Source organism: Cryobacterium sp. TMT2-17-1, assembly GCF_004402765.1.
Taxonomy (GTDB): Bacteria; Actinomycetota; Actinomycetes; order Actinomycetales; family Microbacteriaceae; genus Cryobacterium; species Cryobacterium sandaracinum.
In genome coordinates this window covers 56,841-112,390 of sequence record NZ_SOGC01000002.1, presented here as the reverse complement: position 1 = coordinate 112,390, position 55,550 = coordinate 56,841, and the positions used below count along the sequence as shown (strand labels likewise).

Annotated in this window: 57 protein-coding genes, 2 tRNA genes and 1 pseudogene (1 of these 60 only partly in view); 31 read left to right on the top strand and 29 right to left on the bottom strand. The window is 66.6% G+C overall.

Annotated elements, in window-relative coordinates:
* On the bottom strand, positions 1–384 hold the beginning of the coding sequence (locus E3O47_RS00565; protein WP_134419294.1) for an FAD-dependent oxidoreductase. 861 nt of this gene lie to the left of the window's left edge; the window shows 384 of its 1,245 coding nt (coding positions 1–384); its start codon is at positions 382–384; its stop codon lies off the left edge, out of view.
* Positions 385–492: 108 nt separating this feature from the next.
* Between E3O47_RS00565 and E3O47_RS00560 the strand changes: the two genes are divergently transcribed.
* From E3O47_RS00560 to E3O47_RS00550, 3 genes are all read left to right on the top strand, one after another.
* The gene (locus E3O47_RS00560; RefSeq protein ID WP_104100128.1) at positions 493–1,185 is read left to right on the top strand and encodes a response regulator transcription factor; all 693 of its coding nucleotides are present in this window, start codon (positions 493–495) and stop codon (positions 1,183–1,185) included.
* Between the two features lie 30 nt (positions 1,186–1,215).
* Positions 1,216–2,931 (top strand): HAMP domain-containing sensor histidine kinase, encoded by a 1,716-nt coding sequence (locus E3O47_RS00555; RefSeq protein ID WP_134342238.1) that lies wholly within the window; start codon positions 1,216–1,218, stop codon positions 2,929–2,931.
* Positions 2,932–3,074: 143 nt separating this feature from the next.
* Entirely contained in the window at positions 3,075–3,365 is a 291-nt protein-coding gene (locus tag E3O47_RS00550; protein WP_134373899.1) for a WXG100 family type VII secretion target, read from the top strand.
* A gap of 217 nt (positions 3,366–3,582) precedes the next feature.
* Here E3O47_RS00550 and groL read toward each other — a convergent pair whose 3' ends face one another.
* From groL to E3O47_RS00520, 5 genes are all read right to left on the bottom strand, one after another.
* Positions 3,583–5,202, bottom strand: a complete 1,620-nt coding sequence (groL, locus tag E3O47_RS00540; RefSeq protein WP_104100131.1) for a chaperonin GroEL — start codon at positions 5,200–5,202, stop codon at positions 3,583–3,585.
* 131 nt (positions 5,203–5,333) lie between these two features.
* Entirely contained in the window at positions 5,334–6,413 is a 1,080-nt protein-coding gene (locus E3O47_RS00535) for a DUF3048 domain-containing protein (RefSeq protein WP_166785291.1), read from the bottom strand.
* Positions 6,414–6,504: 91 nt separating this feature from the next.
* On the bottom strand, positions 6,505–6,708 hold the full coding sequence (locus E3O47_RS00530; protein ID WP_104100133.1) for a cold-shock protein: 204 nt from the start codon (positions 6,706–6,708) through the stop codon (positions 6,505–6,507).
* A gap of 212 nt (positions 6,709–6,920) precedes the next feature.
* Entirely contained in the window at positions 6,921–7,499 is a 579-nt protein-coding gene (locus E3O47_RS00525) for a LytR C-terminal domain-containing protein (protein ID WP_134415086.1), read from the bottom strand.
* Between the two features lie 62 nt (positions 7,500–7,561).
* Entirely contained in the window at positions 7,562–7,873 is a 312-nt protein-coding gene (locus E3O47_RS00520) for a DUF3263 domain-containing protein (protein WP_134342235.1), read from the bottom strand.
* Positions 7,874–8,063: 190 nt separating this feature from the next.
* Between E3O47_RS00520 and msrB the strand changes: the two genes are divergently transcribed.
* Positions 8,064–8,465 (top strand): peptide-methionine (R)-S-oxide reductase MsrB, encoded by a 402-nt coding sequence (gene msrB / locus E3O47_RS00515; protein WP_104100136.1) that lies wholly within the window; start codon positions 8,064–8,066, stop codon positions 8,463–8,465.
* 3 nt (positions 8,466–8,468) lie between these two features.
* Complete coding sequence (locus tag E3O47_RS00510) at positions 8,469–9,047, top strand: nitroreductase family protein (RefSeq protein WP_134419291.1); 579 nt, start codon at positions 8,469–8,471, stop codon at positions 9,045–9,047.
* Between the two features lie 16 nt (positions 9,048–9,063).
* Here E3O47_RS00510 and E3O47_RS00505 read toward each other — a convergent pair.
* Both E3O47_RS00505 and E3O47_RS00500 read right to left on the bottom strand, forming a co-directional pair.
* A tRNA-Thr gene (locus tag E3O47_RS00505) sits at positions 9,064–9,136 on the bottom strand.
* Positions 9,137–9,209: 73 nt separating this feature from the next.
* Positions 9,210–10,124, bottom strand: coding sequence for a thioredoxin domain-containing protein (locus E3O47_RS00500; RefSeq protein ID WP_134419290.1), 915 nt, complete (start codon positions 10,122–10,124; stop codon positions 9,210–9,212).
* Positions 10,125–10,376: 252 nt separating this feature from the next.
* Between E3O47_RS00500 and ugpC the strand changes: the two genes are divergently transcribed.
* Both ugpC and E3O47_RS00490 read left to right on the top strand, forming a co-directional pair.
* Positions 10,377–11,474, top strand: a complete 1,098-nt coding sequence (gene ugpC, locus E3O47_RS00495) for a sn-glycerol-3-phosphate ABC transporter ATP-binding protein UgpC (RefSeq protein ID WP_104100139.1) — start codon at positions 10,377–10,379, stop codon at positions 11,472–11,474.
* A 93-nt stretch (positions 11,475–11,567) separates the two neighbouring features.
* Complete coding sequence (locus E3O47_RS00490; RefSeq protein ID WP_134419289.1) at positions 11,568–12,896, top strand: DUF4032 domain-containing protein; 1,329 nt, start codon at positions 11,568–11,570, stop codon at positions 12,894–12,896.
* A gap of 125 nt (positions 12,897–13,021) precedes the next feature.
* Here the strand turns inward: E3O47_RS00490 and rlmB are convergent, their stop codons facing one another.
* From rlmB to E3O47_RS00470, 4 genes are all read right to left on the bottom strand, one after another.
* Positions 13,022–14,134, bottom strand: a complete 1,113-nt coding sequence (gene rlmB, locus E3O47_RS00485) for a 23S rRNA (guanosine(2251)-2'-O)-methyltransferase RlmB (RefSeq protein ID WP_104100141.1) — start codon at positions 14,132–14,134, stop codon at positions 13,022–13,024.
* Positions 14,134–15,549, bottom strand: a complete 1,416-nt coding sequence (cysS, locus tag E3O47_RS00480) for a cysteine--tRNA ligase (RefSeq protein ID WP_104100142.1) — start codon at positions 15,547–15,549, stop codon at positions 14,134–14,136. Before cysS ends, rlmB begins: the two co-directional genes overlap by 1 nt.
* Complete coding sequence (gene ispD, locus E3O47_RS00475) at positions 15,546–16,775, bottom strand: 2-C-methyl-D-erythritol 4-phosphate cytidylyltransferase (protein ID WP_134419288.1); 1,230 nt, start codon at positions 16,773–16,775, stop codon at positions 15,546–15,548. Before ispD ends, cysS begins: the two co-directional genes overlap by 4 nt.
* A gap of 205 nt (positions 16,776–16,980) precedes the next feature.
* Positions 16,981–17,463 carry a CarD family transcriptional regulator gene (locus tag E3O47_RS00470; protein ID WP_104100144.1) on the bottom strand — a complete coding sequence of 161 codons (483 nt, stop codon included), beginning with the start codon at positions 17,461–17,463 and terminating at the stop codon, positions 16,981–16,983.
* 165 nt (positions 17,464–17,628) lie between these two features.
* Here E3O47_RS00470 and E3O47_RS00465 point away from each other — a divergent pair, with 165 nt between their 5' ends.
* Positions 17,629–18,105, top strand: coding sequence for a hypothetical protein (locus tag E3O47_RS00465; protein ID WP_134342232.1), 477 nt, complete (start codon positions 17,629–17,631; stop codon positions 18,103–18,105).
* A gap of 70 nt (positions 18,106–18,175) precedes the next feature.
* Here E3O47_RS00465 and E3O47_RS00460 read toward each other — a convergent pair whose 3' ends face one another.
* Both E3O47_RS00460 and E3O47_RS00455 read right to left on the bottom strand, forming a co-directional pair.
* Positions 18,176–18,856, bottom strand: a complete 681-nt coding sequence (locus E3O47_RS00460; RefSeq protein WP_134342231.1) for a response regulator transcription factor — start codon at positions 18,854–18,856, stop codon at positions 18,176–18,178.
* Entirely contained in the window at positions 18,853–20,007 is a 1,155-nt protein-coding gene (locus E3O47_RS00455; protein WP_104100147.1) for an ATP-binding protein, read from the bottom strand. The genes E3O47_RS00460 and E3O47_RS00455 overlap by 4 nt, the downstream gene beginning before the upstream one ends.
* A gap of 179 nt (positions 20,008–20,186) precedes the next feature.
* Between E3O47_RS00455 and phoU the strand changes: the two genes are divergently transcribed.
* A complete protein-coding gene (gene phoU, locus E3O47_RS00450; RefSeq protein ID WP_104100148.1) occupies positions 20,187–20,843 on the top strand; it encodes a phosphate signaling complex protein PhoU in 657 nt (218 codons plus the stop codon).
* An 86-nt stretch (positions 20,844–20,929) separates the two neighbouring features.
* On the opposite strand, the gene E3O47_RS00445 is transcribed toward phoU, so the two are convergent.
* The 4 genes from E3O47_RS00445 to E3O47_RS00430 form a co-directional block, all read right to left on the bottom strand.
* The gene (locus E3O47_RS00445) at positions 20,930–21,682 is read right to left on the bottom strand and encodes a phosphoglyceromutase (RefSeq protein ID WP_134419287.1); all 753 of its coding nucleotides are present in this window, start codon (positions 21,680–21,682) and stop codon (positions 20,930–20,932) included.
* 80 nt (positions 21,683–21,762) lie between these two features.
* Entirely contained in the window at positions 21,763–22,950 is a 1,188-nt protein-coding gene (locus E3O47_RS00440) for a folate-binding protein YgfZ (RefSeq protein ID WP_104100150.1), read from the bottom strand.
* A 66-nt stretch (positions 22,951–23,016) separates the two neighbouring features.
* Entirely contained in the window at positions 23,017–23,631 is a 615-nt protein-coding gene (locus tag E3O47_RS00435) for an FABP family protein (RefSeq protein ID WP_104100151.1), read from the bottom strand.
* Between the two features lie 206 nt (positions 23,632–23,837).
* Complete coding sequence (locus tag E3O47_RS00430; RefSeq protein WP_104100152.1) at positions 23,838–24,101, bottom strand: hypothetical protein; 264 nt, start codon at positions 24,099–24,101, stop codon at positions 23,838–23,840.
* Between the two features lie 74 nt (positions 24,102–24,175).
* On the opposite strand from E3O47_RS00430, the gene E3O47_RS00425 reads away from it, so the two are divergent.
* The 8 genes from E3O47_RS00425 to pstB all read left to right on the top strand — a co-directional run bounded on the left by E3O47_RS00425 (position 24,176) and on the right by pstB (position 33,204).
* Positions 24,176–24,868 carry a response regulator transcription factor gene (locus E3O47_RS00425; RefSeq protein WP_104100153.1) on the top strand — a complete coding sequence of 231 codons (693 nt, stop codon included), beginning with the start codon at positions 24,176–24,178 and terminating at the stop codon, positions 24,866–24,868.
* On the top strand, positions 24,843–25,763 hold the full coding sequence (mshD, locus tag E3O47_RS00420; protein WP_198418007.1) for a mycothiol synthase: 921 nt from the start codon (positions 24,843–24,845) through the stop codon (positions 25,761–25,763). Before E3O47_RS00425 ends, mshD begins: the two co-directional genes overlap by 26 nt.
* A 56-nt stretch (positions 25,764–25,819) precedes the next feature.
* Entirely contained in the window at positions 25,820–27,994 is a 2,175-nt protein-coding gene (locus E3O47_RS00415; RefSeq protein WP_134401423.1) for an RNA degradosome polyphosphate kinase, read from the top strand.
* Complete coding sequence (locus E3O47_RS00410) at positions 27,991–28,929, top strand: NUDIX hydrolase (RefSeq protein ID WP_104100156.1); 939 nt, start codon at positions 27,991–27,993, stop codon at positions 28,927–28,929. The genes E3O47_RS00415 and E3O47_RS00410 overlap by 4 nt, the downstream gene beginning before the upstream one ends.
* Positions 28,930–29,114: 185 nt before the next feature.
* Positions 29,115–30,194 (top strand): phosphate ABC transporter substrate-binding protein PstS, encoded by a 1,080-nt coding sequence (pstS, locus tag E3O47_RS00405; protein WP_134373877.1) that lies wholly within the window; start codon positions 29,115–29,117, stop codon positions 30,192–30,194.
* Positions 30,195–30,338: 144 nt separating this feature from the next.
* Positions 30,339–31,283: a phosphate ABC transporter permease subunit PstC gene (gene pstC / locus E3O47_RS00400; RefSeq protein WP_104100157.1), complete on the top strand. Its 945-nt coding sequence runs from the start codon at positions 30,339–30,341 to the stop codon at positions 31,281–31,283.
* Entirely contained in the window at positions 31,283–32,383 is a 1,101-nt protein-coding gene (pstA, locus tag E3O47_RS00395) for a phosphate ABC transporter permease PstA (protein ID WP_134419284.1), read from the top strand. The genes pstC and pstA overlap by 1 nt, the downstream gene beginning before the upstream one ends.
* A 41-nt stretch (positions 32,384–32,424) precedes the next feature.
* A complete protein-coding gene (gene pstB, locus E3O47_RS00390; RefSeq protein WP_104100159.1) occupies positions 32,425–33,204 on the top strand; it encodes a phosphate ABC transporter ATP-binding protein PstB in 780 nt (259 codons plus the stop codon).
* A gap of 177 nt (positions 33,205–33,381) precedes the next feature.
* Here the strand turns inward: pstB and E3O47_RS00385 are convergent, their stop codons facing one another.
* The 4 genes from E3O47_RS00385 to E3O47_RS00370 form a co-directional block, all read right to left on the bottom strand.
* Complete coding sequence (locus E3O47_RS00385; RefSeq protein WP_241986025.1) at positions 33,382–34,284, bottom strand: aminodeoxychorismate lyase; 903 nt, start codon at positions 34,282–34,284, stop codon at positions 33,382–33,384.
* Between the two features lie 69 nt (positions 34,285–34,353).
* Positions 34,354–35,202 (bottom strand): anti-sigma factor, encoded by an 849-nt coding sequence (locus tag E3O47_RS00380; RefSeq protein WP_134419283.1) that lies wholly within the window; start codon positions 35,200–35,202, stop codon positions 34,354–34,356.
* A complete protein-coding gene (gene sigK, locus E3O47_RS00375; protein ID WP_134419282.1) occupies positions 35,199–35,783 on the bottom strand; it encodes an ECF RNA polymerase sigma factor SigK in 585 nt (194 codons plus the stop codon). The genes E3O47_RS00380 and sigK overlap by 4 nt, the downstream gene beginning before the upstream one ends.
* A gap of 246 nt (positions 35,784–36,029) precedes the next feature.
* Positions 36,030–36,659, bottom strand: coding sequence for a DNA-directed RNA polymerase subunit beta (locus E3O47_RS00370; RefSeq protein ID WP_134419281.1), 630 nt, complete (start codon positions 36,657–36,659; stop codon positions 36,030–36,032).
* Positions 36,660–36,778: 119 nt separating this feature from the next.
* On the opposite strand from E3O47_RS00370, the gene E3O47_RS00365 reads away from it, so the two are divergent.
* A tRNA-Lys gene (locus E3O47_RS00365) sits at positions 36,779–36,851 on the top strand.
* A gap of 42 nt (positions 36,852–36,893) precedes the next feature.
* On the opposite strand, the gene E3O47_RS00360 is transcribed toward E3O47_RS00365, so the two are convergent.
* Positions 36,894–38,102, bottom strand: coding sequence for a site-specific integrase (locus E3O47_RS00360; protein ID WP_134419280.1), 1,209 nt, complete (start codon positions 38,100–38,102; stop codon positions 36,894–36,896).
* Complete coding sequence (locus E3O47_RS00355) at positions 38,041–38,865, bottom strand: hypothetical protein (protein ID WP_134419278.1); 825 nt, start codon at positions 38,863–38,865, stop codon at positions 38,041–38,043. Before E3O47_RS00355 ends, E3O47_RS00360 begins: the two co-directional genes overlap by 62 nt.
* Before the next feature lie 141 nt (positions 38,866–39,006).
* Here E3O47_RS00355 and E3O47_RS00350 point away from each other — a divergent pair, with 141 nt between their 5' ends.
* The 8 genes from E3O47_RS00350 to E3O47_RS00315 all read left to right on the top strand — a co-directional run bounded on the left by E3O47_RS00350 (position 39,007) and on the right by E3O47_RS00315 (position 45,610).
* Entirely contained in the window at positions 39,007–39,222 is a 216-nt protein-coding gene (locus E3O47_RS00350) for a helix-turn-helix domain-containing protein (protein ID WP_134419277.1), read from the top strand.
* 80 nt (positions 39,223–39,302) lie between these two features.
* Complete coding sequence (locus E3O47_RS00345) at positions 39,303–39,731, top strand: hypothetical protein (protein ID WP_134419276.1); 429 nt, start codon at positions 39,303–39,305, stop codon at positions 39,729–39,731.
* Entirely contained in the window at positions 39,728–39,931 is a 204-nt protein-coding gene (locus E3O47_RS00340; protein ID WP_134419275.1) for a hypothetical protein, read from the top strand. The genes E3O47_RS00345 and E3O47_RS00340 overlap by 4 nt, the downstream gene beginning before the upstream one ends.
* Positions 39,932–41,210: 1,279 nt before the next feature.
* A complete protein-coding gene (locus tag E3O47_RS00335) occupies positions 41,211–41,477 on the top strand; it encodes a hypothetical protein (RefSeq protein WP_134419274.1) in 267 nt (88 codons plus the stop codon).
* A 9-nt stretch (positions 41,478–41,486) separates the two neighbouring features.
* Complete coding sequence (locus E3O47_RS00330) at positions 41,487–42,050, top strand: hypothetical protein (protein WP_134419273.1); 564 nt, start codon at positions 41,487–41,489, stop codon at positions 42,048–42,050.
* Positions 42,051–42,235: 185 nt separating this feature from the next.
* The gene (locus tag E3O47_RS00325; protein WP_134419271.1) at positions 42,236–43,078 is read left to right on the top strand and encodes a phage major capsid protein; all 843 of its coding nucleotides are present in this window, start codon (positions 42,236–42,238) and stop codon (positions 43,076–43,078) included.
* 425 nt (positions 43,079–43,503) lie between these two features.
* Entirely contained in the window at positions 43,504–44,430 is a 927-nt protein-coding gene (locus E3O47_RS00320) for an FRG domain-containing protein (RefSeq protein ID WP_166785289.1), read from the top strand.
* 742 nt (positions 44,431–45,172) lie between these two features.
* On the top strand, positions 45,173–45,610 hold the full coding sequence (locus tag E3O47_RS00315; RefSeq protein ID WP_104100163.1) for a hypothetical protein: 438 nt from the start codon (positions 45,173–45,175) through the stop codon (positions 45,608–45,610).
* A gap of 83 nt (positions 45,611–45,693) precedes the next feature.
* On the opposite strand, the gene E3O47_RS00305 is transcribed toward E3O47_RS00315, so the two are convergent.
* The 3 genes and pseudogenes from E3O47_RS00305 to E3O47_RS00295 all read right to left on the bottom strand — a co-directional run.
* Positions 45,694–46,926 (bottom strand): GAF domain-containing protein, encoded by a 1,233-nt coding sequence (locus E3O47_RS00305; protein WP_134419269.1) that lies wholly within the window; start codon positions 46,924–46,926, stop codon positions 45,694–45,696.
* Between the two features lie 87 nt (positions 46,927–47,013).
* A complete protein-coding gene (locus E3O47_RS00300) occupies positions 47,014–48,348 on the bottom strand; it encodes a DUF445 domain-containing protein (RefSeq protein WP_241986023.1) in 1,335 nt (444 codons plus the stop codon).
* Between the two features lie 69 nt (positions 48,349–48,417).
* Positions 48,418–48,648: pseudogene (locus E3O47_RS00295) on the bottom strand (histamine oxidase); the annotation flags it as partial.
* Between E3O47_RS00295 and E3O47_RS00290 the strand changes: the two are divergent.
* The 3 genes from E3O47_RS00290 to E3O47_RS00285 all read left to right on the top strand — a co-directional run bounded on the left by E3O47_RS00290 (position 48,559) and on the right by E3O47_RS00285 (position 50,980).
* Positions 48,559–49,377 carry an aldehyde dehydrogenase family protein gene (locus E3O47_RS00290; protein WP_241986030.1) on the top strand — a complete coding sequence of 273 codons (819 nt, stop codon included), beginning with the start codon at positions 48,559–48,561 and terminating at the stop codon, positions 49,375–49,377. The pseudogene E3O47_RS00295 and the gene E3O47_RS00290 overlap by 90 nt on opposite strands.
* Positions 49,378–49,523: 146 nt before the next feature.
* On the top strand, positions 49,524–49,931 hold the full coding sequence (locus E3O47_RS16320; protein WP_241986022.1) for a hypothetical protein: 408 nt from the start codon (positions 49,524–49,526) through the stop codon (positions 49,929–49,931).
* The gene (locus E3O47_RS00285; RefSeq protein WP_241980767.1) at positions 49,928–50,980 is read left to right on the top strand and encodes an APC family permease; all 1,053 of its coding nucleotides are present in this window, start codon (positions 49,928–49,930) and stop codon (positions 50,978–50,980) included. Before E3O47_RS16320 ends, E3O47_RS00285 begins: the two co-directional genes overlap by 4 nt.
* 88 nt (positions 50,981–51,068) lie before the next feature.
* On the opposite strand, the gene E3O47_RS00280 is transcribed toward E3O47_RS00285, so the two are convergent.
* Positions 51,069–52,052: an aldose 1-epimerase family protein gene (locus E3O47_RS00280; RefSeq protein ID WP_134419268.1), complete on the bottom strand. Its 984-nt coding sequence runs from the start codon at positions 52,050–52,052 to the stop codon at positions 51,069–51,071.
* Between the two features lie 9 nt (positions 52,053–52,061).
* Positions 52,062–52,949, bottom strand: coding sequence for a DeoR/GlpR family DNA-binding transcription regulator (locus E3O47_RS00275; RefSeq protein ID WP_134419267.1), 888 nt, complete (start codon positions 52,947–52,949; stop codon positions 52,062–52,064).
* 84 nt (positions 52,950–53,033) lie between these two features.
* Here E3O47_RS00275 and galT point away from each other — a divergent pair, with 84 nt between their 5' ends.
* Together galT and galK are read left to right on the top strand one after the other, a co-directional pair.
* Positions 53,034–54,248, top strand: coding sequence for a galactose-1-phosphate uridylyltransferase (galT, locus tag E3O47_RS00270; protein ID WP_134419266.1), 1,215 nt, complete (start codon positions 53,034–53,036; stop codon positions 54,246–54,248).
* Complete coding sequence (gene galK, locus E3O47_RS00265) at positions 54,245–55,405, top strand: galactokinase (RefSeq protein ID WP_104100167.1); 1,161 nt, start codon at positions 54,245–54,247, stop codon at positions 55,403–55,405. Before galT ends, galK begins: the two co-directional genes overlap by 4 nt.
* The last annotated feature ends 145 nt before the right edge of the window (positions 55,406–55,550 follow it).

Sequence of the window (55,550 nt, the reverse complement as noted above, 5' to 3'; positions counted from 1 at the left end):
ATGGTACACCCCGGCCAGGTCTGCGCCCGGGCCGGGAAAGCGCCGTGACGACGCCCCCGTCGCGAGGAGCAATCTGTCGTAGCGCACCGATTTGCCCTCCCGCAGGGTCAGCTCGTGGGTGTCGAGCGCCAGCCCGGTCACCCGGGCACCCAGCCGTACGTCGATGCCCCGCTCGTCGTACCACGGTGCCGGGTGCACGTCGATCGTGTCCCGGGCGGCCCGCCCGGCCAGGTAGTCCTTGGAGAGGGGCGGCCGCACGTAGGGGTACTCAGTCTCCCCGGCCAGCAACACGATGCTCCCGTCGAACCCCTCGGAACGGATGGCCTCGGCCGCTCTGGCCCCGGCCAAGCCGGCCCCCACAATCGCAAAAGTCGGAACAGTCATTCTGGTCTCCCCACGCCGCGGCAGTCTGGTTTGATCACCAATCTACTCGCCAGCGCGCATACCGGGCATTTTCAGTAAACCTTCAGCTAACGCGCAGATAATATGTACATGACTGACGGCCCACGCATCCTTATTGTCGACGACGAACCCAATATCCGGGATCTCCTCACCACCAGCCTGCGTTTCGCCGGATTTGCCGTGCGAGCAGTCGGAAACGGCGCGCAGGCGATCTCCGCCGTCCTCGAGGAAGAACCCGACCTCATCATCCTTGACGTCATGCTGCCGGACATGAACGGTTTCGGAGTAACCAAGCGCCTGCGGTCCGCCGGCTACACGGCCCCGATCCTCTTCCTCACGGCGAAGGACGACACCGAAGACAAGATCACCGGCCTGACGGTCGGCGGCGACGACTACGTCACCAAGCCGTTCAGCCTCGACGAGATTGTGGCCCGGATCAAGGCCATCCTGCGCCGGACCATGCAGGCCGACGAAGACGCGATCATCCGCGCCGGCGAACTCACCATGGACCAGGACACCCACGAGGTCCTGGTCGGCGACGCCCCCATCGAACTCAGTCCGACCGAGTTCAAGCTTCTGCGCTACCTCATGCTGAACCCGAACCGGGTCCTGTCGAAGGCTCAGATCCTGGACCATGTCTGGGAGTACGACTTCAACGGTGACGCCGGCATCGTCGAGTCCTACATTTCTTACCTCCGCCGCAAGGTGGACGCGCACTCGACCGAACCCCTCATCCAGACCAAGCGCGGCTTCGGCTACATGCTCAAGGCCGCCAAGGCGTAGACACAGGCTGCGCTCATACACTGGTTTCCTATGCATCAGTCACTTATGGAGCGGTGGAGCCGCATTTCCCTGCGTTCCAAAATCACGGGCGTCACGGTCCTGATGCTGACGCTCGGCCTGCTCGTCTCCGGCATCGGCACGATGGCCATGCTTCGCCAATACGTGGTCCAGCAGGTCGATTCGCAGCTGCAGATCGACGCCCAGTCCGCCTCGAACAGCTATTCGGCGGCGGCTCTCGGCCAGGGCACTACAGCCGTGGTCTCTTCGGACTACTACGTCGCCCTGTATGACGAGCACGGCAGCCTCGAGGACCACACCTGGCGGGATGTCCCGCGCAGTGAGCTGCCGATCCTGACCGCACCGCTCGACCTGCAGACCGTGATGGAGCTCGACGGCAAGACGATGACTCTGGTGGACTCGGCACACGACACCGAGTTCTTGGCGGTCGCCGTGCCGCTCGTGATCTCGCCTCAGGGAACCTTGGGCACGCTGGTCATGGCGGTCTCGTTGAGGCCGACCGAGAACACCATGGCCACCTACCTCACCATTTTCTTGGGGTTCGGGCTCGGGGTCGTGCTGGTGGGCGCCCTGCTCACCCGGCTGCTGGTGACCACCACCTTTGCACCGCTGCGAGAGGTGGAGCGCACGGCCGCGGCCATCGCCGATGGCGACTTCAGCCAGCGGCTCGGCGGCGCCACGCCCAACACCGAGGTCGGGCGCCTCAACCGATCGCTCAACACCATGCTGAGCCGCATCGACCGCCTGTTCAAGGACCGCGCCCGCACCATCGACCAGATGCGCCGCTTCGTCGGCGACGCCAGCCACGAGTTGCGCACTCCCCTCGTCTCGGTGCGCGGCTACGCCGAGCTCTACCGAATGGGTGCCTTGCAGGCCCCGGAAGAAATCGCACTGGCCATGGAGCGCATTGAGAAAGAAGCGATCCGCATGGGCGGCCTCGTCGAAGACCTGCTCGAGCTGGCCCGGCTCGACGAGACAAAGCCGCTTGCCCTCGCGCCGGTCGACCTGATGCCGCTCGCCCGTGACGCGGCCCTCGACGCCATGGCCTCCTCCCCCGGTCGCACCATCACCGTCGTCACGCCGATCCCCGCCGAGATCGAGGACAGCACCGAACGCCCCGCCATCGACCTCGCTCACTCAACGGGAGAAGTCCCCTCCGCTGCCGCACCAGGTTCGAAGCCCGACGAGCCGAACCAACCGGCGGGCGGATCCGTCTCTTTCGCCGGGGCAACCCTGGCGCGGCTGCGCACCCGCAAACCACGCAAAGCGGATGTTGCGCCGCCGGCTCCGGAACAGACTCCGGTGACCGAGCCCGGCACCGTGCAGGCCGTGGTGATGGCCGAGGAGAACAAGATCCGCCAGATCATCACGAACCTGATGGGCAACGCGCTACGCTTCAGCCCGACGGACAGCCCGGTCGAGCTCGAGGTCGCAGTCGACCGCCGAAACCAGCGCGCCTCCATCGCCGTCATCGACCATGGTGAGGGTATCCCGCCGCAGATCAGGGAGAAGATCTTCCAGCGCTTCTGGCGTGCGGACACCTCCCGTGCACGGGAGACCGGCGGCAGCGGGCTCGGCCTGGCGATCGTCGCCTCGATCGTCGCCAGCCACAACGGCACCGTCCAGGTCGTGGACACCCCCGGCGGCGGCGCAACGTTCCGGGTCTGGTTCCCACTGGCCTGTTCTCCGAGCGCGCCCCAGCGCGTCGCCCCCGTCATCACGTCGTAGCGCGTGCCGCGGCGTCAAACCCCCCGCGGTTCCTCCCCCGCGGTCCGGGAGGATGATTTGCCATGGCAGAACGGCAGCCAACGGGAACGGCTGCAGACGGCTCCGTAGTCTGATCGGTATCTTCCCCTGCCGAAAGGACCCCCATGACCCGCTATCAGGTCGACAGCGAAGCAGTGCTCCACACCACCTCGGTGGCGCGCGCCACGATCGGGCACATCCAGGGCGAGGTCGCCGGGCTCATCGCCCAGCTGACCGCGCTGGAGGGCTCGTGGACGGGCCAGGCCGCCACCGCGTTCCAGGCGGCGGTCTCGGACTGGCGTGCCACCCAACAGCAGGTGGCCCAGAGCGCGGAGGGATTGAATCTGGCCCTGAACCAAGCCGGCCAGCAGTACGCCGAGATCGAGCAGGCCAACGCGCGCCTCTTCCTGCGTTAGCCGCGACGGCCTGCGCATTGGCGACGCCTGTTTTGACGACATCTGTTTTGCCGACGCCTGTTTTAGCGAGGCCTGTTTTAGCGACGCCTGTTTTAGCGACGCCTGTTTTAGCGAGGCCTGTTTTAGCGAGGCCTGCGTTAGCGAGGCCTGCGTTAACGACACAGGGCGCCTCCCGGCGGAGGCGCCCTGTGTTGTGAAGCGGTGAAGCGGTGTGGACTTAGAAGTCCATTCCGCCGCCCTGGTCGCCGGCCGGAGCAGCGTTCTTCTCCGGCTTGTCGGCGACTACGGCCTCGGTGGTGAGGAACAGTCCGGCGATCGACGCTGCGTTCAGCAGCGCGGAACGGGTGACCTTCACCGGGTCATTGATTCCGGCGGCGAGCATGTCGACGTACTCACCGGTCGCGGCGTTGAGGCCCCAACCGATCGGCAGGTTGCGCACCTTGTCGGCGACAACGCCCGGCTCCATGCCGGCGTTGAGGGCGATCTGCTTGAGTGGAGCGTCGATGGCAACCTTGACGATGTTCGCTCCCGTTGCCTCGTCGCCGACCAGCTCGAGCTTCTCGAACGCGGTCTTGCCGGCCTGGATCAGCGCAACGCCACCACCGGCGACGATGCCCTCTTCGACGGCAGCCTTCGCGTTGCGGACGGCATCTTCGATGCGGTGCTTGCGCTCCTTGAGCTCAACCTCCGTCGCGGCGCCGGCCTTGATGACTGCGACTCCGCCGGCGAGCTTGGCGAGGCGCTCCTGGAGCTTCTCGCGGTCGTAGTCACTGTCGGTGTTTTCGATCTCGCTGCGGATCTGCTGGACACGTCCGGCGATGGCTTCGGGGTCTCCGGCGCCTTCGACGATGGTGGTCTCGTCCTTGGTGATGACGATCTTGCGCGCGTTGCCGAGGAGGTCAAGCGTGACGTTCTCGAGCTTGAGACCGACCTCTTCGCTGATGACCTGTCCACCGGTGAGGATGGCGATGTCCTGCAGCTGGGCCTTGCGACGGTCGCCGAAGCCGGGAGCCTTGACGGCGACCGACTTGAAGATTCCGCGGATCTTGTTCACCACGAGCGTGGCCAAGGCCTCGCCGTCGACGTCCTCGGCGATGATGAGGAGCTGCTTGCCGGTCTGGATGACCTTGTCCACGATGGGGAGAAGGTCCTTGATGTTGGAGACCTTGGAGTTGACGATCAGGATGTAGGGGTCTTCGAAGACCGCTTCCTGACGGTCGGGGTCGGTCACGAAGTAGGCAGACAGGAAGCCCTTGTCGAAGCGCATGCCCTCGGTGAGCTCGAGCTCGGTGCCGAGAGTGTTCGACTCCTCGACGGTGACAACACCCTCCTTGCCGACCTTGTCGATGGCCTCGGCGATGATGGCGCCGATTTCGGCGTCACCGGCGGAGATGGAAGCGGTGGCCGCGATCTCTTCCTTGGTCTCGACCTCTTTGGCGTTGGCGATGAGCTCAGCGATCACGGCGGCCGTGGCCTTCTCGATGCCACGCTTGAGGCTGATCGGGTCTGCTCCGGCCGCGACGTTGCGCAGGCCTTCACGAACGAGCGCCTGAGCCAGGACGGTGGCGGTGGTGGTTCCGTCGCCCGCGACGTCATCGGTCTTCTTGGCGACCTCCTTGACGAGCTCGGCACCGATCTTCTCGTACGGGTCGTCGAGTTCGATCTCCTTGGCGATGGACACGCCATCGTTGGTGATCGTGGGAGCGCCCCACTTCTTTTCCAGCACCACGTTACGTCCGCGCGGGCCGAGGGTGACCTTGACAGTGTCAGCGAGGATGTTCAGGCCACGCTCAAGGCCGCGACGGGCCTCTTCGTTGAAAGCAATGATCTTTGCCATATGTGTTTCTCGTCCCTCCCGGACGTTACCAAAACGGTGATGGGTTGGCACTCAAACAGAGAGAGTGCCAAGTAGATTCTGGCACTCTGGGGTCGAGAGTGCAAGTGAACGGCAAGGTGCCGCGGCCGCGGCTACGGCACCAGCACAACCGTGCCTCGGTCCGACGGCACCAGCTCGATCCAGGTGTTACCGGCGGCGAGACGAATCGTCACGCCGAAGTCATCGACGAGACGGATGGGGGCGGTCTGGTCGGCCTTGGACCAGACCGCATGCACGGACTTGCCGCCGGCCGACACCCAGGCTTCCCCCGAACCGATCATTGTCGTCGTGGGAACATCTCCGTAGGAGCCGTCGATCGCGACCCGCAGGACCAGGACGTTGGTCGCCCGCAGCTGCGCACCGGTGGCGTCGAGGTCAGGTGCGCCCTCCTGCGAGCGCAGGTAGGCAGCACCGGCCGCATCCCACGTCCAGCCGGGCCAACGGGCGGTGGAGAAGGTGGAGTTGATCGCCGCGACGGGCGCGCCGTCGACGGCCGCGGACGATCCCTGCACGGTCGCGGAGTAGGCAAATTGCTGGTTCGGCGGCGGCACGGTGGCGTTCCGCGCGACGAGCGCTGAGGCCTGGAGGATGACGTTGTGCGGGGCTTCCCGGTCATCCGAACGCGCGAAGAGGCCGGTGTCGTCGGTATCGAAAGCGGCGCTGACGACATCCGTCGCGTCCATCAGGTCGATGAATTTCTGTTGGCCGCCGGAATAAGCCGCGATTCCGCCGAAGGGCGCGATGATGTCCGGGTCCATGGGTCGGATCGATCGCACCGGCCCGACGAGTTCAGGCACGTCGGAATGCCAGACCGCGACATAACGGGTCAGCCCGCCCTCGACCAGTTCTTCGAAGACGATGTCGGCGCGCTCGAGAGAGAGCTGCGGCCTGGCCGCTTCGTGGTTGTCGATCTTCACCGAGAGGGCAGGGTTCTGGAGGCTCCCGGCCGGCACACTCGTACCACGCAATGGGGCGACCGCCGGGTCTGCGGCCGACTCGAAGGTGGAGTTCCAGGGCGTGCTGGTCGAGCTTGCCGGCGGCTTCGGCGCGTCACTGGCGCATGCGGAGACCAGCAGAAGGTACGGCAGAAGGACGACCCCGAGCATCCGGATGGACCGGATTCTCGGTGCCGCACTTCGTCGCTGCGCTTGAACCACTATTTTCGTTGTCACGCCCCAAACCCTAACGCGGCTGCACTGCCGCGCACACATGCCTGGGAGCGACCCGACCCTGCGGTCGACCGCTGGAACATCCCCCGCTGGATCAGATCGGACGAACCGCTTCTGCCTGGGGCCCCTTTGCCCCTGTACCCAGTTCGAAGATGACGTGCTGTCCCTCTTCCAGAACCTTGTAGCCGTGCATGTCGATGGCCGAATAGTGGACGAAGACGTCCTGGCCACCTCCATCGACGGTGATGAAGCCGAAACCCTTTTCAGCGTTGAACCATTTGACGGTTCCGTTCGCCATGTATAACTCCTTGTTGCTGTGAATTCGTCGACACGCGCCCGCTGGCCGTACCGGGCCTGGCGCAAGGATTGCGTCCATTGCATTCGACCGATGGAATACGTCTCCTGCGAGAACGCCCGGACAAACAAAATGAGGGACCAACGCCCAATTTACGGAAGCTCCGGAAGAACGAAAGGGGGTTGACGCGCGAGCGCCGGACGTATAGGCGACGGCTATTCGGCCGGCTCGTAGTCGGCGCCGACAACAACGGTCAGGTCCGCTGCGGAATCGGCGAAATCGCTTGAAAGCAGCACCTCCGAGCCGGGCAGTGACTCCGCGACTCCGCGGGCCGCTCCCTCCAGGGCCGCGTCGGCGTAGTAAACCGTCGTCGTCTGCACATCCTCCGTGCTCGCGTTGTCCAGCTCTTCGATCGTCCAGCCCTCCGCCTCGAGGAGATCGCCAACGGACCGGGCGATCCCCTCGCCGGCGGTCCCGTTCAAAACGGTCACGGTCGAGTCAGGGTCCACGGTCGCGGCCGGCGTCGGCACCGGCGCCGGAGTGTCACTCGGAGTGGCGCTCGGCTCGGCCGTGCTGTCAGCAGTCGTCGCCGTGCCCGGCAACTCGAAGTTCAGGTTGTTGTTCAGGACGGCCAGGCCGACGACTCCGATTCCGACCAGCAGCACGGTTGCGCCAAGAGACCACCACACTGCGACCCAGCCGCGCCCTTTCTTGCCGGGCGCGCGGTGGGCCCCCACCCGCTCCAGGAAGTGCGGGAAGTGGTCGAAGCGGTCTTTAGCGTAGGAATTCGGCATCGTGAGGCTGGTCAGATCCTTTGTAGTGGTGATGAGACACGGGAAGGGTGCAGGTCAGGGAGTCAATCGGTGGACTGTAGCGACCGGCGGCCCCTTGCCTGCGACCGGGCGTCGCGCAGCCGCTGCAGGCGTTTCACCAGCATCGGGTCGTGGGCCAGGGCCAGCGGCGAGTCGATCACAACCCCCAGTAGTTGATAGTACCGGGCGGCCGAGAGGCCGAACTCGGCCCGGATCGCCTGTTCCTTGGCGCCGGCATGCTTCCACCACTGCCGCTCGAAGGCGAGGATCAACCGGTCGCGCGCGGACAAGCCTGCCGGCGAGGAGGACTCCGAGGCAGGCTCCGCGGGAGTCGACGAGCCGGGAGCTCCGTCCACGTGCCACCTCCCTCGATCTCTGCAATCCTAATTGTCGATGCCTGCGTACTCGCTGGGCCGTTGGCCGTGCTGTCCAAGGTGGAAAATCCTGCCGGGCTCCTGATCGAGGAATACCACCGCGGTCTGGCGAGTTTAGTGTTGATACGGACAGATTTCGGCCTCTCCGGGGTCGAGCAGGAAGGAACGGAACATGGACTACGAGGTCGAGAAGTCGGATGCGCAGTGGCGCGCGGAGCTGAGCCCCGAGCAGTACGCCGTACTGCGCGGCGCCGCCACCGAGCGGGCGTGGGCCGGCGAGCTCCTCGATGAGGGCCGCTCCGGGATTTACACCTGCGGGGCTTGCAATGCCGAGCTGTTCAAAAGCGGCACGAAGTTCGACTCCGGTTGCGGCTGGCCGAGCTTCTACGAATCGGTGCGTCCCGAGGCCGTTGAACTCCTCGAAGACCGCACCCTCGGGGTTGTGCGCACCGAGGTGCGCTGTGCTAAGTGCGGCTCTCACCTGGGCCACGTTTTCGACGACGGATTCGGAACGCCCACCGGCGACCGGTACTGCATGAACTCCATCTCGCTCAATTTCAAGCCGGTCGAGTAAGCGTTGCCCGACCTCCTTGATACGGTCAATCATCGACGCTCCCACTCCAAGGTCACCGGGCAGGCACCGAGCCATGCGGAACTGCTGCCTTTGGTGGCTGTCGCGGCCCGTGTCGCCGACCATGGCGCTCTGCGTCCGTGGCGGCTGATCGAGTTGCGCGGTGACGCCCGGCGCCGCCTGGGCGAGGCCATGGTCGAGGCCGCCGGGCTGAACGGCGCCGAAGCCGCCAGGCTGGCCGCTAAGCCGCTGCGCGCCGAACTTCTGATCGCCGTGGTCGCGAGCCGTCGCGAAAGCGACACGGTGGCGGTCTGGGAACAGGACGCCGTCGCGGCCGGTGTCGCCCACATGCTGAGCCTTCTCCTCGCCGCCCAGGGCTGGGGCGTCATGTGGCGTTCCGGCGCCCTGGCCCGCACGCAGCCGGTGAACGAAACCCACGGCCTCGCGGCCTCGGAAGAATTGCTCGGCTGGCTGTACGTCGGGGGCATTCCGGCCGATGCAAAACCGGGCGTGCGCTCGCCGATCGATCCGACGGATTTTCTCAGCGCCCTCGAGGAAATCGTCACCGAGAGAATCACGATCTGAAGCGATGAGAGAACAGGGCCGGCCACGGGACTTGAACCCGTAACCCCCACTTTACAAGAGTGGTGCGCTACCAATTGCGCCAGGCCGGCATGAGGCGATTGACGCCTTGACTAATCATCCTAAATGACGAACCCGTGCTGTGCCGCCATCGAAGCGGGGCGACTACCCTGCCGGTGCCGGCTCGGGGGTCGGCGTCGAGGTGGAGTAGGTCGCGCCGGCCGCCTGTAGCACGAAGGCCGCGAACTCCCTCGGGTCGTCGAGTGCGCCGACGTACTGCTTTCCGTTGACGAGCACGGTGGGTGTGCCGGTGATGGCCTCGACCTCGGTGTTCGGCAACGGACCGGACAGAGCCCGGTCGGTGGATGCGATGACCCACGATTTGAAGGTCGTATCGTCAATGCACGCGTTGATCTGCGACACCCGGTCGCTCACGCCGGCGTCCTTCACGAGGCCCTTGATGGCCGCGTCGTCGTGACCGGCAGTGCCCTCCTGGGGCTGTTCCTGGAACAGGATGGCGTTGAAGTCGTAGAAGTTTGCGGGGGCGTAATTGGCCACACATGCGGCGGCGTTCGCAGCCCGAAGCGAGTATTTCGTGCCGGAGGACTTGTGGGTCAGGATCGAAACCGGGTGGATCTCCACGGTCGCGGCACCCGACGTGACCCATTGGCTGATCTGGTCACTGTTGGCGGCATCGAACTCGCTGCAGAACGGACAGAGGTAGTCGGCGTAGACGCGAATGTCGGCGACCGTGCCGGTCGCATCCGGCTTGGACGGTATCGGCTTGGCCTCGGGCTGGAGCGCGGAGGTCGTGACCGGGGTCATCCCCTCGGAGATCAGCACGCCGTCACTGGCCATGTTCGCCGGACCGGGGCCGACCGGGGGAATCGAGTTGATGATGACCACGACGATGACCGCGGCAATGGCGACGCCGGCGACGGCGATTCCGCTGCGCAGGGCGACCCGGTAACGGCGGTCCTTCTTCTTCTGCTCCTCGCGGATCCGCTTGGCCTTGGTGCGCACCGCGTCACGTCGCTGATTCTTAGAGGGACGGCTGTCGCCCGATCCGCCAATAGTCATGAATGCTCGCTCCGAGTAGTTAGTGCAGAGGCAAGCCATTTGCGAATGCCTCCCAAATAGTAGGTCCCCTTTCTGGGAAACGTCCAGACGGGGCCTGTGGGCGGGCTCCGCCGCAGAATTCCCGCCGTCGCCGCGATCCCCCGACATGACATACTTAGAAAGTTGACCTGTGGCACATGACGTGTGGCAGGCGTAGTAACCCATCACAACGGATCGTCCGGCACGTACCTGCCGGTGAAGGAGTAATCAACCATGGCTTCAGTCACGTTCGACAAGGCGACCCGCCTGTATCCGGGTTCCTCTATTCCCGCCGTTGACAAGCTCGACCTGTCGGTTGCCGACGGCGAGTTTCTCGTGCTGGTCGGCCCGTCCGGCTGCGGCAAGTCCACGTCCCTGCGCATGCTCGCCGGCCTTGAAGAAGTCAACGACGGCAACATCTTCATCGGTGAGCGCAACGTGACGGATGTCCCGCCAAAAGACCGCGACATCGCCATGGTCTTCCAGAACTACGCTCTGTACCCCCACATGACGGTCGCCGAGAACATGGGCTTCGCGCTCAAGATCGCCGGCGTCAACAAGGATGAGCGCGCCGCCCGCGTTCTCGAGGCCGCCAAGCTGCTCGACCTCGAGCCGTACCTGAGCCGCAAGCCGAAAGCACTCTCCGGTGGCCAGCGTCAGCGCGTCGCCATGGGCCGTGCGATCGTGCGTCAGCCCCAGGTGTTCCTGATGGACGAGCCTCTGTCGAACCTCGACGCCAAGCTGCGCGTGCAGACCCGCACCCAGATCGCTTCGCTCCAGCGCCGCCTCGGCGTCACGACGGTCTACGTGACCCACGACCAGACCGAAGCCCTCACCATGGGCGATCGCATCGCGGTCCTCAAGGATGGCGTGCTCCAGCAGGTCGGCACGCCTCGCGACCTGTATTCGAAGCCGAACAACGTCTTCGTTGCCGGCTTCATCGGCAGCCCGGCCATGAACCTGTTCCTGGCCGACACCGTCGACGGTGGCGTCAAATTCGGCACCGCAACGATCCCCGTGCCCCGCGAGACCCTGGCCGGCTCCACCGGCAAGAAGGTCACGATCGGCGTTCGCCCCGAGGACATCCACCTGTCCACCACGCATGGCGAGGGCCTCGAAGTTGCCGTCGACCTGGTCGAGGAGCTCGGCGCCGACGGTTACCTCTACGGTCACTCCACGGTCGAGGGCAAGCGCACCGATATCGTCGCTCGCGTCGATGGCCGTTCGCACTCGTCCGCCGGCGACACCGTTTACCTCACCCCGACGCCGCACCACATGCACGTTTTCGACGCCGAGACCGGCCTGCGCCTCGGTGGAGCAGTCGCCGACTAGGCACCCGCTCCTCAACGAACGGCCGGATAGAGCATGCTCCGTTCGGCCGTTTTGTCGTTCCCCGACTGCGGAGCACACCGGTAAACTCGACGGATGAGCGGTTCACTCAACATCACATCGGCCACTGCCGATCCAGCCCTACTTGACCTTCCCTGGCACCTCCCGCTGGATGCCTGGCCGAACGAGAACATCGCAGCCCTGCCCAAAGGCATCTCCCGCCACCTTGTGCGCTTCGCTCATTTGAGCGGTCGTGTCGTCGCCATCAAGGAGACCACCAGCGAGATGGCCAGGCGCGAGTACGAGATGCTCCGTACCCTGCAGGGCCTGGAAATTCCCTGCGTCGAGCCGCTCGCCGTGATCACGAACCGCACCGATGACGACGCCGAGCCGCTGAATTCGGTGCTCGTCACCCGGCACCTCAAGTTCTCGCTCCCCTACCGCGCGCTCTACTCGCAGACCCTGCGGCCCGACACCGCCACCCGGCTGGTCGACGCCCTGGCCCTGCTGCTGGTACGCGTGCACATGGCCGGCCTCTTCTGGGGTGATGTGTCGTTGTCCAACACCCTCTTCCGCCGTGACGCCGGCGCGTTCGCCGCCTACCTGGTCGACGCCGAGACCGGGCAGCTATATCCAGGCGGGCTCTCCAACGGCCAGCGCGAGAACGACCTGGAGATCGCGCGCGTCAACATCGCCGGTGAGCTCATGGACCTCGAGGCCGGCGGTCGAGCGGCCGACGAGCTGGATCCCATTCGGGTCAGCAATGGGATCGTGGCCGCCTACCGGCTGCTCTGGAAAGAGCTCACCGGGTCGGAATCCTTCTCCAGCTCCGAACGCTGGCGCATCACGGAACGCGTCGAACGCCTCAACGACCTCGGGTTCGACATCGAGGAACTGGCCATCAAGACGGACAACACGGGTACGACCGTGCGCATCCAGCCGAAGGTCGTCGACGCCGGCCACCACCAGCGGCGCCTGCTGCGGCTGACCGGGCTCGACGCCGAGGAGAACCAGGCCCGGCGCTTGCTCAACGACCTCGACTCCTACCGGGTCTCCTACGGCGACCCGGAGGCCGACGAGGAGATGCTGGCGCACGAGTGGCTGGTGCGCGTCTTCGAACCCGTCATCCGGGCCATTCCCCGCGATCTCAAGGGCAAGCTGGAACCGGCCGAGGTCTTCCACCAGCTGCTCGACCACCGCTGGTTCATGGCCCAGAACCAGTCCAGGGACATCCCGCTGGCCGAAGCCGTCACCTCCTACGTCAAGAACGTGCTCCGGCACCGCCGCGACGAGGCCACCGTGATCGAGCCGGCCACCGGCGAGATCACGATCCCGATCGACGTGACCGACGATGAGACCGCCGCACTGGCGGACGCGGCCGAGTCGGCCGCCGACGACGCGGCCGACTGGCGCCTCAAGGTCTGATCCGGCCGGCGCTCCGCCTGGTCCGTGTACCCAGCCGAACCGTGAGAAAAGGCCGCCGATTGTGGGATTAAGGGGCTTTTCTCGCGGTTCGGCCTGCCTGGCGGGCGCCCGGCCGGCGGGTCGGGTTAAGAGGCTGCGGAGGCGGCTGCCGCCGTCGCGGCGGCTGCCTGCTTCGCGACCTTGGCGGCCTTGGCAGCCGCGCGCAGTCGGGAGACCTCGTACAGTGTCACGCCGGCCGCAATCCCCGCGTTGAGGGATTCGGTCGAGGCGCTGATCGGGATCGACACAATCGCGTCGCAGGTCTCGGTGACGAGGCGGGACAGCCCCTTGCCCTCGCTGCCGACCACGATCACGATGGGGCGCTCGGCGAAACCGATGCCGAGCTCGGGCAGCTGGGTGTCGCCATCACCGGCGAGGCCGATGACGAGCACGCCGCGCTCCTTGAGCGCCTTGAGCGACTGGGTCAGGTTGGTGGCCATGGCGACGGGAAGTCGGGCAGCGGCGCCGGCCGACGTCTTCCACGCCGACGCGGTCACGCCGACGGACCGACGCTGCGGCACGATCACGCCATGTCCGCCGAACGCGGCCGTCGAGCGGATGATGGCGCCGAGGTTGCGGGGGTCGGTGATGCCGTCGAGGGCGACGAAGAGCGGCTTGTGGCCGCGGCTGATCGTCAGTTCCAGCAGCTCGAGGGGCTGGGCGTACTCGTAGGACGGCACCTTGAGCGCGAGACCCTGGTGCACCGAGTCCCGGCCGGCCAGGCGGTCGAGCTCCGGGCGCATGACCTCGAGGACGGGGATGCCGCGGGTCGTCGCGAGGGTGAGGACCTCCTTCACCCGTTCATCCATTTCGATGCGCGTGGCGATGTACAGGGCCGTGGCGGGGATCTTCGCCCGCAGCGCTTCCAGTACGGAGTTGCGCCCGGTCACAACCTCATGCTCGTCGATCTGCTTGGCCCGGCGGGTGGACGCTCCGCCGCCGCCGGTGTTGCCGGTGGTGGCGCTGCGCGGCGCGCTCTTGGGACCCGCGGAACCGCGGCTGCGGCCGCCGCCGGCCGCGACGAAGCGGTCCTGGGCGAGCTTGCGTTTGCCGGCGGGGTGGTAGGGGCGGTCTTCCGCTTTGGGCGTGGGCTTCTTGCCCTCGAGCGCCTGGCGTCCCTGGCCGCCGGAACCGACCTGTGGTCCCCGGCTGCCCTTGCGCACGGCCCCGGTGCGGGACTTACGGTCTGTGTTCTTCATCAGTCAAAACTCCAATGGGCACCCGAGGGGGTGTCTTCGATGGTAATTCCGGCGGCGACGAGCTCGTCCCGGATACGGTCTGCGGCCGCATAGTCGCGGCCCTGCCTTGCGATTTCGCGATCGTCGAGCAGGCGCTCGACGAGGGCGGTGAGTGCGATCATGGCCGGTTCGTCCGTGGCCACGGACCAGCCCGGTGAGAGCGGGTTGATTCCGAGAACCTCACTCATGGCGAGCACGTGACCACGCGCGGCGGCGGCCGCGTGCAGATCTTCGGCGTCCAGCGCCGCGTTGCCGGTACGCACGGTGTCGTGCAACACGGCCAGAGCCTGAGGCACCGCCAGGTCGTCGTCCATGGCGGACGCAAATTCGTCCGGGACGATCTCGACGCCGGATCCGGCGAAGCGGGTGTCCGCCAGGCGGCGGTCGGCGCGGTCGAGGAAGCTCTCGATTCTTTCGAGGGCCGCTTCGGCCTCCACGAGGGAACCCTCGTGGTAGTCGATGGTGGAACGGTAGTGGGCCGCCCCCAGGTAGTAGCGCACGACGATGGCGCGCGCCTGGTCGAGCAGCTCCGCCGCGAAGACCGAGTTGCCCAGCGACTTGGACATCTTCTGTCCGTTCACGTTGACGAGACCGTTGTGCACCCAGTAGCTCGCGAAGCCGTCGCCGGCGGCGGCGGACTGGGCCAGCTCGTTCTCATGGTGCGGGAAGCGCAGGTCGAGCCCGCCGCCGTGGATGTCGAAGTGGGAGCCGAGGTAGCGGGACGCCATGGCCGAGCACTCGATGTGCCAGCCGGGACGGCCGGCTCCCCACGGGGACGGCCAGGAGGCGGACTCCGGTTCGTCGACTTTGCGACCCTTCCACAAGGCGAAGTCGCGTGGGTCATTCTTGCCACGCGGGTCGGCATCCGCTGCCGGTTCCATGTCGCCGCGCCGCTGGCGGGTGAGGTCACCATAGTCGGGCCAGCTCGCCGTGTCGAAGTAGACGTCGCTGGAGGCGTCATCGGCCGGGTAGGCGTGCCCGAGTTGGATCAGTCGGGTGATCAGGTCTTGCATCTGCTGGATGCTGGCGGTCGCCCTGGGTTCGTAGCTGGGGGCGAGGATGCCCAGCCGCTGGTATCCGGCGGTGAACTCCAGCTCGTAGCGGTAGGCGAGCGCCCACCACTGCTCGGTGCCCCCGACCGCGTGGGCCAGAATTTTGTCGTCGATGTCGGTGACGTTGCGCACGAAGGTGACATCGAAGCCGCGGTAGGTGAGCCAGCGGCGCAGCTGGTCGTAGACGAGGGCGCTGCGCAGGTGGCCGATGTGGGGCGAGGACTGCACGGTGGGTCCACAAACGTAAATACCCACCGCGCCGGGCGTGAGGGGTATGAAGTCGCGGAGGGCCTGGGCCCTGGAATCGTAGAGTCGCATGGTCACGCTTCCCAGCTTAGGTCAGGGTCTGCCGGGGGTTCGGGGAGAATGAGCGCCGTCGCGATGGCGGCGAGGCCCTCGCCGCGGCCAGTGAAGCCCAGGGCATCCGTCGTGGTCGCCGACACGGCGACCGGCGCCTTCAGCAGCGATCCGAGCAGCGCCTCCGCCTCGGCCCGGCGCGTGTTGAGTTTGGGCCGGTTGCCGATGATCTGCACCGTGACGTTGCCGACCCGGAACCCGGCGGCCGCCAGCAGGCGCAGGGTCTCGCCGAGGAACACGTCGCCATGGGCGCCGACGAGGCGCGGATCGGATGTGCCGAAGACACCACCGATATCGCCCAACCCGGCGGCGGAGAGCAGGGCGTCGCAGATGGCGTGCACGGCGGCATCGCCATCGCTGTGCCCGGACAGTCCGCGCTCCCCCGGCCAGTGCAGGCCGGCGAGCCACAGTTCGGAGTCGTCGTCGAAGGCGTGCACATCGAGCCCGGTGCCCACGCGGGGCGCGGTGTCGGTGCGGGGCGCGGACTGGGCCGGCACGCGCGCGCCGAGCAGGGCCTCGGCCCGGCGCAGGTCCCACAGGGTTGTGATCTTGAAGGCGAGCGGGTCCCCGGCGATCACGCTGACCGGGTAGCCGGCGGCGGCCACCACGCCCGCGTCATCGGTCGCCGCGAGCGACGAGCCGGCGGATGCCGCGGCGGTGAGCATCTCCCTCGGGAAGCCCTGCGGGGTCTGCACGGCCGAGAGTGCGGCGCGGTCCACCGTGCCCAGGATCTCGCCGGCAGCGGAGATTTTCTTGATGGTGTCGACCACGGCCAGGCCGGGAACGATGCCGTGACCGGTTGACTGCACCGCGTCGACGACGGCGTCGCAGAGCGCGGCGGGCGTGAGGGCACGCGCGGCGTCGTGCACCAGGACGGTGCGCACGCCGGGGTGCAGCGCGGCCAGGCCGCGGTTCACCGATTCCTGTCGGGTGGCGCCGCCGGCCACCACGTCGACGGATGCTGCCCCGCCCGCCCTCGAGGCGACCCGGCGGGCGTGAGCCAAGTGGGTGTCGGGCGCTACGACGATGACCTGCACCGGGTCCCGCATCCCGAACACAGAGGCAAGCGCGCGTTCGAGCAGCGTGCGTCCGGCCAGCGAGACGAACGCCTTCGGCTCGGCGTGCCCGAGTCGGCTGCCACTCCCGGCGGCGACGACGATGACTGCGACCTGGGGCGCAGGGGTTTCAGTCATATCTGGACGCTATCTGGTGAGGTCGGCGACGAATGGACGCGAGACGGTGAGTACGAAGTGGTGCGGGAGGTACTGCGGCAAAAGACCGCGTCGGTGCGGGCGTCGGAAGCACGAAATGCGAAAGGCGGCACCTCGCGGCGCCGCCCTCCATCGAAAGCAAGTCTGGTTACGTGGGTTCTGATTCTGCCGGTTCCGGCTATGCCGGTTAGGACGCCAAGACCTCGTCGAGGACCGTGGAGGCCTTCTCTTCGTCGGTCTTCTCCGCCAGGGCCAGCTCTGAAATAAGTATCTGACGGGCCTTGGCCAGCATCCGCTTCTCGCCGGCGGACAGGCCCCGGTCCTGGTCGCGGCGCCACAGGTCACGAACGACCTCCGACACCTTGATGACGTCGCCGGATGCGAGCTTTTCCAGGTTGGCCTTGTACCGGCGGGACCAGTTGGTGGGCTCTTCGGTGAAGGGAGCGCGCAGTACCTCGAACACCTTGTCGAGACCCTCTTGGCCGATCACGTCGCGAACGCCGACCAGGTCGACGTTCTCGGCGGGAACCTCAATGGTCAGATCGCCCTGGGTGACATTCAGCTTCAGGTACAGTTTCTCTTCACCCTTGACCATGCGCGTCTTCACCTCGGTGATCGTCGCAGCACCATGGTGGGGATAAACGACAGTTTCGCCAACCTCAAACAGCATATGTGTATCCCTTCAGCAACGTCGAGGATACCACAGCCGCCAGTGGTAAGGTGCGCCGCGCCCGGGCGCGCGCGGCTCAGCCCGACGGGAGCCGGTAGGCTGAAGGGGAAAGCTAAATTTGCAGCGTTTGGCCGTCAGGCGGAACGGTGATCTGTTGGAGGCGTTGTGAAAGCTCGTATCATCGTGTCCGTCGTTGTGGCGACCGGCATCCTTCTGGGGACCAGCGGTTGCAATCTCCTGGCACCGCAGTCGACGACCGCGAAATACGACGCGAGCGACGGAGTCAGCGGCAATGTCGGCGACCTCGCCATCCGCAACGCCATGCTTCTGTCGGACGACGGCAACATCGCCAACCTCGTGGTCACCGTCGTCAACTCGGGCGATTCGGCACACAGCCTGAACGTGCAGTACGACGACGGCACCGAGAAGTTCACCCAGGAGGTGAACGTGGACGCGAACTCCAGCGTCACGTTCGGCACACCGGATGCCCCGACCGTCACCGTCGCGGCCGACGTCGCGCCGGGATCGCTGTTCCCCGTCTTCTTCCAGTACGGCAACGAGACCGGCGTCGAAGTTCTCGTCCCGGTGCTCGACGGCTCGCTCGAGGAGTACTCGACGCTGCTGCCGACCTCCGCCCCGTAGGGCGAGGGCGACCGGCCGCTCCGGATCGCGGCACGCATTCCCGCGCGGGCGCCCTCCGTCGCCCCCGGCCTCAGGCGTCGAAGCGGTAGCCCAGGCCGCGCACGGTGACCAGCATGGTCGGATCCGAGGGGGCGGCTTCGATCCGCGACCGGATCCGCTTGATGTGCACGTCCAGGGTCTTGGTATCCCCGAAGTAGTCGCTGCCCCAGACCCGGTCGATCAGCTGACCTCGAGTGAGCACCCGGCCGGCATTGCGGAGCAGGAACTCCAGCAGCTCGAATTCTTTCAGCGGCAGGTTCACGATCTCGCCGGACACTGTCACGGTGTGCCGCTCGGTGTCCATCCGCACTGTGCCCGCCGACAGCAGGCTCAGGTCCTCCCCGACCTCGTCGGTGTGGCGCCGGGAAACGGCACGGATGCGGGCGAGCAGTTCCCGGGTCGAATACGGCTTGGTGACGTAGTCGTCGGCGCCGAGCTCGAGCCCGACCACGATGTCCACCTCGGAGTCCTTGGCGGTCAGCATGATGATCGGCACTGACGACCGCGTGCGGATCTCCCGACACACCTCCGTGCCTGGGATGCCGGGGAGCATGAGGTCGAGCAGAATCAGGTCTGCACCGGTGCGGTCGAACTCGCTGATGGCGCTCGGACCGTCTTCGGCGACGGTGACCTCGTACCCCTCCCGCTCGAGCAGGAAGCTCAGCGGCTCACTGAGCGCGCTCTCGTCTTCGACTAGAAGGATGTGGGTCATGGGGTGTCTCCTATCGCCGCCGAAGCGGGGTGCGGCGCCTCCGGGAGGCGGATGGTGAAGGTCGAACCGCTGCCCGGCTGCGACCAGACGCGGATGTCGCCGCCGTGGATCTGAACGATGTGCTTGACGATCGCGAGGCCGAGCCCCGTACCGCCGGTGTGCCGCGAGCGGGCCTGGTCGACCCGGAAGAAGCGTTCGAAGATCCGATCAAGATCGGCTTCCTCGATGCCCACGCCCTGGTCGGTGACGCTGATCTCGACGACTCCGGCGTTCTTGCGCACCCCGACCCCGACGCGGGAACCCTCTGCTGAGTAGTTCACGGCATTGGCCACGAGATTGTGCACGGCCATCACGAGGAGCCGCTCGTCGCCGCTCACCTCAGCCCCCGATTTCTTGCCGAGGGCGATCGTGATCCGGTCCGCCTCCGCGGTCACCCGGCTCTGGTCCACCGCCGTGGCCACGATGACGTCGACGTTGACGATCTCGGGCTCGGTCAGGGAATCCTGCGCCTGTAGGCGCGACAATTCGATGATCTCCTGGGTCAGGCGGCTGAGGCGACCGGACTCAGTGGTGAGGCGGTTCGCGAAGCGGCGCACCTGCACCGGCTCGTCCGCCGCCTGGGTGAGCGCCTCCGCCAGCAGCCCCACGGCGGCGATGGGCGTCTTCAACTCATGGCTGATATTGGCGACGAAGTCCCGGCGCACCTCGTCGAGCCGGAAGGCCTCGGTGCGGTCCTCCGCCAGCACCAGAACGTACCGTGTTCCCAGCCGGGCCAACCGCACCCGCACCCGCATGCTGGCATCACCGAAGGGCCCGCGGGAGAGGACCAGATGGTCCGAGATCGGCTCGCCGGAACGGCGCACCTGGCTGATCAGGTTCAGGAGCTCGGAGTGCACCAACTGCCGGTTCCAGACCAGTCCCATCGACACCGCGGCCTGGGATGCCTTGATCACGTTGTTGGACGGGTCGACGACGGCACCGGCCGTCTCCAGCGCGTCGAGCACCTGGTCGATTCCGTCGGGGACGGCCGGGTTGACGACCTCGGCGGCGCGCCGACCGTGACGCTCGGCCACGTGCAGCAGCGTCATGAAACCGGCCCCGACAGTCAGGCCGAGGGCCAGCGCCAGAAGCACAAGCCCTGTCGATTCCATTCATCCAGAATACTGACGTTTATTCCGGGTGGTGACAGGGCCGTCCCGGCGCGCAGGCTACTTTAGGTAGAGTTCAAGACCACGGCACCTGCCGTTAACCTCCCTCCCCCATGATTCGGTGGGGCCAGGTGGGTCTCACGCGTCTGCGTGTTACGCGCGCCCAGGAAGGACCACACACCATGCGTGAAGTATTCCAGCAGGAACTCGCCGAAGTGCAGGATCGCCTTGTCGAGATCTCCCGACTCGTGGCGATCTCCATCGACAAGGCGACGCGCGCCTTCAACGAGTCCGATGTCGGTCTGGCGGAAGAAGCGATTTCCGAAGACGAGAAGATCGACGAGCTGACCATCGAACTCGATGAGCTGGCCATTACGATCCTGGCCCGCCAGCAGCCGGTCGCACGCGACCTGCGCATCGTCGTCAGCGCCCTGCGCATCAGCGCGTCGCTCGAACGGATGGGCGATCTGTCCACGCACATCGCCCAGCTGGCCCGTTACCGGTTCCCCGACAAGGTCGTGCCGAAAAGCCTGCGCGCCACCTTCGCCGAGATGGGCACGCTCGTCACGGCAATCGCGCACATGCTCACCGCGCTTCTGACCAATGAGGACATGAAGCTGGCCGAAACCATCCGCAACGAAGACGACAAGGTCGACGCGCTGCACCTCAGCGTGTTCGACGCCGTGCTCGGGGCGACCTGGAAGGGCCAGGCGGCCGACACGGTCGACTCCACCCTCGCCAGCCGCTACCATGAGCGCTTCGCCGACCACGCGGTCTCGATTGCGAAGAAGGTGCAGTACCTCGGCACCGGCGCCTGGCAGCAGAACACGAACGCCTAGAGTCCAGGCGCTCCGGCGTCACCAGGAACGAGAAAGCCCCGGAAGCAGTTGCTTCCGGGGCTTTCTCGTTCCTGGTGGGTTGGACGCTACTTCTTGTTTCCCTGGGCCGCGACGGCGGCAGCACCGGCGGCGGCAGCCTCGGGGTCAAGGTAACGGCCGGGGCCGAGCGGCATCATGTCCGCGCCGAGGCGGTAGACCAGCGGGATGCCGGTGGGGATGTTCAGCTCGGCGATGTCCGCGTCGCTGATGCCATCGAGGTGCTTGACCAGCGCGCGCAGCGAGTTGCCATGGGCGGTGACGAGAACCGTCTTGCCCGCACGCAGGTCGGGGGTGATGTCGGATTCCCAGTAGGGCAGCATCCGGTCGACGACGTCGCTGAGGCACTCGGTGCGGGGCAGGTCGTCGCCGAGCGCCGCGTAACGCGGGTCGTGCGCCTGAGACCAGCGGGAATCGTCGGCCAGCACGGGCGGCGGAACGTCGAAGGAGCGGCGCCACAGCTGGAACTGCTCGGGCCCGAACTTGTCGAGGGTCTCCGCCTTGTCGAGGCCCTGCAGGGCGCCGTAGTGGCGCTCGTTGAGCCGCCAGGAGCGCTTGACGTCGATCCACAGCCGGTCGGCTTCTTCCAGAGCGATATTCGCGGTCTGGATGGCGCGGGTAAGTAATGAGGTGTGCAGGATGTCGGGCAGCAGGCCCGACTCGGCGAGAAGCTCGCCGGCGCGCTTGGCTTCGCCCGCGCCCTGCTCGCTCAGCCTGACATCCACCCAGCCGGTGAAAAGGTTTTCCTGGTTCCATAGGCTTTGGCCGTGACGGAGAAGGATGAGATTGTATACATCTGACATGAGTCCAACTCTACCGACGTGGCGAGCGCGCCGGGGCTGGGTCGGCGGCCCGGGTCAGTGGCCGGGGTCAGTGACCGGCGTCAGTGGCCGGGCGTGCGGATGCCGAGCCGGGGCAGGCGCGGGATATCGGCCACCGAGCCCGCCGACTGAGGCACGATGACCTCCTGCGCGGCCGCGACGAGGATGTCCTGGGAGGCCACGTACAGGGTGACCGTGGCGGGAACGGTGCGCTTCACCGTGGCGAGCGCGATCGGGCCCAGCTCGTAATGGATGGCGCTGGAGGTGATCCGGCCGATCCCGCGGTGCTCGGTGGTTCCGTCGGCCAGCTGCTTCACGGCCTGCACTTCGTCCCCGTGCACGGGGAGCACCGCGTCGGAGCCGTCCAGGTGCAGCAGCACCAGGCGGCGGGGCGGATGCCCGAGGTTGTGTACCTTGGCCACGGTCTCCTGGCCGCGGTAGCAGCCCTTGTTCAGGTGAACGGCGCTGCGCAGCCAGTCGAGTTCGTGCGGCAGGCTCTTCTCGTCGACCTCTGTGGCCCGGCGCGGGCGCCACGCCGCGATCCTGAGGGCCTCGACGGCGAGAAGGCCGGCCGCGGCGACCCCTCCGTTCCGCACGGCGTCGCGCAGAGCCGGCAGGGACGCGCGGGGGACGAGGGTCTCGGTCCAGTGCCACGCGGCGGCCGGGTGCGCCGGTCCAGGCGCGTACTGGTATCCGCCCGCGGAGACCTGGGTCCAGGGGTCGTGCCACACCAGAGGCACTCCGCTCGGCGCGGCCGGTGTGAGCGGCAACACCGACGGGTCACCCATCGACCCGATCACGGCGTAGGCGAGAGTGTGGTCGACGACCTGCACCCGCAGTGTGAAGCGCATCGTGTCGAGCCACGCGTGCAACCCAGGAAGTTGGGCTGCCTCGACCAGCAGCCAGGTCTCCACCCCGTCGTCGATGACCGCCATGGCGTATTCGACGTGGCCGTTCGGGTCGAGCAGGAGCGTCTCGGTGGATTCCCCCGGCGCCAGGCGGCGCAGCTCCTGGCTGGAGATGGAGTTGAGCCAGGTCAACCGGTCCGGTCCGGCGACGCTCAGCACGCCGTGGTGGGACAGGTCGACGACGGCTCCGCCGGCGAGGAGCCGGCGCTGCTCCGTGAGAGGTCCGCCGTAGTGCGCGGCCACGCCGGCGTCGATGCCCTCGGCCTGCACCGCGCCGTCGAGTTCGAGCAGCGGGGATCTGAGCGGCGAGGACGGGAGAGGGGACACGGGTGCATCGGTCATGGGAACTCTTTCCAACGGACGGTTCGGCGCCGGGGCGCCTGGATGTGACGCGCAGGGATGCCCGGTTTATTCGACGCGCTTGAGGCGGCCGGACGCGTGGGTGCGCAGGCTCTGACCTAAGGCGGCCATGTCCCAGGCCCAGAGCAGATGGCCGTCGACCAGACCATAGAGCCTCGTCGCCGCCGAGTAGGGTTTGGCACCCTGGGTGCGCATCACGGCATCCGTCGCCAGGTCGATGCGCGGACCCTTGACCTGGCCGAGGTAGATTTCCGCGACTCCGCCGGGGTGCACGATGGTCACGTCGATATCGAAGCCGTTGTCGGCGTTGCGGAGGGTTTCGACCGCCGCAGCGGTGACGAACGGATGCTCACCCACGGCCGGCAGCAGACCCGGACCGGGATCGCCGAGCCCTTGGGCACGGCTCAGCCGCCAGTACCCGGTTTCCGTCATCAGCGGCGTCGACTCACCGCCGTCGGAGTCGGGCGTCGGCTCGAGCCAGGTGTAGGAGCTGTAATTCAGGTGCGGCAGGCCGTCGTGGCTGAAGCTCAACCGGTGACCGAACTCCCGGCTGACGGACTCTTCGCCGATCTGATAGTCGATGATTCCCGAACCTTCCCACACCCCGAGGAGCCACGACAGCGGCACCAGTTCGGAGGGGAGCTGAGGGGGCAGCTCAAACATCGAGGGCTACCGCTGCCCCCGGTACAGCTTGAACAGAACCAAGCCGGACACCCAGGCGATCGACAGGCTCGCCAGCGCGAGCAGCCCCAGGAAGAAGATTTCGATAGCGAGGATAGACATACGTCTTACTCTAGCCCGCTCGCGCGCGATAACCCCTCGGCACGCCTCAGCAGAACCACACGAGCACGGGCTGACTCAGATCAGAGTCAGAGGAGCCCGGCGAGAGCGAAGATTCCGGTGGCGGCGGCGAGCACGGCCACGGCACCGACGAGGCTGGTCGTCACCCGGTCCACGTAACCTTCCTTGCGTCCGGTCGCGAGCTGTACGCTCAGGGTTCCGATCGTGCAGCCGGCGAAGGAGAGGCTCATCCAGATCAGATGCTGGCCGGGCAGGGACAGCCATCCGGCCAGCACGGCGCACGCGAACGCGAACAACCACACCACGACGACGCTCTTCCACTGCCAGCTCACCCTCTCATTCTGCCCTGCCCGGGACCCTTTCCGCGGCACGCTAGGATGGGGCGCACAATCCTTGGAGGGTGAGTGTGGCCCAGTTGTTGATCCTGACCTCGGCGGTCAACAGTGACGTTCTTCCCGCCCTCGCCCTGCTGTCACACGGCACGCGCACCATCCCCGCCCAGCCGGACCAGCTCGTGACGGCGCCCGACGCCGACCTCATGCTCGTCGATGCCCGCTCCAATCTGATGGCGGCCAAGTCGCTCTGCCAGATTCTGCGCACCACGGGAAACACCGTTCCGCTGCTGCTCGTGATCACGGAGGGCGGCCTGGCCGCGGTGAGCCCGGACTGGGGCGTCGACGACGTCATCCTCGAGACGGCCGGGCCGGCCGAGGTGGATGCGCGCATCCGCCTCGCCGTCGGGCGCGTGCCCCGCACGGAGGAATCCGCCACCATCCGCGCCGCCGGGGTCATCATCGACGAGGCCAGCTATTCCGCCAAGGTGCACGGCCGGCCGCTGGACCTCACCTACAAGGAATTCGAGCTCCTGCGCTTTCTCACCGCGCATCCGTCGCGGGTCTTCACCCGGGAACAGCTACTCAGCGAGGTCTGGGGCTACGACTACTTCGGCGGCACCCGCACGGTGGACGTGCACGTGCGGCGACTGCGGGCCAAGCTCGGCGACCAGGAATCCCTGATCGGCACCGTGCGCAACGTGGGCTACCGCTTCAATGTGCAGGAACAGGACGGCACCCGTGGTATTCATCCGGTTTGCGCCTGATCTGACGGATGCCGCCTTCGCGGCCGAGTTCCACCGGGTCAGCGCCACCGCTACCCAGGGCGACGGCTACGCGCCGTTCAACGAACAGTCCCTTTTCGACGTGGCCGCGGGGCACCGCGCCCCGTTCCTGGTCGTGGAGAAGGACGGGAACGTCGTCGTGGGTGCGGGCATCCTCGGCGCCGGCGAACTCGACCTCGTCGTCGACCCGGCCCGACGCCGGCACGGGTACGGCGCGGCCGCCCTGGCCGAAATCCTGGCCGACGCGCCCGGGGAGCTGACGATCTGGTCGCACGGCGACCACCCCGCTGCCCGGGCGCTCGCCGAGCGGTTCGCTTTCACGGCCGAGCGCACCCTGCTGCAGCTGCGGCTGGACCTGTCGAAGGAGACAGCCGGCAGCGCGCCGGCCGAGCCCGGAGCCCCTGCCCGCACCGGCATCCGTGCCGCCGTCCAGATCGACGCGTTCCGGCCCGGGCCGGACGACGCGGAATGGGTGGCGCTGAACGCGCTGGTGTTCGCCGCGCACCCGGAGCAGGGGGCTCTGACCGCGAGCGATCTGGCCGCCCGCTGTGCCGAACCGTGGTTCTCGGCCGGTGATTTCCTGGTGGCCCGCGACGCCGGCACTGGCACCGGTCGGATGGTCGGCTACAACTGGTTGAAGATCGAGTCGGGCTCCCCGGTGGGCGAGATCTACGTCGTCGGCGTGCACCCGGATGCCGCCGGTCGCGGCGTCGGCCGCCGCCTCATGCTGGCCGGGCTCGACCGCCTCCGCGAACGCGGGTGCCGTACCGCGGACCTGTATGTGGAGGCCGACAGCGCCGCCGCGGTGGCCCTGTATCGTTCGCTCGGGTTCACCGAGCGAACGATCGATGTGCAGTACCGCCGCAGCCCGCGTTGACCAGTGTTCATCCAAGATCGTCGCATTCGCGCGGTCCGCAGTGTCAAGATGGTTGAATGGACGGCGATAACATTCAGACCGACTCGGGCCTGGGCAGCGACTTTGACGATGATTTCGATCCCCTGATCGGCGTGAACGATCCGGCGCTCCTCACCGAGCGCTACCTCGACCGGGAACTGAGCTGGCTGGCCTTCAACCAGCGGGTGCTCGAGCTCGCGGAGGACCCCGATCTCCCGGCTCTGGAACGGGCGAACTTCCTGGCCATCTTCGCCAGCAACCTCGACGAATTCTTCATGGTGCGGGTCGCCGGCCTGAAGCGCCGCATCCTCACCGGGCTGGCCGTGCCGACCAACATCGGGCGCGCCCCGCAGGACGCCCTCTCCGACATCTCCACCACGGCCCACGTTCTGCAGGCCCGGCACGCCCACGCCTTCCAGGACCTCGTCAGCCCGGCCCTCGCCGAAGCCGGGATCGACATCGTCAACTGGGACACCCTGGACGATGCCGACCGCCGTTCCCTGCGCGACTACTTCTCGAACCAGATCTTCCCGGTGCTGATGCCCCTCGCGGTCGACCCGGTGCATCCATTCCCCTACATCTCCGGGCTCTCGCTGAACCTCGCGGTCCGGGTTCGCAACTCCAAAACCGGCAAGCAGGAGTTCGCCCGGCTCAAGGTGCCCACCATGCTCCCCCGCTTCGTGCGCGTGGACCGACGCGAGAAGGCAGACAGCGTACGCTTCATCACGCTCGAGGACCTGATCGCGAACCATCTCGGAGATCTGTTCCCGGGCATGGACATCCTCGAGCACCACGTCTTCCGGGTCACCCGCAACGAAGACGTCGAGATCGAAGAGGACGAGACCGAGAATCTGATCAAGGCCCTCGAGAAGGAGCTGCTGCGCCGCCGGTTCGGCCCGCCCATCCGTCTCGAGATCACCGAAGACATGGACGAGGTCACCCTCGGCCTGCTCGTGCGCGAGCTGGACGTCACCGATCAGGAGGTGTACCGCCTGCCGGCCCCGCTCGACCTGGGCGGCCTGTTCGACCTGCGGATCGACCGCCCGGACCTGCGCTACATAAAGCACGTGCCGACGACGGCCGTTCAGCTGCTCGCCCCGGAACCGAACGCGGAACCGGACATCTTCAGCGCCATCTCGCGCCGGGACATCCTGCTGCACCACCCGTACGAGTCGTTCGCGACCAGCGTGCAAGCGTTCCTCGAGCAGGCCGCGGCCGACCCGGACGTGCTCGCCATCAAGCAGACCCTGTACCGTACCTCGGGCGACAGCCCCATCGTCGAGGCGCTGATCGCAGCCGCCGAGTCGGGCAAGCAGGTGCTCGCCCTGGTGGAGATCAAGGCCCGCTTCGACGAACAGGCCAACATCACCTGGGCCCGCAAGCTCGAGAAGGCCGGCGTGCACGTGGTCTACGGCCTCGTGGGCCTGAAGACGCACTGCAAACTCGCGCTCGTGGTGCGGAACGAAGACGGCGTTTTGCGCCACTACAGCCACATCGGCACCGGCAACTACAACCCCAAGACCAGCCGTCTCTACGAAGACCTCGGGCTCTTGACCGCGGACCCGCAGGTGGGCAAGGACCTCACCCGTCTGTTCAACGAACTCTCCGGCTACGCGATCGAGAAGAAGTTCAAGCGCCTGCTGGTGGCGCCGCTGCACCTGCGCCGCGCCCTGCTCAAGAGCATCGCGACGGAAACCGCGGCCGCCCAGGCCGGCAAGCCGTCGGGCATCCGGATCAAGGTGAACTCCATGGTCGACGAGGCCATCATCGACGCACTGTATCGGGCCAGCCAGGCGCGCGTGCCGATCGAGATCTGGGTGCGCGGCATCTGCAGCCTGAAGCCCGGGGTCCCCGGGATGAGCGAGACCATCAAGGTGCGCTCGATTCTCGGGCGATACCTGGAGCACTCCCGGATCTTCTCGTTCCACACCAACGGTGACCCGCAGGTCTACATCGGCAGCGCCGACATGATGCACCGCAACCTCGACCGCCGGGTCGAGGCGCTGGTGCGCCTCGTCGACCCTGACCACCTGACCGAAATCGACGCCCTCTTCACCCGGGCCATGGACGACCGAACCTCATCGTGGTGGCTGGACAGCTCGGGCGAATGGACGCGCCACCACCTGGACGGTTCCGGCCATCCGCTCGACGACATGCAGAACAGGCTCATGCAACAAATCTCCCTCCGCAAGCGCCCGGCGGGGCGCCGATGAGCGACCCTGCCATCTACGCTGCGGGCGCCGTCTGCTGGCGCCTGATCGACGGCAAGATCCACGTTCTCCTGATCCATCGCACCGTGTACGGCGACGTGACCATTCCCAAAGGGAAGGTCGACCCAGGCGAGACCCTGCCGCAGACGGCCGTGCGCGAGATCGGGGAGGAGACCGGCCTGGCCGTGGCCCTCGGCGTGCCACTGGGCATCTCCGCCTACTCGCTGCTCAACGGCCGCGAGAAGATCGTTCACTACTGGGCCGCAGAGATCACGCCCGCGGCCATCCAGCACTCGACCTTCGTGCCCAACGGCGAGGTCGCGGCGATCGAGTGGGTCACCATCAAGAAGGCCCGCACCTACCTCAGTTACACGCCCGACGTGGAGATCATCGACGCATTCGCCAAACTCGTCGACACCGGTGTCACCCGCACCTTCGCCCTGATCGCGCTCCGCCACGGCAAGACCGTGCAGCCCGGCAACTGGGACGGCCCCGACTGCAGCCGGCCGCTGACCGAGCGCGGCGTCAAGCAGGCCGCCGCCATCGTGCCCACGATCACCGCCTGGCAGCCCCTGCGGATCGTGTCGAGCACGGCGACCCGCTGCGTGACCACCGTGGCCCCGCTCGCGGCGGCCACCGGCATCCAGATCAAGCGCACCGAACGCTACAGCCAGGACGCGTTCGAGCAGGGCCTAGCGGATGTCCGTTCCGGCATCGGCAAGCGGGTGCGGTCGCGAAAGACTGCTGTGATCTGTAGCCACGGGCCGGTTCTCCCCGAGATCCTGCACGAGATCGCCCTGGCCACCGGCACCACCCACGGTGCGTACATCTCCGACGCGGCGGCCCTCGAAACCGGGTCGTTCTCGGTGGTGCACCTCTCCGCCGACAATCCGAGCGCGGGAATCGTCGCGATCGAAACACACTCGCCTGCCCTCTGACCACGGTATTCGGTGAATGCCCCGCTGCTTCTTTCGGCCTGCCCCGCCGCGTTCACCTTCCGTTAACCTTTTCGCAGGGGTGTCGTTAACCAGGCGGAATATGGTCACGGTGAGGCCAGCACCGGCCTCGAACCTGCAGTCACTTGTTATGAAGTCAACCCTCGAAAGGGATATCTGTGAATTTCATGCGTTTTGGCCGACCCGCGGTCATCGCCGTCGTCGCCGCACTGGCACTGTCTTCCTGCGCCGCGAACGAGGGCGCTGCACCGGAGTCCGACTCCGCCAGCGCCCTCACCGGCACGATCAACGCCGGTGGCGCGTCCTCCCAGGGCTCAGCCCAGGAAGCCTGGATCTCAGCGTTCCAGACCGCGAACCCGGACGTCACCATCAACTACGACCCGTCCGGTTCCGGCGCAGGTCGGGAGGCGTTCATCGCCGGTGGCTCCGACTTCGCAGGCTCCGACTCCTACCTGAGCGACGACGAGCTCGCCGGCACCTTCGGTTCTTGCGCAGCGGACACCACCGCGGTCGACCTGCCCGTCTACATCTCCCCCATCGCCGTGATCTTCAACGTCGATGGGGTCGACGACCTCAACGTCGACGCCGACACGCTGGCCAAGATCTTCTCCGGCGCCATCACCACCTGGAACGATCCGGCCCTGGTCGCACTGAACGAGGGCGTCTCGCTCCCGTCGACCGCGATCACCGCCGTGCACCGCTCGGATGACTCGGGCACCACGAAGAACTTTGCGGACTACCTCGGCCAGAACGCCCCGGACGTGTGGACCGAGAAGGCTTCCGACACCTTCCCGTTCCAGACCGGTGAGGGTGCGCAGGGCACCTCGGGCGTCGTCGACGCCGTCACCAACGGCGTGGGCACGATCGGCTACGCCGACGCGTCGCGCGCCGGAGACCTCGGGGTCGCCAAGCTCAAGGTCGGCGACGAGTTCGTCGCGTACAGCGCCGAAGCCGCCGCCGCCGTCGTCGACGGTTCTCCTCTCGTCGAGGGCCGCGAAGCCAACGACCTCGCGTTCGACCTCAACCGCATGACCGACAACCCGGCCGAGTACCCGCTGGTCCTGGTCAGCTACGCGATCGTTTGCACCGAGTACGCCGACCCCGCCCAGGCTGAGCTCGTCAAAGCCTACGTCGGCTACATGGCCAGCGCCGAGGGCCAGGCCGAAGCGGTAGCATCCGCCGGCGCGGCATCGATGACGACCGAACTCCAGGACAAGGTCGCAGCGGTTCTCGAGACCATCAAATAACTCCTGTTTCGCCGTTCCTCAGCTGCCCGATCCGGGACTCGCATGGCTTGCGAGCACCGGGTCGGGCAGACTGGGGTTCGTGGCCTGTGACCTGAACCTCTCTTTCTTAGCTTTTGCCCCAACCCTCCCAGGGAGATACCCGGCATGACGACCGCAGTAGAGCGACCCTCGCTCAAGGCCAAGGAACGCCCCGGCGACCGCATCTTCGCCACGAGCACGATTGTGGCCGGCAGCCTCATCCTGGCAATTCTCGCCGCCGTCGCGGCCTTTCTGCTCGTGCAGAGCCTGCCGGCCTTCCTCGCCGACCCGGAGGAGTTCAAGGGCGACACCACCAACTTCTGGTCGTATGTCTGGCCGCTCGCGTTCGGCACACTCTGGGCGGCGTTCCTCGCGCTGATCATGGCCGTGCCCGTCGCCATCGGCATCGCGCTCTTCATCTCGCACTATGCCCCCCGCAAGCTCGCGCAGGGCCTGGGCTACCTGATCGACCTTCTCGCCGCCGTGCCCTCCGTCGTCTTCGGGCTGTGGGGCATCGGCGTGCTCGCGCCGCTCGTGCAGCCGTTCTACACGAACCTGGTCGAGTGGTTCGGCTGGATCCCCCTCTTTGCCGGCCCGGTTTCCGGCACCGGGCGCACGACGCTCACGGTCGCCATCGTGCTGGCTGTCATGGTCTTGCCGATCATCACGGCGCTGTCCCGGGAGATCTTCCTGCAGACCCCTGTGCTATACGAGGAGGCATCACTGGCCCTCGGCGCAACCCGCTGGGAAATGATCGCCATGGCCGTGCTGCCCTTCGGCCGTGCCGGGATCATCTCCGCCTCGATGCTCGGCCTCGGCCGGGCCCTGGGTGAAACCATGGCCGTCGCCATGGTGCTCTCACCGAGCCGGGACGTCATCTTCCAGCTCCTGACCTCGCAGAACCCCACCACAATCGCCGCGAACATCGCCCTCAACTTTCCGGAGGCGCACGGCGTCGGCGTCAATATTCTGCTCGCGACGGGCCTCATTCTCTTCGTCATCACGCTCGTGGTGAACATGATCGCCCGCGTCATCATCAACCGCCGCAAGGCATTCTCCGGAGCGAACTGATGAGCCTGACGACCACGACCACGAACACGGCCGCGCCCCTGACGAACTCCCTCACCGCGGGCAAGCTTCCTCGGCACACCTCTCTGGCCGTGCTCCTGGCCAGCTGGCTGGTCACAGGCGCGTTCTTCTTCGTGGTGATGCTCTCCGGCGCTGCCGAGGGATTCAACATCGTCGGAACGCTCTTCTTCGGCACCGTCGTCTACTGCGTCGCCATCTACCTGCTCTCGTACTTCGTCGAGGGCGTGCGCAAGGCCAAGGACCGCCTGGTCACCGCCCTCGTGACCGTGGCCTTCGCGGTCGCCCTTCTGCCGCTCTTCTCGCTCGTCATAACCACCCTGGTCAACGGACTGCCGGCGTTCCTCACCCCGAGCTTTTTCACCCAATCCCAGCGCAACGTCGTGGGCGAGGGCGGCGGCGCCTTGCACGCCGTCATCGGCACGCTGCTGATCACCGGTGTGGCCACGCTCATTTCGGTGCCGATCGGCCTCCTGGCAGCGATCTACCTCACCGAGTACGGCCGAGGCCGGCTGGCTCGGGCGATCACGTTCTTCGTCGACGTCATGACCGGCATCCCGTCGATCGTCGCGGGACTCTTCGCGTTCGCCCTGTTCTCTCTTCTGTTCGACGACCCCGGCATCCGCTTCGGATTCGGCGGCGCCATCGCCCTCACAGTGTTGATGATCCCCGTCGTCGTTCGTTCGAGCGAGGAAATGCTCAAGCTTGTTCCCAACGAGCTTCGCGAGGCGGCGTACGCGCTCGGTGTGCCGAAATGGCTGACCATCGTCAAGGTCGTGCTGCCGACATCCCTCGCCGGGATCGTGACCGGGATCATGATCTCGATCTCCCGCGTGATCGGTGAGACGGCGCCGCTGCTGATCATCTCCGGGTTCACGGCCAGCATGAACTACGACCTGTTCAACGAGCGCATGATGACCCTGCCCGTGTTCGTCTACACCCAGTACGCCAACCAGGGCGCAGACACCCAGTCCTACCTCGACCGTGCCTGGGCCGGCGCCCTGACGCTCATCTTGATCGTGATGCTATTGAACCTGGGCGCGCGCGTCATCGCCAAGATCTTCTCCCCCAAGCTCGGCCGCTAGGCTCCACCTCCCGGCCTCGGCCGTCTGATCCAAAGGAATGCATGTCCAAGCGCATTGAAGTCAACGACCTCAACGTCTACTACAGCAAGTTTCTGGCTGTCGAAGACGTGTCGTTGGTGATCGAGCCTCGAACCGTGACGGCCCTGATCGGGCCCAGCGGATGCGGCAAGTCCACGTTCCTGCGCACGCTGAACCGCATGCACGAGGTCATCCCCGGGGCGTACGTCACGGGCGATGTACTCATCGACGGCAACAACCTCTATGGTCAGGGAGTCGACCCGGTGCTCGTGCGGCGCCAGGTGGGCATGGTGTTCCAGCGCCCGAACCCGTTCCCGACCATGTCGATCGGCGACAACGTACTGGCCGGCGTGAAGCTCAACAACCGCCGGATGGCCAAGTCCGACGCCGACGACCTGATCGAGAAGTCGCTGCAGGGCGCGAACCTCTGGAAAGAGGTCAAGGATCGCCTCGACAAGCCCGGCTCGAGCCTCTCCGGAGGCCAACAACAGCGCCTCTGCATCGCACGCGCGATCGCGGTGCACCCCGACGTCATCCTGATGGACGAGCCGTGCTCGGCCCTCGACCCGATCTCGACGCTGGCGATCGAGGACCTGATCGAGGAGATGAAGGCCGACTACACGATTGTGATCGTCACTCACAACATGCAGCAGGCATCCCGGGTCTCCGACCGCACCGGATTCTTCAACATCGCCGGCACCGGCAAGCCCGGCAAGCTGATCGAGTACGACGACACGACCACGATCTTCTCCAACCCGAGCGAGCAGGCCACCGAGGACTACGTCTCCGGCCGCTTCGGCTAAGCCCGGTTCCGTGCCTGGCGCGCGGACAGCAGTGCGCCCTCGCTCCGCGCCCCGAACGAATTCGACGGAGATTCTGCCCTGAACGCGCCGATTACGCGTGAAACGGCACGATTAGAGCAGAATCTCCGTCGAACTGGTTAGCAAGCCGGCTGCGGGGCGACGCGCTGCGGTGGGGCGTCAGACGGTGCGGGCGAGCAGGGCGGCGTTGAGGGTGCGGGTGCGCTCGGAGTCGACGGGCATTGGTCTGCCATCGAGTTCGGTCACGTGCACGGCCAGGCGCAGGCTGGAGAGCAGCCACACGGCATCCGCCGACCGTAGCTCGTCGACGCTCATGTCGCGGTATTCCGTGCGCTCCCCTGCCGCCCGAAGGTGCTCGAACGCGCTCTGTTGGGTGGTGCCGTGCAGGATTGCTCCGCTCGGCAGGGGAGAGACGTAGACGTCGCCCCTGCAGAGCATCACGGTCGAGGTGGGCCCCTCGAGCACGAAGCCGTCGTGGGTGAGGAAGATCGCGTCGTCGGCGCCGCGGCGGCGGGCCTCCCTGAGGGCGGCCATGTTGACCGCATAGCTGAGCGTCTTCGCGCCCATCAGGAGCCAGGGCGCCTGCTCTGCGACGCCGTGCGGGTAGCCGCGGTCCAGGGTGACCGCCCGGATGCCGTCCTCGCGGACGACGGCGAAGTCGGGCGCGAGGGTCGCGTGAAGCCAGGCCGTGGGTGCCGGGCCGGAGTCGACGCCGCGGCTGTAGACGAGTTTGAGCACAACTTCGCCCTCGTGCGGGACGCGGTCGACCACGTGCGCGATCGCGGCCAGCCACTGAGCCGTGTTCGGCTCGGGCAGCTCACAGGTCGCGGCCGAGGTGCCCAGCCGGGCAAGGTGTGGGCCGACCGCCTGAGGGTGGCCGCCGACCACGCCAAGTGTCTCGAAGACGCCGTCGCCCCGCTGGGCGCTCAACTCCCCCACCCGCAACGCCGGGGCATCCGAGTCCACCTCGTGGAACGTGTCGTCGAATTCCGTCTGCGGCGCGTCGGCGGGAACCGGGTCGAGGAGCAGGGTGAAGGGCAGCGTCATGCGCCGAACAGTCATTTGACGAGCATAGAGGATCGGGTCAGGAGCAGGTCAGGATCAGGTCGGGATCGACTCAGATCAAGCAGCTCAGGAGCTCTGGATGGCGAGGATCGGGTCGCTAGTGGGCTGCTCCGAGCCGCCCTTAGGCTCGACCGTGACGCCGATCGTGTCGCCGGCGGTGAGGCTGCCGTCGAGCACGCGCCAGACGGTGCCGGCGCCGGTGCCGGACGAGTCGAAGATTCCGGCGGGAACCGGGCCGGAGCCGCCGATGTACCAGAGCTGGTAGTCCCGGTCGGACGGCAAGTCCGGCAGGTCGTCGACCAGGAGCGCTGAGAGTCCGCTCTCTTCGGACCAGACCAGGGTGGCTTCCTGACCGTCGGCGGTGGTCGCCGACGCGCGCTGGATGTCAGCGGCCGCCGTGATTTGCACGAGACCGGCCGCCTGGTCCTGTTCGAATTGGTCGGACTCCAGGGACTGGCCGACGAAGGTGCCGCCCGCGAAGAGGGCGACGGCCGCGGCGGCCGCCGCGAGAACGCCGACGGGCCGCTGGAACCAGCGCAGGCGGGCGCGCTCGGAGGCGCTGCCCGCTGCAGTGGCGCCTCGGATCGGAGCGGGATCGACGCGCGGCGCGGGGGTGGCCGGTGCCGTCTGATCGGCCGGCAGGGGCGCGAGCTGCGGCGTGGCGGCAAGTTTGGCCATCAGGGAGGCCCTGAGTCCGGCCGAGGGCTGCACGGGGGTGGCGGCAAGGCCCAGCGCCACCGCGGTGTCACTCAGCTCGGCCGCCTCGATGCGGGCCGGCTCGGACGCCTTGAGGTGCTCCTCATAGACGGCGGCCTCTTCCGCGCCCAGGGCGTGGAGGGCGTAGGCGCCGGCGAGCTCGCCCGGGTTCTGCCCGGCGGCGTTGCGGGTTTCGTCATTCCGGGTGTTGTCGCTCATGACGCCACTCCCATCTCGTCGCGCAGGCGGATCATGCCGTCACGCAGCCTCGTTTTCACAGTTCCGAGAGGGATCTGCAACCGCTCGGCGACTTCACTCTGGCTGAGGCCGCCGTAGTAGGCGAGGCTGATCGCCTGGCGTTGCAGTTCCGTCAATCTGGACATCGCCTTTTCCACTCTTTCGTGCTCGATTCGTACTCCGACCGTTTCGGACACCTCGTCGTAGGCAACCGCAAGATCACGGATGCCGATTTTGATATCCCGGTCGCGGCTGGCCTGCGACGACCGAATCCGGTCGATCGCACGGCGGTGCGCCATGGTCAGGATCCAGGTCGCCGCCCCGCCGCGCTGGGCCTCGTACCTCGTCGCCGTCTGCCAGATCTCCAAGAAGATCTCCTGCGTCACTTCCTCCGACTGCGAGGGGTCAACCAGAAGACGTCGAACGAGACCGAGAACACGCGAGGCCATCCGGTCATACAGCTCTCCAAATGCTCCTTCGTCTCCCTGCGCCACCCGGCCCAGCAATTCCTCATGGGAGACAGGAACAGTCCCCTCCCGGTTGACGTTGAATTCAGCACTCATGAGAACAAGCATCTCAGGTCTTGTCCACGTCCATGGTTCGGCGCGGAGACCGAATCGGATTGGTGTGTCACGCCAGGCAGAGGAGGAGTGAAGGCCGGACCGCAGAACGCCTCTCGGCGCGAGGCCGCTCACAGCGGCGAATATTGGAGCCCGGGGTTACTGCGGCCCGACCAGACTCCAGTGTAAACGACCCGGATGCGGATCGCGCACCCGGCGGGACGGCTCGCGGCCGATCAGTTAGACAGGTCAGTCCAGCGAGTCACTGCGCCAGAGCCGGGCGCAGGAGCCGAACTCCTGGGCGGTGGTGGAGAACCGGAGGGCGCGGGTGGTCAGTTCGGTGGACCGGAGCGGTTCGGTCGTCTCCAGGTCGTCCGCGACGCTGGTGCAGCCGACGGAGATGACGCGGCAGAACGCCGCCGCGCGGTCGAGTGCCACGGCGAAGTCCCCGGTGAAGATCCCCCGCAGGATCTGGTCGGCCAGGACGACGATCTCCGCCGTGCCCGTGGGCACCGCGGCCCCGGCAATGACCGGGTCGATCGCCACCGTGACTTCGGTTCCGCGCTGGTAGAGGAACGCCGTGCCCTCGGGATCCTGGCGGATGAGCAACCGCACCAGGTAGATCCGCCAGAGCGCCCCGGGCAGGCTGCGCGGCGTTGCCCGCGACCAGAGTTCGGCCACCGCGTCGACGCCGTTCTCGTCGGTGTAGGTCACGAGCCGCTCGACGATGTCGGGGTCAGGGTCGCTGCGCACGCGGGCCAGAAGCGCGTGCGCGGTTTCATGCGCCACCCGGCTGATCAGTGCCGGGTCTTCGCCCCCCTGGAAGGACTCGAATTTGCTGCCGGAGAACTGGGTCGGCTTGTGGAAGTTCTCGGCCATGGCATCCTCCTGGGCTCGGTTTCGTGTTCGCTGTGGGCACATCCGTCTCGTCTGCAGAAAACCCTCTCCCACGGTACCTAGAAAAACGGATCCGAAATCCCCTGTACATTATTAACCGCGGGCCTCTAGCTCAGTTGGTAGAGCAAAGGACTTTTAATCCTTGGGTCGTCGGTTCGAGCCCGACGGGGCCCACTTTCACCGCATAAAGACGCGGAAGCCGGGGCAGGAATCGAGTTAGTCGGTTCGTGACCCCGAACTTACCCCGAACATTGCTGAGAGTGCCGCGGCAGCTTTCACGCTCTGAGTGTTGCGCGCCATGTAGACGTCTTGGGTCATAGAAGGATTCTTGTGGCCCAGGTATTCAGCGATGTCGCGCGCAGACAAACCCGCCGCGTCAAGCGCCGTCGCTACCGTCTTGCGGAACCCGTGCGACGTGAACGAGGGATACCCCAGGCGCTCACGGTTCGCCCGCCAATCTGACTCGGTATTCGACGTGTCGCGGAGCTTGCCTAGCATCGACGGAAACACCAGGTTCAGGTAGTTTGGCGGCTGAGACTCCCACCGAGCGCGCAACATCGCCACGGCATCCGACGGCACTACGATCGTCCGCTCTGAAGTCGCCGTCTTGCCGGCCTCTTGGATCATCAGCCCTCGCCCGGGAACCCTGGACACGCTTGAGCCGAGCGTGACCGTGCCGCCGGTGAAGTCGACGCGGTCCCAGCGCAGCGCGAGTCCTTCACCGATTCGACAACCGGTCCTGGCCATGAACTCCCAGAGCTCGACCAAGTCGAGCCGCTGCAGCTCTGCATCTTCGTGGATCGTCGTCAGAAACGCCGGCACATGTTCGACGGGGAGCGCGCTTGCTGCCCGGGACGTCTTGCGCTCGATGCCCGCGATCCCAACAACAGGATTGGTCGTCAGGGCGTCGCTGCGCACTGCAAGCGCGAGCATGCCAGAGAGGACCGAGCGGCAGCCTTTGGCCGAGCCGTGCCCGTGCTTGATACCAACGTCCGTAATGAACGTCTGCAGCCGCATTGTCGTGGCCTCCCCAACTGTCAGCTGCCCAATTCTTGGCTTGATGATCGTGTCTGCATTGTGCCGGTACGTGGACAGAGTGCGCGGAGCCCGTCCCGTCTCGGCTTTCAGCTGCAGGTACGCCTCCGCAAGGTCTGCAAGCTTCGTCCGCTTCGTTATGGCCAGGTGCGATGGCGTCTCGATCGTTGTCAACGCGACCTTGAGCGCGTGCCTCGCCCGCGATTCAGACGCCGCGAACCGCTCCACCTGCCTACGCCTCCCATCCTCGAACCGGTACAGCGTGCGCGCGCGCCATTTTCCGGACTCGACCTCGCGCGCGTTGACAACACCGTGAGTGCCGACAGGGTTACGCGGTCGGCTCATCTTCCCGCCAATCGTCCGAACGCGGACGCCCGTCTTTGAGCTCATCCGCCGTGTTGTAGTTCGGCAGAGGGAAGCTAGGCATTATCGGCCTCTCGTCGTCGACGAATTGGAGCGGCCGCCGCAGGCGCGGGAGCGTGAGGTCGGGCAGGTGCTTTCGCATGAACCGACGGGTTTCAATCAGGTCCTGTACGTGCTCCCCAGCCGTGGCTTTCCAAAACTCCTTCTCCCTGAGATCTGCGCTCTGTCCCAGCATGAGTTCGCAATTTATGCGGCCGAACTCATGCACCAGGGCGTCGTGCTCAACGAGCCGCGTGACGATGTCGCCGACTTCCAGGAAGTCCTCGACGCGGTCAAATTCTTCGCTGAACTCAACAGGCGAGGGAATCCCGAGGTCGTTTCCGGCGAACCAGAGCGCGGCCCGATGAGCCGATACCGACCGAGCACCAGCAGCGGGCGCAAGGGCGACTCGAGCGTCCGTCCGGACGGGGAAAAGCAAGGCTATCGGCGGCACATTGAGCGCCCATGCAAAAAGCAAGACATCCGCGGCCGGCATGATCTTCCGCTTGGAACTCCCCGAGAGAATGCTCGCCAAGCTGTCCTTCGTCAGGTCCCAGCCCAGCAAGGCCAGGCGTTCCCGCAGTGCGTCGTTGCTCATGCGCCGCACGTCGCGGAAATGCAGGATGTTCGCGATTGTCTGATCAGTTACCCCGCGTTGCCATTCATCGAGACGCTGCCGGCGCTCAACAGCCTCAGGGTCATTTGAGCGCGCACCTCGACCAGTCTTCCTAGGGCCCGTTTCCAATGTCATAGAAACACTGTACTCGTCTTGTCAGTGGTTGTATTTGACATTCTTTCGCAAGCGCCACTAGGTTTGACGCTATCAGGGTTATTCACCTTGATTCAGATTTATGAAGGTGTAAATATGACATTCAATCAGTCGGGAGATCCCATGACTACGACCGCCCCCGCCTTCGCCCGCCAGCGGCGATTCCTCGACATCAACGAGCTTGCCGAGCAACTGGGCATCAGCGCCGCCACGATCTACCGCAAGCGGTCCCTGTCCGAGGACCTGCCGGTCGGCTTCAAGATCGGGTCACGCGTGCGCTGGCGTCAGGAAACCGTCGACGCATGGATCGAAGCGCAGGAAGCCAAGGCCGCCATCTAATGCTCGCCACAAAGAAAGCCCCCGACGCCTTGCAGGGCATCGAGGGCACCGACCAGAACGCCAACCAAGGAGAAATGATCTTGAATACCACCGTAATCGACAACCGCCCGACCGCCATGCACTGTGAGGTAGCCGGCTGCCTGGTCCTCGACGGCACGCACGACCCGCGCGACGTCACCGACAACTACGTGCACGACCTCGCACCCCTTGACGGTCACGGCTTCGACGTGTCGCCCGTGCGGAAGGGCGCGGAAGAGTGGCGCGCGTGGGTCGAGCTCTCGACGTCCGAGCGTCTGATGTCAGCGGTCGAGCTTCGCGAGTTCTCCATAGCGCTCGCCCACGAAGCCACGCGCATCGACGCACTGAACGACGGCGGCCTCTCGGTCACGCGCGGGGGCCAGCTAGTGCACCCCGATTCCCTGCTCATGGACGCGCTCTGCAGCGCCGACATCGCCAGCCGCGCCGTGACCCGATCCCGCTACTCCATCAAGGCAGGGGCGCAGTCATGACGTTCAAGCTCCGCCCACCGTACCGGGTAGAGGAAATCGTCGTGACCGCCTCAACGATGAACTCACCCGCCGTGCCCGCCGTCACTCTCGAGGTCGAGGGGGAGCGCGTATCCCTGCACCCCGACGACGCGCGCAGGCTCGCGACTGCCCTCCTGGCGCACGCCGCCGCGGCAGAGGCCAGTCCGCCCACATGGCCGTAGAAACGTGCCCAATCCACCTTCAGCAACTCCGACAGCCAAAATACGAGAGGCGCAGCTATGGGTGCTCAACTAGTCGGGCGCGCCTTCCAATTCGGCATGAATCACCCGCTCAAACCAAATGAGTTTCGTCTACTCGTCTTCATGGCTCACACAGCTCTGGACACCGACGCGGAGCCACGGTATTTCGGTAGCCGTGAGATGTCAGCATTTGGCCTGGGCTATCACGTCGCCAACGCGCCGGACCGGACCGAAGCCAAAACGGCCGACAGCGAGCGCGACAGCGCCTTCGAATTAGTCCGACGGGCGACAAAGGGCCTTCGTGAGGCGGGCGCAATCCGACAACTCAAACGGGGTCGCACAGGTCAGCGCGCGGAGTTTGCGCTGACTCTTGCCCGTGTGAATTTTGCAGGAACGGACCCAATTGCCATGGCAGCGAGGCCCAACGAATCGTTGGCCCTAATCCCGTTGGAAATCAAGCGGGCCGCCGCATCAGACCCAACAAATCGTTGGGGCACAGACCCAACAAGCCGTTGGCCCACCAGGCCCAACGAATCGTTGGATTCAGGGCCAACGAATCGTGGGGCCCAAGGAACCACTCATGAACCACTACAGGAACCAATTGATGAACCACAGTCGAAATCGATGCTGCGCTCCCATGCAGCCGACGTAATCGAGGCCGAACTGATCGAGCCGGGACCGGCCGAGAGGCAGGGGAGAGACGGGAAGCGGTCGACGATCGGCGCTGACTTATCCGGCCTGTTCTCACCCGCGAATACGGTCCCGTCTAAACCAGCCAAGACCATAGCCAAGCGAGCACCAAGCCCCACGGGTCGTCCCGGTTTCTGCACACAGGAAGGACACGGCGAATATCCAACCAGCGCTGGGCAACCGTGCGACAGATGCCTCCGCGACGCGGTCGAAGCCGCCTAACCGAAAGGAACCCGCAACCATGCACCCTGCCGCAGTTCGGAGAATGTTCGACTCTCCCTTCGTCGCCCCTGAAGACCCGAGAACCGCAGCGACCGACACAAACCGTCACACCCCGTCGTTCACCCGCACGACGGAATCGGGGACGATGCGAGCGCCACGTCGGCGACGTAGTCCCTTCACGTTGCAGCGATTGCAACGGGAGCACCGAGCCGTCCCCGCCGATCCGCGCGCCCGTATTTGCACTCGTCAACGTGTGGGGCGAGTGCCTGGCACACCCCCACCGCCCCTCCCCCTGTGAGCGTTGCATCACTGAGGCAGAGCCCCCGTGACGAATAAAAAGGAATTCCCCATGATCGACCAACCCAAGCCAAGACCTCCCAAGACCGATTCAAAGACCAGCCGAGGAGTGCCGCGGCACGCTCTCACCAACCTGAACGAGGCGGACAAGGCCAGGTATTGGAAGCACTATTCACGCAAACACGAATCGGAGTCTAAGTCCTACCGCGCGACGCTCGTTGAGCTCAAAGACCTGCTGAGCCGCGGCAGGGTGGCCGATTCGCTCCGTCTAGTCACCGCGGCCATTCCCGCAACCCGCAAGACCGACCCCACCAAATAGGAGATACGCATGCCCACCACAACCCCCCGCACACCCGTCCCCGCCGCGCTGATTCCCGACGCCCCGACCCCAGCGACTACCCCTAGCCCCCTTGGGGAAGCCCCGGCAGTGCCAGAGTCAGGCGCAGACAGCTCACCCGACGTCGAGCCCGGGAATCGTCGCCGCGACCCAGCCGCCGAAGCCGCGAACCGTAGGCACCAACTCCGCGACGTCGAGGCGCAGCGCGACACCCTCGCCGGCCAACTCACGACCGCCCGCCGCGGCATGGTCGAGAACCTGCTGCAGAACACACGGGACCTCCGCGGAGACGGCACCCACGCACCCGTGCTGCAGCGCTCCGCGGACCTCTGGGAAGTGCTCGGAGCTACACCCGACCAATTCTTCGACGAAGGGGGAGCCCTCGACGCCCACGCCGTGGCCGATGCGATCGCCGCCGGAACAGTAGACCGCCCGTACTTGACCCGGTACGCCGGCCCCGTGATCCCACCAACTGACCCGGTCCGAGACGTATTCGGCGGCCCGCCAAGATTCGCACCGATCGGGGCCTCGTCCTGGGGAAACGCTCTGAAATAGCCCCAACGGTCGACTTCACACGGGCGCTCACATTGTCAAGACAATCCTTGGTACAATGTGAGCGCCCGTTCGGGTTGAGCTCGTAGCTCCCCGACCGCCAGCAGAAAACGCCCTGAGGGCAAACGCAGCAGGCAACGCCGCGCGTGTCATGCACCACACCTTCCCCATACTCAGGAGCTTTTCTCATGGCTAACTCTTCAACCCTCAAGACTTTCCTTGGCATCACCGAGGCCGGACCGCTGATCGTTCAGCCGGTCGAGCGCGAATCCCTCGCCCTCGCCGTGTCGACTCTCGTGCACACCGACGCCGGGACCTTCCGTTTCCCGGTCGTCTCGGCCGATCCCAGCGCAGCATGGACCGCCGAGAATGCCGAAATCGCCGTCTCCGAGGCTACGGCCGACGAGGTCCTGGTGATCCCGCGCAAGGTGGCCGGCCTGAGTATCGTGTCAAACGAGCTCGCCAACGACACCAGCCCCGAAGCCGCAGAGGTCATCGGTAACGGCCTGGCCCGAGACATCGCCAAGCAGATCGACCGCGCATTCTTCGGCGTCGCGCCGGCGAACACCAACGTTCAGCCCGGCGGCCTCGAGTACCTGGCCGCGGCCGTCACCACGATCGCGGCCGACCCGGCCGCGGGCATCGGCGCGTTCATCGACGCGCTGGCCGCAGCAGAAGCGCACGGCGTGACTCTCGACAGCTTCGTGACCGACCCGGCTACTGCCGCGGCCCTCGCCAAGCTCACCACGGGCAGCGGCTCAAACCTGCCCCTGTTCGGAGTGGGAGCCACCAACGGCATCGAGCGAAACGTGCTCGGCGTGCCCCTGCTCGTGAGCCCGTCCGTCGTCGCCGGCACCGCGTGGGGCATCCCCAAGGCCAGCGTGTTCAGCGTCCTGCGAAACGACGTTACCGTCGACGTCGACAAGTCGGCCTACTTCTCCAAGGACCAGACCGCTATCCGCGCGATCCTCCGCGTAGCCTTCGGATTCGTGCAGCCCGCCGCGATCATCAAGATCAAGGCCGCGGCCTAGCACTACTCCTCCCAGACCGGAGAGCGGGCCTTGGTGGGTACCCGCAGCAGGTGAGCACCGCAACCCCGTGCCAGGGGACGGACAGCCGCCCGCACCTCCGCCGCCTGGTCGCCCGTCGAGAGGCTCCTACATCTCGACGGGTGGCCCGGCACCACGGCCAGTCACCCACCAGCCGACAGCACCAGCACCAGACGAACGAACACTCGCGAGACACCGGCCAGGCCCGCGCCCCTCAGCGCCAAGCTCGCATAGGGGGCCTCCACCCCTCCCCCCGCCTCTGCACAAGACCGCTACGCGTTCTGCCGCTCGCGGTGCGCGCGGGTCTGGGAGAAGTCGACCGCAAGCGTCGGATAGTCTGGCCGAAGGGCGAGAAGTACGCGTCGCGATTTGGGGGAATCATGGCTGGAAGAAAAGGTCCGGAATTCGTGTCGAGCTTCTTCGGCAGCCGCGAACTGAACTCCCGCACCGGCCTGAGGCTCGCAACCGAGGATCATTTGTGGGACTTCCTAGCGGAATCGACAGTCCGTACGCAGGTCAAGAACCCCGCGTTGAGTCGAATCGAAGCGGCAACGGAACCAGGGCCTCTCCTGTTTAGGGGACAAGTGCAGGAGTCCTTCGGAATCTCCTCCAGTCTCTATCGATTCATTCAGGACGAGACGCAAATTGGCGTTTCCGAATCACTCCTGTTTGAGATTGAACAGAAGATAATTGAGGTCGCAAAATCACGGGGCCTTGGCAAAGGCATGCCTGACGGACACCTCCTTATGCTTCTGCAGCACTACGGCATACCCACACGACTCATTGATGTCTCGACTGGGCCGCTGGAAGCTCTCTACTTTGCCACCGAGCATCGGGATGCCTCAGACGGGCGACTCTTCATCTTCAAGTTGATTGATCGCGACGGTTGGGTGTCGCGGCGGGATCTCGACGGTACCGAACTGCCCTGGGTAAAGAAGCCTGGATCCTATTGGACAGAAGAAGTCTCCGTTGTCGAACCGCTTGCTCTCGATCCCCGCATGGGAGCCCAAGGCAGCAAGTTCCTCGTTGGAGGCATCATCAGAGCGAGCGCCGACCGAAACATTCAATACGGGGAGCACAACAACTTCCTCGACAAGGATGAACTGCCTCAAATCACCACACTGAGTATCTGCTTTCCCAAGCGTTCCCCGGGTGTAGTCCGGACTCCTTGGCATGCCATCGGATGGTCAGTTCGAATTCCGGCGGCTTGGAAAGCGTCGCTCCGGGAGCGCCTTGCAGGAGTCGGGATCTCAAGAGACTCTATGTACCCGCCATTTGCAAGTGTGCAGTGGGCAGCAACAGCCGCGGCCCGAGACTACATCAGCTCGCTCTAGGCACGCTCAGTCACTGGGAAAGCCCCGTTCCAGCGCTCGTACCTGCTACGGGATCGCTGTTGCGCCAAGGATCGCCAAGACCGCACCGGTGAGCTGGAACAGAGTCCCGAAAGCGACAAGCGCACTGACCCTTCTCTGATCGAGTAGGAGATTCGGGACCGCTTGTGATAGCTGTTGACTGGGGTACAGCGGGCCATCATCGTTGTAGCGAGAGTTAGATGGGCTGAAGCCGCAGAGAAGCCATACCGCTCCCGCCGCGCTGATCGCGGCACCACAAAGTGTCATAACGAGCCCAAGAATAACCACGCTTGAAACGCTACAGCGGAGGTCTCTCAACGAACACTGTGCGCTGCACGACTGCGCCAGACGGCGTGGAACAACAACGAAATCGCGAGCCGACTGCGCTGACAACCCCGAATCTATCCCGAACATTCACCGCAACAGCGCGCTAGGCAAAACCAGGCGCTTCCCTGTCACCATATGATGATCAGCAGGCATATCTATCCCGAACAAACTCGTGAAAACCGACGAACTCTAATCCTTGGGTCGTCGGTTCGAGCCCGACGGGGCCCACTCACAGGATCAGCGTCGGTGCAGACCCGGGTCTCGCGTGGGCCCAGCATCGACTCCGGACTCCCGGCGAGCACCCAGCGATGATTCGGGCGGCGTTCGGGTAGCTCCTCCATACTTCTCTGACATGGTGCCGGCATGCCCGATGCCGGCGACCTGAGAAGGAGGCCCCGTGGGCAGAGTGAATGAAGAAGTTGAAATCGAGACCGGGATCATCACCCGGTACCGGCGTCACCCCAACGGACGCGGACTGGTGTCCCCCAGCGCACGCGTGCACCCCGAGGCGTTCGTATCCCGAACCGCCTACGTGGAGAGCGGCGCGCGGGTCGGGGCGGAGGCGTGGATCGGCCCCGGCAGTTGGATCGACCAGGACGCGGTCATCGGTTCTCACGTGTTCATCGGCCAGAACGTGCACGTCGGCGCGGACGCCGTCGTCGGCAGCGCAGCGCGGCTGGGCAGCTATGTGCGGATCGGTCGCGGGGCACGGCTCAGCCCCGGAGCGGTCGTCGAACGCGATCTGCGGGTTCCGGACAACGCCGTGATCGGCGCGGCCCCGCGCACGCGCCTGTCGCCCGGATCGGCACCCGCCGGTGTCGCCCACGCCGCCTAGGGGTGCGTCTACGGGTGCGTCTACGGGTGCGTCTACGGGTGCGTCTACGGGTGCGTCTACGGGCGCGTCTACGGGCGCGTCCGCTACTCGGCGGTGAACGGGCTTGCGAGTTCTCGCTGCACCATCAGCGCCAACTCGCGCAACAGCACGAGGTCGACGGTCCCTGCCGCCCTCGGCTCCGAGTCGAACACGCAGAGAGCCCCGATGAGCTCCCCCGACGGCGACTCGATCGGGAATCCGGCGTAGAACCTGATCTTCGGCTCGCCCACCACGAGTGGATTGTCTCGGAAGCGGTCGTCGAGGAGGGCATCCGGTATCACCATAGCCGCGGTGCCCGTGATGGTTACCTCGCAGAACGAATTGGACCGCGGCGACTCGGCATCGGCCACGCAGATGCGGGCCTTATGCCACTGGCGATCGCCATCGATCACCGTGAGCGCCGCGGACTGGGTGCCGAACAGGGTGCGCGCCAGTGCCGCGATGCGGTCGAAGCGCTCCTCGGGCGGGGTGTCGACGATCCCGAGCTGGTCGACCGCGAGCTGGCGCCGCGCCTCCTTCGCCCTCGCCTGGTCGTCGGAGGGCACCGGTTCGGCGTCAGGGGTCGCGACCCGGTCGGCGCCGAGGAGCGGCGCCATCCGGGAGGCGAGAACGTCGGCCCAGTGCGCATACGTATCCGTGGACCGGTATCGGCCCGGCGGCGGCGTCGGCGCCGCACTGGACGGTACGAACGCGACCCCGTCGCTGCTGTCGGCGACGAGCCGTACCGTCACCCGGTTCAGGAGCCGGCCGTGGTGGTCCGCCAGATTTCCGAGCCTGGAATCGAACACCGGGATCGACCGGATGGGCTGGATTCCCGCCACGATGATGCGGGTGCTGCGGGGCGATGACGCCGTGAGGAACCGGAGCAGATTCGCCAGATCGCGCCGCCAGGCCCGGGCGGAGACCAAGTTCACGGCCTCGTTCACGCCCAGGACCAGCACGATCGCTTCGAAACGGGTGAGCCGCACCCCGGTCAGCTCGAGGAGGGCCGTGGCGACGGTCATGCGGGAATTCGCGATGAGGTCGACGTCGACCCCGCGGCCGGTCTGCGCGGACAGGGCGCGGGCGAGCGAGCCGGGCAGGGCCAGGTTGTGGCTCACGACCCCGCGGCCGACCGCCAGCCCCGAACCGAGGATGAGGATCCGGTCGGGATCAATGCCCGCGGAGTGCGCTTGCGGAGCATCCGTGGGCATGGGGACATCGCCGAAGCCGCGCTCGGACGCGGCGGCCCAGGTGCGCATGGCGGGAGCCAGCGCCCATCGTATGAGTTCCCGCACAGATGCCCCTTTGTTGCTAAGACACAAGGGTGTATCCAAGACCGAATTTCAAGTATCCCCCATTCGGGGCGAGAGTCCAGGGCCGCGTCACACCAGTGCCACAACGGCCTGGGCGAGCGCGAAAATGACCAGGCCGGCGAGCGCGCCCACCACGGTGCCGTTGATGCGGATGAACTGGAGGTCCTTTCCGATCTGCAGTTCGATCTTCTCGGCCGTCTCGGCCGCGTCCCACCGCGCGACGGTTTCGGTGATCACCTCGGCGATCTCGTGCCGGTACCGGCGCACGATGTAGCTTGCACTGTCGGCCAGCCACCGGTCGACGCGGGCGCCGAGGGCCGGGTCGGCCGACAGTCTCCCGCCGACCTCCATGACGGTCGAGCGGATGCCCGTGCGCAACCCGCTCGAGGGGTCGTTCAGCGCCGCCGTCAGGGAGACCTTCACGGCCTCCCAGGTTTTGCTCGCGAAATCGCGCAGCCGGGCGCTGTCGAGCAGTTCGAGCTTGAGCGCCTCCACCCGTTCGATCATCGCCGGCTCGTGCTGCAGGTCGTCGATCACCTCGACGAGGTAACGATCGATGGCCTGGCGGAGCGGATGCGCGGCATCCGCACGCGCGGTGGCCACGAAGGCGAGCACCTCCCGGTGCGCCTTGTCGTCGACCAGCTTGTCGACGAAACCGGGGAGCCAGGTCGGCAGGCGCTGGGACACGGCCCGCCCGAAGGCCTCCGGATGCTCCAACAGCCAGCCCTCGGCCCGTTCCAGCAGCAGGTCGACGGCGGCGTGCTGCTGCCCCGACTCGACCAGCCGCGCCCCCACGTGCCCGATTGTCGGACCCCACTCCGGCTTCAGCAGGTTCTCGCGGGCCACGGTTTCGATCAGCTCCTGGATCGCATCGTCGCTGAGCAGGTTGAGCAGACCGGCGCCCGCCACCGCGACCTCGTCGGTGAGCCGACGCGCGTTCTCCTCCTGGGAGAGCCACGCGCCGAGCCGACGGGACGCACCCAGCGATTCGAGCTTGCCACGGATGACCGCCTCGGAGAGGAAATTCGTCTCGACGAATTCACCCAGGCTGGCCCCGATCTCGTCCTTGCGGCTGGCGATGATGTTCGTGTGCGGGATGCGCAGGCCCAGCGGGTACCGGAACAGGGCCGTCACGGCGAACCAGTCCGCTACGGCGCCGACCATGCCGCCCTCGGCCGCGGCGCGCACGTACTGCAGCCACGGGTAGCTCTCCTGCAGCGCGAACGAGGTGGCGAACACTACCGCCATCAGGAGAAGCAGGCCGATGGCGAGCCGCTTCATGCGGATCAGGGCCGTCAGGCGCACGGCGTCCGGCAGGCTCAGCGGCGGCCGGGCGGCGGCCGCCGCCCGTGCTGCACGTGGACCGGTCTCGGTCTGGTCTTTCTGCCTCATCTTCTCGGCCATCCTCCCAGACTGCCGGATCGGGGCCGGGGAGGGAAACCCGTCTTCCCTCGACCCCGGCGCGCTGCACACTCAGCAGTGGCAGTGTCCCTCTTCGACGGGCGTCGACGGCGGCACATCGAGCACCGGGCTGCGGTCGAAGAAGCCACCGGGCTTCAGCTTGAAACCAGCGGTGTTCACGGGCATGATCGGCCAGTCCTCGATGCGCGGATAGTGGGTGAGGCCGAACGTGTGCCAGAGCACGATGTCCTGGCCGTCGATGTCGCGGTCGGCTTCGATGTAGGCAGGCAGGCCGGCTCCGCCGCCTCGAACCTCAAGAAGATCACTCTCAAACTCGGGGGCAAGGCCCCCTCCATCACCACTGCGGACGCCGACATCGACGCGGCCGTCGGCGGCAACCTGGCGGGCGGCACGCTCAATTCCGGGCAGGTCTGCGCGGCCTACACGCGGTTCTATGTCAACAAGAAGCGCGAGGCCGAATTCGTTGAGAAAATGGCGGCCGGGGTCTCCGGCATGAAGCTTGGCGCCGGGATGGACCCCAGCACCCAGCTGGGTCCTCTGGTCTCTCAAAAACACCTCGACCACGTCGAACGGATGGTCACGGTCGGCCGTGCCGAGGGCGCGGAACTCGTGACCGGTGGCGCCCGGGCCGGCGAGGTCGGCTTCTTCTTCCAGCCGACGATGTTCGCCGGTGTGCGCGACGACATGGCCATCGCGACCGACGAGGTCTTCGGGCCGGTGCTCTCGATCATGTCCTACGACGATGACGACGACCTGCAGGAGCTCATCAACCGGGCCAACGACACCGACTATGGGCACGCCGCCACGGTCTGGACGAAGGACCTCGAGAAGGCACACCGCCTGGCCAACGGCATCCGTGCCGGTGCGAACTTCGTAAACATGCCACCGGTGCCGGATATGGCCGCGCCGTGGGGCGGGTTCGAGACCGGCGGCTGGGGCAACGAGATGGGTCCGGATTCGATCGACGCGTACACGCAGGTCAAGGGCGTCTGGATGCACTACGGCAGCTAGCCGCACGGGTTTTTCGCGGCATCCGTTCGTTTTCACGCACTCGTCAACTCACGCACTCGTCAACTCACGCACTCGTCAACTCACTCACTCGTCGACTCACGCACTCGTCAACTCACGCACTCGTCAACTCAATGAGGAGTAAACCCATGACGACCACTCGCAGTACCCCTCAGTCCGACTCCCGGACCACCCTACGCACGGGACGCCTCGGTGTGATCGGCATCGTCTTCTTCGTGGTCGCGGTGGCCGCACCGCTCGTGGGCATGACCGGTGCGGTCCCGGTCGCGATCGTTCTCGGTAACGGCGCGGCCGCCCCGGGCGCCTACCTCGTGGTGGGCGTCACCCTGCTGCTGTTCAGCGTCGGCTATGCCGCGATGAGCCAGCGCGTCACCAATGCCGGAGCCTTCTTCGCCTATATCGGCCGAGGCCTCGGCCACCAGCTCGGCAGCGCGTCGGCCTTCGTCTCGATCCTCGCCTACCTCGCCATCCAGCTCGCGATCTACGGGTTCTTCGGCGGACTGCTCGGCGCCCAGGTCGCCCTGCTCCCCTGGTGAGCGTGGACGTCGGCGCCAAGGTGCTCGGCGTGCTGATGCTGCTCGAACTCCTGGCACTGGTCGTCACCTCGGTCGCCATCCTGGCCGACGGCGGGCCGGAGGGCCTGAACTTCTGGGCCTCGTTCAACCCGGCCGCGATCCTCGCCGGCGGGCTGGCCGGCTCGGCGGGCATCGCGTTCGCCTTCGCGTTCGCGTCCTTCATCAGCTTCGAGGCCACCGCAATCTACGGCGAGGAATCCAAGGACCCGAAGACGGTGGTCCCCCGCGCCACCTACCTGGCGGTCGGAGTGATCACGGCGCTGTTCGCCCTGACGGCGTTCGCCATGGTCACGGGAATGGGTGCATCCTCGGTCGTCGAGAAGACCGTGGAGCTGTCGAGTCTCGACGGGGTTCCCCTGGCCGACCCGGCCGCGGTGCTCTTCTCCCTCGCGACCCAGTACGTGGCACCGTGGATGGCCACCGTGATGGGCGTCCTGGTGATCTCGAGCCTGTTCGCCGGACCGCTGGCCTTTCAGAACGCGGCCAGCCGGTACCTCTTCGCCCTCGGCCGCGGCGGCGCGCTGCCCGCGCCGCTCAGCCACGTCAACGGTCGCGGCGCCCCGAGCACCGCCTCCCTCGCCACGTCGGTCCTCACGGATCTCGTCATCGTCACCTTCGCCGTCTTCCGGCTCGACCCGGTGCTCAACATGTTCTACTGGTTCAGCGGTCTCGCCGTGGTGGCGATCGTGCTGATCGAGATCCTCGTCTGCATCGCGGTGATCGCGTTCTTCCACCGCAATGCGGGCAGCGAGAACGTGGTCCAGACCATCATCGCCCCGGTGCTGGCCACCATCGGTCTGATCCTCGGCGAGTACCTGCTGATGAGCCGCTTCGGGCTCCTCGCCGGCACGGTGGCCGAGGGCGTGGACCCGACGATGTCATCGTGGTGCCTGAGCCCGATCGGCTGGGTGCTCGTGTCCCTGCCCTTCGTGCTCCTGCTCGTCGGCTACCTGCACTCCCTCTGGTCGCACACCGAGAACGAGGCCCTGGTCAAGGACGTCCTTTCGTAGCCGGCAAGCCGTGAAACGGGGTGACCGCCGCGAGGCGGACACCCCGTCTCTCTGCCCGTCGGACCGTGATGGGCGCGGTGATGCCGGGTCAGAGGCGGAATCCCTGGTGGCGGATGCCCCAGCGCACAGACCACGACTCCCCTGGTTCGACCCAGCGCAGCCCCGCGCCCGAATTGAAGGCATTCGCAGGGGCCGTCATCGGCTCGATCGCCACCGCCAGGCCCAGGAACGGGCCGCCCGGCCCCGGGAAGGGGAAGTTGCGCGGCGTGAAGACCTGAACGTTGCGGATGTTCCGGTCGCCCCAGATCGTGACGCTGCGGCCGTCAGGCGCGGTCAAGGAGGCCACGCTGGCGGTGCCGGACTCCTCGCCGGTCACGTCGGACCGCACCTCGGGAGCCTCAGGCCCCACCCCGCCGAAGCCGTCGTCGAGATCGACGTCGCCCACCCGGCACCCCGTGCGCAGGTCGAACCTGGTGCCGACGACGGAAGATTCCCCGACGGGGTTTTGCCGGTCGTCGACGTCGATATGGGTGCGCGCCGCGATCGTGAGCACGAGGTCCTCGGTGGGAACGCCGCCGATCTTCGGGTACGGATGCGCGCCGAGCGCTACCGGGGCCGCGTCCCGGCCTACGTTCCGCACCGTGTGGGTGACCGCAAGACCGTTGTCGGTGAGCGCATACCGCACGGTCGTGTCGAGCAGGAACGGGTATCCGGCCTGCGGAAAGACCGTGGCGGCCAGAGTGACCGAACTCGGGCTGCGGTCGAGCATGCGATAGGACGAATACCGAAGCAGGCCGTGGATCGCGTTTTGCTGTTCCGGCTCGGTGAGCGGCAGGCGCTGCACGACGCCCTGGTGCCGCCAGCGGCCGTCCCGGATGCGGTTGGGCCACGGCATCAGCACGATGCCGGCGCCCCACGGTGGGGTGGCCTCGGGCGCGAACGGCTCGACGAGGTCTATGCCGTCCACGGAATACAGCCGGAGGCCGGCGGCCACCTCGGTGACGATCGCCAGCGCAGGCCCACTCGGCGTGGCTACCCTCAACTCATACTGGAAACCCGTTGCAGCGCGCATAGTGTCAACCTACTCCGGCTGCAGAACGGTCAGGCCGGCCTCGCGGAGGGGCGCCAGCATGACCTCGTCGGCCGCGGCATCCGTCACCAGGGTGTCGAACGCGCGCAGCGGGCCGACCTGCCCGAGGTGCACCTGGCCGAGCTTGGAGGCGTCGGCCACGACGACCGCCCGGGTCGCGGCGGCCAGCATGAGCGTTTTGACCCCAGCCTCGGGGAGGTTGATGTTCGTGACCCCATAGCCGGCATCGACGCCGTTGCAGCCGATGAAAGCCAAATCGGCGTGAACCTGGCTGAGCACCGTCCGTGCGAGTGGCTCGACCAGGGAGTGCTGCAGCGGGCGGAGCGAACCGCCCGTGACGATCACGGTGAACCGAGGGATGGCCGGCTCGAGGGCGAGGGCGATGCTGAGCCCGTTCGTGATGATGACGACGTCGGTCAGATCGGTGCGGGCCAGCAGCGCGTGGGCGATAGAGAGGGTGGTCGTGCCGACGTCGAGGAGGATGCTCTGCCCGCTCGTGACGAGGGCCGCGGCGAGCACGCCGATCTGCTGCTTGGGCAGCACGGATGACGCGAGGGCCTCCTCGAAGGAGAACTCCCGCAGCGGGCGGCCGCTGAGTGGCGCGGCCGGAACCGCCCCGCCGTGCACGCGCTGCACCGTCCCGGCGGACTCAAGCACGTCGAGGTCGGCCCGCGCCGTGACGCCGGACACTCCGAACGCCTCGCGCAACTCGCGCACTCGTACGAAACCGCGCTCCCCGACGAGGCGCTGGATCTGCTCCCGCCGCTGGTGGGCCGGGAGCGTGTCGCGGTCGCCGGGCCGGTCGCTCACGTCGATGAGGTCGGCCGTGGCGGTCGATTCGGTCGATTCGGTCGATTCGGTCGATTCGCGAGAAGCCATACCCAATCTTCACTTAGTTTACTTTGGTTATCAACCTGAAAGACCTGGTTTCACATGTGCAAATCAGATAACGTTGTTTTCGCCATGAACACACCAGACTTCGTAGCCGACACCGGCATCATCCGTCACCGCCACACCCTCGCCGATGGCCGGGACCTCATCTACTTCGATGACCCGCAGTCCAGCTTGCCACCGGATCGGGCGGCCGACCTGCGCGAACTCGACCCGCGCCCGGCCACCGCCCGGATGCGCCAGGACCCGCTCAGCGGCGAATGGGTCTCGATCGCCGCCGCCCGCCAGAACCGCGTGTTCCTGCCGCCCGCGCACTTGGACCCGCTCGCCCCGTCGACGCCGGGGAACCCGTCAGAGGTGCCCAGCAACTACGACGTGGCCGTGTTCGAGAACAAGTCGCCCTCGTTCGGGCCCCTCCTCACCGACGCCGACGCCCCCGCCGGGCTCGACGACCTGAACACCATCGGACTGAACCGCGTCCGCACCTCGGTCGGCCGCTGCGAGGTCGTCTGCTTCAGCCCCGAGAACGAGGGCTCGTTCGCGAGCCTGTCGGTCGTGCGCGCCCGCACGGTGATCGAGGCCTGGGCCGAGCGCACGTACGCCCTGTCACAGCTACCCGGCGTGGAACAGGTCTTCCCGTTTGAAAACTGCGGCGAGGCGATCGGCGTCACGCTGCACCACCCGCACGGCCAGATCTACTCCTACCCCTACGTCACGCCGCGCACCCAGCGCGTGATCGCCTCCCTCGACCAGTACGGACCAAACCTGTTCGCGGACATCCTCGCCAGCGAGCAGGCCGGGGGCCGGGTCATTCTGACCGGCGAGCACTGGACCGCCTTCGTGCCGTTCGCCGCGCGCTGGCCCATCGAGGTGCACATGCTGCCGCACCGGCACGTGCCCGACTTCGCGGCGACCAGCCTGGCTGAGCGCGATGAGCTCGCCGTGCTCTTCCGGCGGCTGTTGCGCGGCATCGATGCCCTCTACGACACCCCGACGCCGTATATCGCGGCCTGGCACCAGGCCCCGGTCTCGGTGCGCCGCGACGAGATCCGGCTGATGCTGCAGGTGACGAGTCCTCGCCGGGCCGCAGACAGACTGAAGTTCCTGGCCGGGTCGGAGGCCGCCATGGGCGCATGGATCGGAGACGTCACGCCCGAGCAGGCGGCCGACAACATTCGCCGCGCGGTCGAACGCTCCGCCGGGACGGACGCGACCGAAGCGGCGGCCGGCGCCGCGGCATCCGTTCCCGCTAGCAGCACCACACTCGAAAGGCAGGCCCACGCATGACCGATCTCATCCAGACCGTGACGGATGGCTTCACGAGCCGCTTCGACGCGGCCCCGGCCGGACTCTGGTCGGCCCCCGGCCGCGTCAACCTGATCGGCGAGCACACCGACTACAACGACGGGTTCGTGTTTCCCTTCGCGATCAACCGGCGCACGCTCGTCGGGCTCGGCCTGCGCGGCGACCGCCAGCTGCGGGTGGCGAGCTCGTTCGCCGCGGAAACGGTGGAGCTCTCCCTTGACGACCTGACTCCGGAGAACCTGGCCGGCTGGTCGGCGTACCCGCTCGGCGTGGCCTGGGCCCTCGGCCAGTTCGGCGCCGACCTGGCCACCCGGCCCGGATTTGACGTGTTCATCGACTCTGACGTGCCGATCGGGGCCGGACTGTCGTCCTCCGCCGCGATCGAGAGTGCGGTTGCCGTGGCCCTGAACGACCTCTGGCAGCTCGGACTCGACCGGCGCATGCTCGCCCGGGTGGGCCAGCTGGCCGAGAACCGGGCCGTCGGGGCTCCCACCGGCATCATGGACCAGTCCGCGTCCCTGCTGGGCGAGGCCGACTCCGCCGTCTTCCTGGACTGCCGCACCCTCGAGGCCGAGGTGATCCCGCTCGGCTTCGACGGGGCCGGCCTCGACCTGCTGATCATCGACACGCGGGTAAGCCACGCGCACTCGACCGGCGGGTATGCCTCGCGTCGGGCATCCTGCGAACTGGGTGCACGGATGCTGGGGGTCCCCTCCCTGCGCGACCTCACCGTGGACGACCTCGGCCGGGCCGCCGACGTGCTCGACGACGAGACGTTCCGCCGGGTGCGGCACGTGGTCACCGAGAACCAGCGCGTGCAGGACACCGTGCGCACCCTGCGCGAGCAGGGACCGACCGCGATCGGCGCCCTCCTGGACGCCTCGCACCTGTCAATGCGGGACGACTTCGAGATTTCCGTGCCCGAACTCGACCTCGCCGTGGAGACCGCGCGCGGCACCGGGGCAATCGGCGCCCGGATGACCGGCGGCGGCTTCGGCGGCGCCGCCATCGCCCTTACCCCGCGCGCCCTGATCCCCGCGGTTACGGCGGCGGTCACGGCCGCGTTCGCAGCCCGGGGCTTCGCGGCCCCGGACCTGTTCGTGGTGCGCGCGGCCGACGGGGCGGCGCGGGAGCAATAACACAGCGGGAACTCGCCCCACGTGGCTAATTCAGGAGAAGTCGTGCCGCCGCCCGTGCGCATCCACAGACCTGTGCGGGTGCGAACGAGGTTCGGCGGGGATCTCCTGAGTTAGCCACGCACGCGACGGCCGAAACCGGTGCCCG

Bases quoted from the DNA above. Each gene is read 5' to 3' on its own strand.
- E3O47_RS00560 (WP_104100128.1), top strand. From the start codon at position 493: ATGACTGACGGCCCACGCATCCTTATTGTCGACGACGAACCCAATATC.
- E3O47_RS00555 (WP_134342238.1), top strand. From the start codon at position 1,216: ATGCATCAGTCACTTATGGAGCGGTGGAGCCGCATTTCCCTGCGTTCC.
- E3O47_RS00550 (WP_134373899.1), top strand. From the start codon at position 3,075: ATGACCCGCTATCAGGTCGACAGCGAAGCAGTGCTCCACACCACCTCG.
- groL (WP_104100131.1), bottom strand. From the start codon at position 5,202: ATGGCAAAGATCATTGCTTTCAACGAAGAGGCCCGTCGCGGCCTTGAG.
- E3O47_RS00530 (WP_104100133.1), bottom strand. From the start codon at position 6,708: ATGGCGAACGGAACCGTCAAATGGTTCAACGCTGAAAAGGGTTTCGGC.
- E3O47_RS00525 (WP_134415086.1), bottom strand. From the start codon at position 7,499: ATGCCGAATTCCTACGCTAAAGACCGCTTCGACCACTTCCCGCACTTC.
- msrB (WP_104100136.1), top strand. From the start codon at position 8,064: ATGGACTACGAGGTCGAGAAGTCGGATGCGCAGTGGCGCGCGGAGCTG.
- E3O47_RS00500 (WP_134419290.1), bottom strand. From the start codon at position 10,124: ATGACTATTGGCGGATCGGGCGACAGCCGTCCCTCTAAGAATCAGCGA.
- ugpC (WP_104100139.1), top strand. From the start codon at position 10,377: ATGGCTTCAGTCACGTTCGACAAGGCGACCCGCCTGTATCCGGGTTCC.
- E3O47_RS00490 (WP_134419289.1), top strand. From the start codon at position 11,568: ATGAGCGGTTCACTCAACATCACATCGGCCACTGCCGATCCAGCCCTA.
- rlmB (WP_104100141.1), bottom strand. From the start codon at position 14,134: ATGAAGAACACAGACCGTAAGTCCCGCACCGGGGCCGTGCGCAAGGGC.
- ispD (WP_134419288.1), bottom strand. From the start codon at position 16,775: ATGACTGAAACCCCTGCGCCCCAGGTCGCAGTCATCGTCGTCGCCGCC.
- E3O47_RS00470 (WP_104100144.1), bottom strand. From the start codon at position 17,463: ATGCTGTTTGAGGTTGGCGAAACTGTCGTTTATCCCCACCATGGTGCT.
- E3O47_RS00460 (WP_134342231.1), bottom strand. From the start codon at position 18,856: ATGACCCACATCCTTCTAGTCGAAGACGAGAGCGCGCTCAGTGAGCCG.
- E3O47_RS00455 (WP_104100147.1), bottom strand. From the start codon at position 20,007: ATGGAATCGACAGGGCTTGTGCTTCTGGCGCTGGCCCTCGGCCTGACT.
- phoU (WP_104100148.1), top strand. From the start codon at position 20,187: ATGCGTGAAGTATTCCAGCAGGAACTCGCCGAAGTGCAGGATCGCCTT.
- E3O47_RS00445 (WP_134419287.1), bottom strand. From the start codon at position 21,682: ATGTCAGATGTATACAATCTCATCCTTCTCCGTCACGGCCAAAGCCTA.
- E3O47_RS00440 (WP_104100150.1), bottom strand. From the start codon at position 22,950: ATGACCGATGCACCCGTGTCCCCTCTCCCGTCCTCGCCGCTCAGATCC.
- E3O47_RS00435 (WP_104100151.1), bottom strand. From the start codon at position 23,631: ATGTTTGAGCTGCCCCCTCAGCTCCCCTCCGAACTGGTGCCGCTGTCG.
- E3O47_RS00415 (WP_134401423.1), top strand. From the start codon at position 25,820: ATGGACGGCGATAACATTCAGACCGACTCGGGCCTGGGCAGCGACTTT.
- E3O47_RS00410 (WP_104100156.1), top strand. From the start codon at position 27,991: ATGAGCGACCCTGCCATCTACGCTGCGGGCGCCGTCTGCTGGCGCCTG.
- pstS (WP_134373877.1), top strand. From the start codon at position 29,115: ATGCGTTTTGGCCGACCCGCGGTCATCGCCGTCGTCGCCGCACTGGCA.
- pstC (WP_104100157.1), top strand. From the start codon at position 30,339: ATGACGACCGCAGTAGAGCGACCCTCGCTCAAGGCCAAGGAACGCCCC.
- pstA (WP_134419284.1), top strand. From the start codon at position 31,283: ATGAGCCTGACGACCACGACCACGAACACGGCCGCGCCCCTGACGAAC.
- pstB (WP_104100159.1), top strand. From the start codon at position 32,425: ATGTCCAAGCGCATTGAAGTCAACGACCTCAACGTCTACTACAGCAAG.
- E3O47_RS00385 (WP_241986025.1), bottom strand. From the start codon at position 34,284: ATGACTGTTCGGCGCATGACGCTGCCCTTCACCCTGCTCCTCGACCCG.
- E3O47_RS00380 (WP_134419283.1), bottom strand. From the start codon at position 35,202: ATGAGCGACAACACCCGGAATGACGAAACCCGCAACGCCGCCGGGCAG.
- sigK (WP_134419282.1), bottom strand. From the start codon at position 35,783: ATGAGTGCTGAATTCAACGTCAACCGGGAGGGGACTGTTCCTGTCTCC.
- E3O47_RS00370 (WP_134419281.1), bottom strand. From the start codon at position 36,659: ATGGCCGAGAACTTCCACAAGCCGACCCAGTTCTCCGGCAGCAAATTC.
- E3O47_RS00360 (WP_134419280.1), bottom strand. From the start codon at position 38,102: ATGAGCTCAAAGACGGGCGTCCGCGTTCGGACGATTGGCGGGAAGATG.
- E3O47_RS00355 (WP_134419278.1), bottom strand. From the start codon at position 38,865: ATGACATTGGAAACGGGCCCTAGGAAGACTGGTCGAGGTGCGCGCTCA.
- E3O47_RS00350 (WP_134419277.1), top strand. From the start codon at position 39,007: ATGACTACGACCGCCCCCGCCTTCGCCCGCCAGCGGCGATTCCTCGAC.
- E3O47_RS00340 (WP_134419275.1), top strand. From the start codon at position 39,728: ATGACGTTCAAGCTCCGCCCACCGTACCGGGTAGAGGAAATCGTCGTG.
- E3O47_RS00335 (WP_134419274.1), top strand. From the start codon at position 41,211: ATGATCGACCAACCCAAGCCAAGACCTCCCAAGACCGATTCAAAGACC.
- E3O47_RS00330 (WP_134419273.1), top strand. From the start codon at position 41,487: ATGCCCACCACAACCCCCCGCACACCCGTCCCCGCCGCGCTGATTCCC.
- E3O47_RS00325 (WP_134419271.1), top strand. From the start codon at position 42,236: ATGGCTAACTCTTCAACCCTCAAGACTTTCCTTGGCATCACCGAGGCC.
- E3O47_RS00300 (WP_241986023.1), bottom strand. From the start codon at position 48,348: ATGGCCGAGAAGATGAGGCAGAAAGACCAGACCGAGACCGGTCCACGT.
- E3O47_RS16320 (WP_241986022.1), top strand. From the start codon at position 49,524: ATGACGACCACTCGCAGTACCCCTCAGTCCGACTCCCGGACCACCCTA.
- E3O47_RS00280 (WP_134419268.1), bottom strand. From the start codon at position 52,052: ATGCGCGCTGCAACGGGTTTCCAGTATGAGTTGAGGGTAGCCACGCCG.
- E3O47_RS00275 (WP_134419267.1), bottom strand. From the start codon at position 52,949: ATGGCTTCTCGCGAATCGACCGAATCGACCGAATCGACCGAATCGACC.
- galT (WP_134419266.1), top strand. From the start codon at position 53,034: ATGAACACACCAGACTTCGTAGCCGACACCGGCATCATCCGTCACCGC.
- galK (WP_104100167.1), top strand. From the start codon at position 54,245: ATGACCGATCTCATCCAGACCGTGACGGATGGCTTCACGAGCCGCTTC.